Below are 48,666 nucleotides of genomic sequence, written 5' to 3' on the forward strand. Positions count from 1 at the left end.
ATGAAGACATCATCAGTATCACAGATGATACTGTCACCTTCCGCTATAAAGAGAGTCAGACCAATGCATGGCGAACGCGCACCTTGCCCATTCTGAAGTTTTTGCTGCTCATTTTGCAACACGTGCTGCCCAAAGGGTTGCAGAGAGTACGAGACTACGGATTTTTACGTGGTCAAGCTCACGCCTTAAGAGCCCGCATTCAACTGCTGTTATTGAACTTGGTCTATATGATGCCGCCGCTAACGGCACCGATAAGGAGCAAAGCGATAAGAATCTGCCCTTGCTGTGAGCATGAGATGGCGTGTGTTGGAGTGAGCCGACCCATGTAGCCGAAAGGCATTTGATAATAAGGAGAATGGCATTGACGAAATCAAAGGAGATGTGACGACGAAAGAAACGAAAAATAGCTAACTGGTTGATAAGATTGCTATCGCAACCTTATCTTGACCCCGCTCGCCTTGAGAAAAGCCTCAAAGCGATGTGCCCTTCAAGTTCAATCGTACAATTTACTTAACAAAGTGGCTTCGGGCTTGTTCAACACTCGGGATTTAGTGTTGGCTGCGCAACACCTTAATCCTTATTTGTTATGAATCGTACATTTAACATACCGAGTGACAAGGTAATGACGCTGATCACATCACACAATAATGAAAGTGCTCACACTATCAATATAAGTTATTGTGTTTGCGAAAAATAACAGAGCTAAAAACGTAAAATTGACGTTCTCAAAATCATCATAAAACGCACAGCAAACTGTTAACAACTTTACAACCATTTACGGTAGCTTCTCGAGCGAACGTTATTTTTTTGGCGGTTCATCTAAATTTCGTATCTAGCACATTAAAAAGCGTAGGTTTAGATGCAGTCCAATTTGGAGAGATGGAAATTGAATTACATTCAAACGACAACATTAGGGTTAGCTATAGCGCTAAGTTTGCCGACAACAGCACAAACCTTAGAGCAAGCCGTTGCGTTTACATTAGAAAGCAACCCTGAAATCAAAAGTGCTTATAACGAATATATCAGTAAGCGTTATCTTAACGACGCTTCTGGTGGTGCTTATCGACCAAGTATAGACTTAGATGGTGGGATTGGTTATGAACATACTGATCTAGCAACCAACCAAGACACTACCGATCTGACTAGAAAAGAAGCAACGATCACCTTGACCCAGTTAATATGGGATGGCGCTAATACATCCAATGATATTGACCGTACTGCGGCTGATGCAGAGTCCGTGCGCTATCAACTACTATCTAACGCGCAAGACATCGCTTTAGAAGTAACAAAGGTTTATCTTGATGCAGTGAAAGCCTATGAAGTGCTTTCTCTTTCGGAAAGTAACTTAGCGACGCACAAAGAGATATATAACGATATTCGTAAGCGCGTGGAATCAGGTATTGGTTCAACCGCAGATATGTCACAAGTTGAAGCTCGTATTGCGAAAGCGCACGGGAATTTGCTTGCTGCTCAAAACAACCTTTTTGATACGCATACTCAGTTTAAAAGACTTGTTGGTCAATCTCCTTTAGGGTTAACTTTCCCTCGCGCAGATGCGGGTGCAATTCCTTATACCGTTGATGGTGCGTTGGCAAAAGCGTTTAACCAGCATCCAGTCATTAAGATTGCACAAGCCGATGTTGACTCAGCGAAGTTCCAATACAAACAATCTAAGAGTACCAACTACCCGACTGTTTCTTTTGAAGCCGCTCAAACTTGGCGTGATGACGCCGGTGGTACAGAAGGCAGCAGCGATGAGTTTTCTGCCATGGTTCGTTTAAGATACAACCTTTACAATGGTGGTTCGGATCAAGACCGCACAGAAAGTGCAGCCTACCAACTCAACAAAGCCAAGGACCTTCGCGAAAGTACTTACCGCAATGTAGAAGAGAGTCTACGTCTATCATGGAGCGCACTTGATTTAACGGTTCAGCAAAAAGAGTTCCTATCTGACCACGTAGACTCGGCATCAGACACGGTAATCTCATATGAGAAACAATACCGTATCGGTAAACGTACCCTTCTCGACTTACTTAACACTGAGAATGAATTATTCGAAGCTCGTAAAGGCTATTTAGATGCTAAGTATGACGAGCAATACGCAAAATATCGCGTAATGAACGCAACTGGTAACCTACTCATCGGTTTACGAGTTGAGATCCCAGAAGAATGGAATGAAAAGGTGGAATATTAATGAAGCTTACCAACACAGTATTATCGCTTTGCTTCATGGTTGTATCTGCCAATGCTTTAGCTGAAAACAACGAAGATGAATTCGAATATCGCGCTCTACCGCCGGTCACTCAAATTTACGATCTTCAAGATGATGACAATGACGGTGTAATAAACGCGCGAGATTTATGTCCCGATACACAAATTGGTGCCGAGATCGATAACGACGGTTGTGGATCATATTTCGAGTCATCGGAAAAGAAAGAGCTGCATATACTCTTCGCTAATAATTCAACAGAAATAAACCCTGTCTTTCTAGGGCAGATACGCCAAATGGCGGCATTTTTAAAGCGCTACGAAAGTACCAGCATTGAATTGCAAGGTTATGCCAGCAAAGTAGGTAACGCGGAACATAACCTAAAGCTTTCGAAAGAACGTGCATCACATGTAAGACGAGCGCTAATTAGCAACGGTATTCAGCCATCTAGAGTCAGCATCGTAGGTCATGGTGATTCTGAATTCAGCAGTGATGACACCCAAATCAATCACGCACTACATCGAAAAGTTGTTGCTTCCGTTGTTGGATTTAAGGGTAATATCAAAGAAGAATGGCACATCTTCACCAAAATTAAAAAGTAGGCGTACCCAGCTTTTACCATACTGAAACGTTATCTTAAGTTAACGTTTCAGTATGGTGATAATTCCTTGAATAGCATATACCTAAGCCGTCTATAATGTTAATCTTGCCACGTTATCAACATAGAGAATTAATCCATGAGCAAACTAACAGCTGATACTCAAGCAAATCTAGAACTTTTCGTTTCTGAAACACAAGAAACTAAACTGGTATGGGGCCTTCGCAACGAAGAAGGTTGGCTAGCATGTGACTCAAGTGAATTCGAAAACAGCGAAGTGATGCCATTCTGGTCTTCAAAAGAAGATGCTCAAACTCACAACGTTGAAGAGTGGGCTGACTTCGAAGTATTAGAAATTCCACTAGATATCTTTGTAGAAGATTGGTTACTGACTCTTGCTGAAGACGGCGTTCTTGTTGGTACTAACTGGAATGCAACATTAGAAGGCAAAGAACTTGAGCCTTCTGACCTAGCGAAATTATACATCTAATTTCCGATATCGGTCGCACGATTCGCGCGATCGATATACCTCTGATTAGTATCAATAAATTAGAGACCTACCTCGCATAACCACGTAGTCGCACCATTCAAAATTTGAAGCAACATCAAACTAATAATAGAATATCGTTTTTTATCTGATTGATCGTCTCTTGTGAATCACTTCGTTTTTGTTACCTTTCTACTATTCATTAGCTTTTGTTCTTATAGCCAAGTATCAACATCAGATCGTGACCACAATTCACCAGTCTATACCTCCAATCTAAGCTCTACTCCAAATGCTGATTGGAACGCGCTTTATCTCTCTACTTTAAACCACTCTCCTGAGCGCGCATTAAACATGCTGCAAACACGCTACATCGGCTCAACGGTTTATGGAGATAAGCTTTACCTTGCGTCTCTTCTGTATCAATACATGAGCCACCGAGATCAGCCGTTCTACGGAATCGCTTCAAACGACAATGACTACCAAGCGATAGAAACAGCGTTTATTTCTGCTCTGAGGAAAGACGGCAAAGGCCAATATGAACAAGCACAACAAGGCTTTCTAACACTTTTGGCGAAAATGCAATCTCGCAGTGATTTAACTGGTAAAGCCTTACTAAAGTACCAGCTATGCCGATCGCTTAACGAGCAAGCTAAATACCATCAAGCGAACTATTACTGCTCTGCCCTTCAGTCAGATTTACATGACATCGCTGACCCTGTATTACCAAAATTCGGGACTTATCGAGTCATCGCGAACAATCATCATTTCCGCAGTGACTATCGGGCTGCACTAGACACCTACCTATCACTAATAAACGTGTTTCCACAAGGGCATGATATTTCAGGGGTTTACAACGATGTGGGTAACTTGCTCAAAGAATTAAAGCAATATGAAAAATCGGCGGAGTATCTAGAGCAAGCTCTCATTCTCAGAGTAAACGCTTCAGATTTAATGAAAGCACAAGTGCATCACAGCCTTGCGGATCTCTACCTTAACCAAGAGCAAAGTGAACTAGCAATTCACCACTTTCAGACAGCAAGAACACTGCTGAGCTCAACGTCGCATAGCTACGGTATTGCACTCACAAGTCTTGGCTTAGGAAAAGCGTACACTCAAACGAAAAACTATGATGTGGCGAGAACCTACCTAATTGAGTCTCTTTCAGCTTCGAGCGAACTGAGCAATGATGTCATTCGCATCAATGCTTACTTGGCGATCAGCGATATGTTCGAAGAACAGAAACTGCCAACGGAAGCACTCAACTATGCTCAACAAGCGCTAGAATTAGCTGAACAAGTCACAAGGCATAAATACATCGCGCAGTCACTTCTTCAGCTTTCTGATATTCATCAATCACTCAGCGATTACCAACAAGCTTTCTATTTCTACCAGCGATACTCGTCAATACAAATGGAAGCTAGAGATATCGACAATCGACTCGCACTCGAAGCGCTCGGCCTGACGCACGCCAAATATGAACAAGAACTAGAAAGCTCTTTCCTGACACATCAGACGAAACTCGACCGCGTTCAAATTGAAAAAATGGAACATCAAAGATGGATGTACAACATCGTTGTTATTCTGTTGCTTTGCGCTGCAAGCTTCACGGTATTGATAAACAAAACGGTTCGCGCAAAAGCAGCAATTGATGGCTTAACGAAAGCATATAGCCGAACTGAGATAATTCGAAGAATCAAAAGAGTGAAACGCTGTAAAGGGACGGACAAACAGCATGTGCTCGTGCTGCTCGATCTAGATAAGTTTAAGAAGATTAATGATGAGCATGGGCACCCTACTGGTGATCGGGCACTGGTCCATATTAGTGATCAAATTAGAAAACACTTAGTGAATGGTGAATTGTTTGGTCGCTTAGGGGGTGAAGAATTTGTCATCATGTTAACCGATACCCCACCAGCAGAGGTACGAGAACGCGTTGAAGAGTTGCACTACGCCATTTCAAGCACTGTCTTTTTATCAGAAAGCAAAAAGTCACTTAATGTGACCGCGAGTTTTGCTTATCTAGCAACCTCAAACGCATTAAGTGACTTTGATGACTTGTATTCAGTGCTCGACCAAGCACTCTATCAAGCCAAAAGCAACGGCCGAAACTGCATTATTGATGCATATAACGAACCGATTGATTTACCTGAAATTATTTATTCTCAGCCTGTTTGCGAACCAACTCAGCCATGATGCTTTCGCGATCACCGAGGTAATCGTTAAGGCCAACTTTACGCAGTTCACATGCCGGACAATCGCCACAGCCATCACCAACAATGCCGTTGTAACAAGTCAGTGTTTTGTTTCTAACAAGTTCAAGTGCTGAGTACTGGTCTGCTAGCGCCCATGTCTCAGCCTTGTTTAACCACATTAGCGGTGTTTTGATATCAAGCTGCTTGTCCATACCTTGTACAAGTGCAGAGTTCATCGCCTTCACAAAGTCATTACGACAATCAGGGTAACCAGAAAAGTCTGTTTCACACACACCTGTAATCACGGTTTCAGCACCGATTTGGTAAGCGTAAATACCCGCTAGAGTCAGAAATAGAATATTACGACCAGGAACGAATGAATTCGGCAGCCCATTCTCTTGCAGCTCATGAGACACAGGAATATCGTCACGAGTCAAAGAGCTGATAGCCAGTTCATTCAACAGAGTCACATCCATCACTTTGTGCGCTTTCACACCAAGCTCTTTCGACAATGACTCAGCAACTTCAATCTCGAGTCTATGGCGCTGACCATAATCAAACGTAATCGCATGAACTTCATCATACTCTTTTAATGCTTGAACAAGACACGTTGTTGAGTCTTGACCACCACTGAATACTACCACTGCTTTTTTCATCTTAAATCCTTACGAGAACCTTCTACTAGCGACTTATCTTGCCCAGTAAAAATACAACCTATGCGATGCTCAAATATTTGTGAGTTTGTATTGATAAGCGCCAATTGCGCTCAATGCAGGTATCAATACAAAGCTGAGTAGCGCGGTCTTTTTGGCTGATTGGTTGCAGAGCGATAACAGTGTCGTTAGGAACTGCTGCTCGCTCCAATAAACCGTCAAGTTGTTCGATGTCTTTGCTTGTACCTACTGGATGCTTAATTTCGTTAGCACGTTGCAAGGCGCTATCTAAGATTTCCAGTTTCGCTTTCATCGCCACTTTCGGTGACACCGTAACCCAAGTGTCCGGTGTGGCTTTAACTTCTGATGTTCCGCTAGTCTCAATCTGACAGCGACAACCGTGCTGCTCAAACGCTTCAGTAAGAGGAACAAGATCATAAATGCATGGCTCACCACCAGTAATCACAATGTGCTTAGCAGTGTAACCTTGCTTGATATATTCATTCACGATTCCTTGAGCATCGATTGCTGACCAAGTAGGTGAATCTTCTGTCTTAACCATAATATCGCCAAGGCTGGTTTCCTCTTCTGGTAACGCTTCCCAGGTCTGCTTGGTATCACACCAAGAACAGCCCACTGGGCAAATTTGCAGACGAACAAAAACAGCGGGAACGCCAGTAAACACGCCCTCACCCTGAATGGTTTCAAACATTTCATTAATCTTGTACAACTTTCCCTCAGCTCAATCATTTGATGAAATTAATCAACCGCAGACCTTAAAGCACTTCCCCCTTTTGGTCAAACAAATGAGTACTGATAAATGAGTTGATCAAAGCCCTAGCCTGAACTTTCAAGTTCCCTTATCCTTTCGCCCATAGATTTCGTTAGCTTTTAATTTTTTAGTAAGGAACAACATGTACAAACTGATTGCTCTTGATATGGATGGCACACTACTCAACAGTGAAAAAGTGATTTCTCAAGAGAACAAAGACGCAATCGCCAAAGCACGAGCTGCAGGTGTGAAAGTAGTTCTCGCTTCTGGTCGCCCTTTAGAAGGCATGCAAAGCAAATTAGATGAGCTTTCGATTGACGGCGAAGATGACTTTGTACTCTTCTACAACGGCTCTATGGTTCAGAACGTATCGACAAAAGAGATCATTCACAGTGAGATCAGCAACGGTAAAGCCGCAAAAGAGATTGCTGCCCTCGCTGAACAGCTTGGTGGTTATGTCCATGCTTTCAGCAAGATCCACGGCTTAATCACACCTGAGAACAATGAGTACACTGGTATTGAAGCGCGTATTAATTGCTTAGATATAACCGAGTTCGACTTTTCTCAACTAGAAGATGACCACGAAATCATCAAAACTATGATTGTCGCTGAACCAAGCAAGCTGACTGAAATCATCGGTAAGTTGCCACAAGAGCTTAAGACTCAGTTTACTATCGTACAAAGTGCACCATTCTTCTTAGAGTTCCTAAACCCGAAATCAAACAAGGGTGTCGGTATTGAAGCGATAGCGAAACACTTAGGCATTAAAGCGGAAGAAGTCATCTGCATGGGTGATGCTGAAAACGATCACCATATGCTTGAATACGCAGGCCTTGGCATTGCAATGGAAAACGCAATGGAAGAAACCAAGAAACTGGCGGATCACATCACAGCTAGCAACGACGACCATGGTGTAGCGGTCGCGATTGAGAAGTTTATCTTCAACTCATAAACGCTCAACAGGTTCTAATAAGAATTACTTTTTGCTTGTTTCAGAAATGACAAAGGCTGTGCACTGCACAGCCTTTTTGATTTTGTGTTAGTCGAGTCGCTTACTCTCTTTTCCATGGCAGACGAAATGCCACCACACCAAACAGAATCAAGATTGGGAAACGTAACGTTTCAACAATAAATGAAGCAATACCGCTGAAAGAGACAAAGCTTCCAGCCCAGCTAATCAGCAGATTTCCCGCTAACAACATCGCCATCACTCCAAGAACGATCTTGAATGAGAACTGACCAACCAAAGGTTTCGAGTCTGTTAACGTCACTAGGCATGCAATCGTCATCAAAATCGCCACCCAGAATGAGAATGTTGGCAGTGGCCATATCACCGTCAGAACAATCGACAGTAAGCACAATGCCCACCAAACACCTTTAGAACTCAATAAGGCGCTAATATCAACATCCGGTTTCGCGTCTAATCTCACGATATGCCACGTCGTTAAAGCGCCTAATACGCCACCCATTAATACATCACTAAAAAACGCACTACCTGAATAAGACTTAAATAGCATGATCCACAGCAGGCCAGCGAGCACTACCAGAATGGCTTTTTGCTCCAAGAGGCGCTTTAGTTTCCAAAAGACTAACAAGGTTAAACTGACCCACAAGGCAGCCAACAGACTTGGAAAACTATACCCACTGCTCATCACCAGTTTCAATGTTGGCAAGTAAGCGTGTGGACGTGGAAAACCAAAACCTTGGTGCGCGATTAAAGTAAGTAGTGTCACCGAGATCAAAGTGAAGCCAAACTTCAACGCGAAGTTACGGCCAAAGTACCAAGCAATTAACGGCAATATCACAATGAAGACCCATGGCTTGGCCAACAAGTCAGTCAAAAGCACAGTATTCGCAAATACGCTTGGCATCTTATCGAACGTGTTTTGAAGTGACACAATCCAATTTAATTCAACTTGATGGACTTTGGGTGCCGCGCCCACCAGCTCAGTCACATACGTCACCGGTTGATCTGTCGCAGATAAAAACAGCTCGTTAATCTCAGACCACTGTTCTGGGTAGCGGTATTGGTGATCTTGCAATTCAGTAGGAGGAAGTAACATCGCTCGGCTGACTTCCACGCCATAATGAGGAGCAAACCAAATCGGCAGCTCAAAGCCACCTAACTCATTTCGAGCCTTGTAACTGATCACTTCAGAGTCAGAAATACAATCAAACACGACGGCACTGTCGGTATAACCTAGCACATCACCGACCGTTACCGACAAACCAGCCTCTTCCCACGTTTCACGTTGCGCCGCGACGGCTGGCGGCTCACCTGAAACAACAGTGCCTCCCGGTAGAGACAATTGACCGGTGATCAACTCATCAACCAACACGATTTGGTTATCAGCACGTACTACACACAAGGCGCCCGCGATATGATCGGGCAAAGTGTCGTTTGCCCAAGCGGAAGTAGTACTCAAAAGAGACAGTATGAAAGCTAATAAATATCGAATAACCAACGAGTTTACCTAAAAAATAATAGAAGAATATTGAAGACTGCTGTTGCAGTTGAACTATTGTAATCAAAGCCACACAAAATCGCTGTCTACGTTTTGTGCAAAGCCTTCCTCATCCATTGAATGTGAGGTGTGAACCCCATTTTTTGATAGAAGTCCTTGGCAGGCGAGTTAAAGTCCCAAACTTCTACAAAGACTTGTTCAACCCCATAATCATCAAAAGTACTTTCAACTTTGTTAAACAACTTTTCAGCAATCGATTCTTTTCGATAATCAGGCAAGACAAACAGTTCATCGACACTTCCCATCGGCACTGGTTTGCTGACCGTTGAGATAAGCTCACAAAAATGCCCAGAGATAAAGCCAACAATGAGCTCTCCTTTTAATGCCACATAAACCAAACATTCAGGGTCATCCAAGTATCGTGCAATGCTTTTTTCCTGCTCAATCTCTTCTGCCGTTTTAAAGTGCTCTGGGCTAGCAAGGTGGTGGTGATGGTGGAGATCGAACATTAACTCGTTAAGTTGTTCTAAATCCGCGTGCTTTGCGGCCCTTAAGGTGACATTCATGACTATTGCGCTTCTCAAACCAAATTAATATCTAAACTGAGTCTAGTTTACTTGGCGTGAGTATCTATACAAGTTATTGAATTAATTCATTGTTTGAAGTGTGTATTTTAGATACAAAAACGGCCACATTACGTGGCCATTCTGTTTGAATGATTTTGAATTAAACGAATATCGAAGCTATGTTTTTTGTTGTGGCTTTTGCTGTAGCTTCAGCTTTATGCACCGTTATCTTCTTTCTCTTCTTTGAGATCAGCAAGCTGTTGTTCCAGTTCAATAAGCTTAATTTCCGCCTCTACTTCCGCAACTCGCTTTTCTGCATCGGTGCGATTGTCTTGCGCTAGACCATCAGCAGTAACTTGGGTTCGTTGTGCGTTTCTTGCATCGTCCGTATCTTTCATTGAACCCGCAACACCACCGGTCACACCACCTAATGCAGCGCCCTTAACGGCTAAACTCGCATCTCCAGTTAGAGCGCCGGCTGTTGCTCCTAATAAAGCACCACCTACCGCACCACGATTACGTGCAGCATTCTCATTTTCGTTATCCATTGCTGGTGATGCGCAACCAGAAAGAGTCACAATCAGTGTCGCTAAAAGAAAAGGTTTAGTGAATTTCATAGGAGTCTCGCTTAGTTCTTCGTTTGGAGTAGAGCCATCTTAAGCAGAACCGTTAATGAGATAAATAAAGCCACGTTTAGACGATACATCATGTTCAGCTATGTATTATTCAGCCATCACATAACTGATTAATGATATATAGCTTTGAGCTCGCTTTATCCTCACCAACAAAAAAGGCGACCAATAAGGTCGCCTCAATCGAGCTTTCTCAATAATTCTTGTCTTTCACATATCTCTCTTAGCCTTTAGACCAAAAGTTTTGCATGTTTGCTGCGCTAGGTGGTGGCCTAACACCGCAATCTCGATAATGATTTTTATCGCCTATCCCCAGTATCTTGCCATTTTCGTCATCAATCATCGCGGCAACTTTAACACCGTCTCCCACATGACGAGTCAACACGACAATTTCACCGGCTCTTTCAGACCTTACCGCGCCTAGGATTTGATATTCGTAGCGGCCTTTCCTTGAATTAACGATCATCTTCGAGTTAATCGGGTCGGCTTCATACCCCACGCCCATATCAAAAACTGCTTGATAGAGATCGACGCCAGTCTTGGACACACATTTAAATATCTTGGGATGACTCAATGGCTCTAACAACGCTCTACTCGCTTCATCCTTTGAAATACTGGCACTAGCAGCACCACTGACCAGTAAAGCAATCAACAAAAAGTACGCTCGCATAAAAAGACCTCAATATGTGGGATTCATAATGAGGTCATAGTAAACGCAATGGATAAGCGGATGAATAAAGTAGAGTTTAGGTAAACCATCACACTGGGTTATGCATTAATAAACAAGCCGAAGGTGAGATTACCTAAACTGCGACGTCTATTTGCCGAGCTTTTCAGCTATTTCCGTTAAGCTGGTAGGGTCGTCAATCGTCGAAGGCACCACATATTGTTCACCTTCTGCGATCTGTCGGATAGTTCTGCGTAAGATCTTACCTGAACGTGTCTTGGGTAGTCTCTCAACAACCAAGGCTTGCTTAAAACAGGCGACCGCGCCAATCTCATTGCGAACCTTGCCAACCAACTCCGCTTGTAACTCAATGCCATCGACTTTTACGCCATCTTTTAACACAACTAGACCTAATGGAAGTTGTCCTTTTAAGTCATCGTGAATACCGACTACCGCGCATTCTGCAATGGCTGGGTGACCACCCACGATTTCTTCCATTTCTCCAGTCGACAGACGGTGTCCCGCTACGTTTATCACATCGTCGATACGGCCCATGATAAATAGATACCCATCTTCATCAAGATAGCCACCGTCCCCAGAAACATAATAGCCCGGGAACTGACTCAAATAGCCGGATTCAAACCGATCATGATTGCGCCATACCGTGGGTAAACAACCAGGCGGCAATGGTCGTTTGAGTGCCACAAACCCTTGTTGATTCGTTTGTGCGATTTCACCCAACTCATTGAGGATCTCCACTTGGTAACCCGGAACAGGTTTGGTTGAAGAACCCGCTTTTACAGGTAAAGACTCTAGCCCTGTAGGATTCGCAGAGATAGCCCAACCCGTTTCGGTTTGCCACCAGTGGTCGATAACCGGTTTATTGGTATGAGACTCGACCCAATCCAATGTTGGCGGGTCCAAACGCTCTCCCGCCATAAAGATCGACTTGAGCGATGATAAGTCATACTTGGTGAGCAGCTCACCTTCAGGATCTTCTTTCTTGATTGCTCTAAATGCCGTTGGCGCGGAAAATAACACATCGACGTTGTACTCTTCACACACACGCCAGAATGCCCCCGGATCTGGCGTTCTAACTGGCTTTCCTTCAAACAAGATGGTTGTGCAACCATGAATCAATGGCGCATACACAATATAGGAATGCCCCACTACCCAGCCGACATCAGAAGCCGCCCAAAACACACCATCTTGCGGCATATCGTAGATAGTGCTCATCGAGTATTTCATCGCGACCGCATGACCACCATTATCGCGCACCACGCCTTTTGGCTTACCCGTCGTCCCTGATGTATACAAGATATATAGTGGGTCAGTCGCTAGAACAGGCACACATACGTGAGGCAAAGCATCCTCAACAGCTTGCTGCCAAAGTACATCACGTTCGTTGTTCAATTCGGCTAGAGACTGCTCTCTTTGGAATACCACCACTTTCTCAGGCTTCCATCGGCTGTCCATGATCGCGCGATCGACCATCGGCTTATATGGCAGGACTTTATTTATCTCGACACCGCAGGATGCAGTAATCAACACCTTGGGCTCGGCATCTTCAATTCGAACGGCAAGCTCATGAGGGGCAAAACCACCAAACACCACCGAATGCACCGCACCTAGTCGTGCACAGGCCAACATTGCCATCGCCGCTTCAGGAATCATTGGCATGTAGATCACCACACGATCACCTTTGGTAACGCCTTGCGTGGCTAACATACCAGCGACTTTAGCCACTTGGTTACGCAATTGATTGTAAGTGTACGAGGATTGAGTTCCTGTAACTGGAGAGTCGTAAATCAGTGCGGTATTGTCACCTCGCCCATTTTCACAATGGTAATCAAGCGCGAGCCAGCAGGTGTTCATCACCCCATCAGGAAACCAACGCTCAATTCCGTTATCGTCAGTTTGTAATATCGTTTTAGGTGACTCAAACCAATCAATTGCTTGTGATTGTGTTTCCCAAAACGAATTTGGGTCTTCCCTCGCCCATTGATACTCGGTGATGTAATCTGTTTTTCTAGTCATTCGATTCGTAGCAGACATAGTGCCTCCTCCATGATTTATCCATTAGTCCAAGCGACTAGCTTTTAACAGTTTCACTTGGGTGCACTCTTTTCTCAGCGTTGTATTCGTGAACATTTAACCGTTCACGACAATCGCTTTACTTGGGAAAAGGCACACGAATGGCACCTTCCATGATCACTCGGGCACTACGACTCATAATCGCCCTCTCTATTTTCCACCCACTTTCGGCCTGCAGCGCTTTCGCACCTACCTTTAAGGTTCCTGACGGGTGTCCAAAGGTCACGAAATCACGACTTCCCTCACCGGCTGCCAAGTTCACTAAGGTGCCAGGAACACTTGCCGCTGAAGCAATAGCAACCGCAGCCGTACCCATCATGGCATGATGCAGTTGCCCCATAGACAAAGCACGCACCAGAAGGTCTGTATCTTCGACAGCAACCGATTTTCCACTGGAAGCTTGGTACGCTTGAGGCTTAGCAACAAACGCAACTTTAGGTGTATGTTGGCGTGATTCTGCTTGTTCTAAAGAATCAATAAGACCCATCGCTACTGCACCATGTGCTCGTATGGATTCAAACAGAGCCAAGGCTTTGGTATCACTATTGATATCTGATTGAAGTTCAGTGCCTTGGTAACCAACCGATTCAGCATCAACAAAAATGGTGGGTATCCCAGCATTAATGTATGTCGCTTTGATGCAACCCAGATCGGGAACATCTAAAAAATCGACAACATTCCCTGTTGGGAACATAGAGCCACTCGCATCGGCGGGGTCTAGGAAATCAACTTGGATCTCAGCGGCGGGAAAAGTCACACCGTCGAGTTCAAAATCACCTAACTCTTGAACTTCGCCACCAGCGATAGGTACATGAACAATAATGGTTTTCTCTATGTTCACTTGCCATACTCGCACCTCGACCACACCGTTTTCTGGAATACGATTCGAGTCGACTAGGCCACTATGAATAGCAAATGGGCCCACTGCAGCAGACAGATTGCCGCAGTTACCACTCCAGTCCACAAACGGCTTATCAATGGCAACTTGGCCGAATAGGTAGTCAACATCGTGATCGGCTTTACTACTTTTCGAAACAATCACGGTTTTACTGGTACTGGATGTTGCACCACCCATACCATCGGTTTGTTTGCCATAAGGATCTGGACTACCAATCACGCGCAGAAGTAATGCGTCTCGAGCTTCTCCGGCAACTTGCGCAGCTTCAGGTAAGTCACTTAAGTTGAAAAAAACGCCTTTGCTTGTTCCGCCCCGCATGTAGGTAGCAGGTACTTTTATCTGTTTGATGTTCATAACTAGCTCCTACTGTGAAAGAAAGTCTTTGGCAAAACGCTGCAACACACCACCAGCGCTATACACATTCACTTCATCTGCGGTATCTAATCGACAGGTTACTGGCACATCAAGCTTTTCACCGCTTTTACGAGTGATCACTAAAGCCAAGTCTGAACCTGCTTCAATGTCGCCGTACACGTCGTAAAGCTCGGTACCGTCCAATTCTAAGGTATTGCGATTGGTCCCCGCTTTGAATTGCAGAGGCAACACGCCCATGCCAACCAAGTTGGTTCTGTGAATTCGTTCAAACCCTTCAGCAACAATCACTTCAACACCCGCTAAACGCACACCTTTGGCTGCCCAGTCCCGTGAAGAGCCTTGCCCATAGTCTGCGCCAGCAACGACAATCAAAGGTTGCTTGCGATTCATGTAGGTTTCTATCGCTTCCCACATTCGCGTAACTTGACCTTCAGGTTCAACTCTTGCTAATGAACCTTGCACGACTTCTCCAGCGTCCTTCACCATTTCGTTAAACAGCTTAGGGTTGGCGAATGTTGCTCGTTGCGCGGTTAAGTGATCGCCTCGATGGGTCGCGTAAGAGTTAAAGTCCTCTTCCGGCACTTCCATTTTGGTGAGGTATTCCCCCGCAGCGCTCGAAGCGAGAATCGCATTTGAAGGGGATAAGTGATCTGTGGTGATGTTGTCACCCAAAATCGCTAAAGGTCTCATACCAGATAGGCTTCGCTCTCCCGCCAGAGCTCCTTCCCAATAAGGTGGTCTGCGAATATAGGTACTTTGAGGTCGCCAGTCATAAAGCGGTTCAGTAGTCACCTGTTCCTCGTCTGGCTGGAACATTTTCACGTAGATTTGTTGGAATTGCTGAGGCTTAACATGTTCACCGACCACTGCATCGATCTCTGCATCACTCGGCCACAAGTCACTTAAATAGATCGATTTTCCGTTGCTGTCTGTACCTAAGCTGTCTTTTTCGATATCAAAGCGAATCGTACCAGCTAAGGCATAAGCGACGACCAATGGCGGTGATGCTAAAAACGCTTGTTTGGCATAAGGGTGAATTCGACCATCGAAGTTTCGATTCCCCGATAGCACAGCGGTTGAATATAGGTCACGGTCGATGATCTCTTGTTGAATTTTAGGATCCAACGCACCACTCATTCCATTACAGGTTGTGCACGCATAACCGACGATACCGAAGCCTAGTTTTTCCAGTTCAGGCAACAAACCGGCGGACTCAAGATAAAGCTTGGCAACTTTTGAGCCTGGCGCGAATGACGTTTTTACCCACGGCTTACGAACTAATCCAAGTTGATTGGCTTTCTTAGCCACCAATGCCGCGGCGACCACGTTTCTTGGATTACTGGTATTGGTACAAGAGGTAATTGCTGCGATGATTACGGCACCATCGGGCATCTGCTCGTCGCTGTACTGCTTAGCATGCTGCTCTTTCCAAGATGCTTGACTGATGCCTTGCTGAGCCAGCTCTCTAGTTGGCAAACGACGATGTGGGTTAGACGGCCCTGCAAGATTGCGTTCAACCTTAGACAGATCAAACTCTAATACCCGTTCGTATTGAGCAGAATCGAGATCGTCAGCCCATAGCCCGGTTTGCTTGGCGTAGCGTTCAACTAATTCAACCTGCTCCGGCTCTCGACCGGTGAGCTTCAGGTATTGAATAGTCTGCTCATCGATGTAGAACATACCCGCAGTCGCGCCGTATTCTGGCGTCATGTTTGAGATGGTTGCGCGGTCACCAATAGTCAGAGCACGAGCCCCTTCACCGAAGAATTCCAAATAGCTTGAGACCACTCTCTCATTGCGAAGGAACTCAGTAATCGCAAGCACAATATCCGTTGCGGTGATCCCTTCTTGTCGTTGACCCGTTAGTTTAACGCCGACAATATCAGGCAAGCGCATCATTGACGGACGACCGAGCATCACTGTCTCAGCTTCCAAGCCGCCCACACCAATCGCAATAACGCCCAGAGCATCGACATGAGGAGTATGGCTGTCTGTGCCGACACAGGTATCAGGAAACGCGACGCCTTCTTTAGATTGAATAACTGGAGACATTTTCTCCAAGTTAATCTGGTGCATGATCCCGTTACCCGCAGGGATCACACTCACGTTTTTAAACGCGGTTTTACACCATTCAATAAAATGAAAACGGTCTTCGTTTCTGCGCTCCTCAATCGCGCGGTTTTTATCAAAGGCTTCGCTATCAAAGCCTGCATGTTCCACTGCCAGAGAGTGATCAACAATCAATTGAGTTTCGACAACGGGGTTCACATTGGCAGGGTCTCCGCCTTGGTCGGCAATCGCGTCTCTTAATCCAGCCAAATCAACCAAGGCTGTTTGACCAAGAATGTCATGACATACCACGCGCGCAGGATACCAAGGAAAATCTAAGTCGCTCTTGCGTTCAATGATCTGTTTTAAGCTGCCTTCAAGGGTTTCAGGATCACAGCGTCTTACTAATTGCTCTGCCAATACTCTCGACGTATAAGGCAAGGTTTTATAACTGCCCGGAGATATCGCTTCTACCGCTTCGCAAGCATCGAAATACTCTAAATGGGTTCCGGGTAAAAGTTTCCGGTACTGATTTTTATCAAGGTACTGAGCTTGTTCAAGTTTTACATCAGACATACATCCACCATTATCTGTTAAATTCTATTCGTTGGTTCTTGAGGCCTTGTCATATGAAGACAGAAGTCACCTCAAGACATAAGTCGGCTCGATATAGAGAACTAACGTAAGTGGATTGGTAGCCAGTCTTGATGCTCTGGGCCGGTGTAGTCTGCACTTGGACGAATGATGCGATTATTTTCTCTTTGCTCGAACACGTGTGCTGTCCAGCCTGTAAGGCGACTCATCACAAAGATTGGCGTGAACAGTTTGGTTGGGATGTCCATGAAGTGATAGGCAGAGGCATGGAAGAAATCCGCATTACAGAACAAGCCTTTCTCACGCTTCATGACTGCTTCAACACGCTCTGAAACGGCGTAAAGCTGTTCATCTCCCACCTCTTGAGCAAGCTCTTTTGACCAACGCTTGATTAAGGCATTTCGAGGATCGCTTTCACGATAAATAGCATGACCGAAGCCCATTATTTTGTCTTTGTTAGCAAGCATCTGCATGATGTTGGTTTCGGCTTCATCGGCGGTTTGCCAATCTTGGATCATTTCCATTGCCGCTTCATTCGCACCACCGTGCAGTGGGCCTCTTAGTGTGCCAATCGCAGCCGTTACACAAGAATGAATATCCGACAGTGTTGACGCACAAACACGAGCGGCAAAGGTAGAGGCATTAAACTCATGTTCCGCGTAAAGGGTTAGCGAGCAGTGCATCACCTTCTTATGAAGTTCACTAGGCGTTTTGTCAGTCAACATCTTCAAGAAATAGCCACCCAAACATGCTTCGCTTTGATCTTCCGTATCAATGCGCACGCCATCATGGCTAAAGCGATACCAGTAACAAATAATCGCAGGGAAAAGCGCGAGCATTCGTTCAGTCGCAGGCAATTGTTCTGAAAAATCAGATTCTTGCTCTAGATTACCTAGCATCGAACAACCCGTTCTCATCACATCCATTGGGTGAGCGTCTGCAGGAATAAGCTCCAACAATGCTTTCAAAGGTTGAGGTAAACCACGTAAACCAACCAACAATGTTTTGTAATCGTCTAGCTCTTTTTCACTGGGCAAATGGCCTCTTAATAGCAGGTGTGCCACTTCTTCAAACTGAGCGTGGTTAGCAAGATCGGTAATGTCATAGCCACGGTAAGTTAAACCCGTTCCTGATTTTCCTACCGTACATAGCGCAGTCGACCCTGCACTTTGACCACGTAGACCAGCACCACCGATTGCCGGTGCGCTGGCTGGTTTGTTTGCTGTTTTTTCACTTTTTTGCTCTACTTTTGAAGCATTTTCGACAGCGGCTTTATCACTCAAAGATACAGACATGGTGAACTCCTTTTCTGTGTTAGCCGCCTGCACTCTTTGGTGCTGCCTATTTATATGCCCGATGATCTTTATCATCGGTACTGGATTTGGCGACTAACCATTTCACGTTATTGGATTAAGTTGATTTTTGATTAATTGAAACTGGTTTACCCTTCGCTTGAAAACAACTGATCAAGCTTGTTCTCGTAGTCGTGGTAATTAAGGTGTTCGTAAAGCTCCTTACGGGTTTGCATTGAATCCAACAGAGCTTCTTGATTGCCTTCAACTAGCAAGTGCTTGTAAACATTCTCCGCCGCTTTGTTCATCGCACGGAACGCACTCAATGGATAAAGCACCATGTCGACACTTGATTGGGCTAACTCGTTACAGCTGTAGAGTGGTGTTTGGCCAAATTCAGTGATGTTCGCAAGAATAGGCACGTGCTTGCCCGTTGCTGATTTCAGCGCTGCCGAGAACTTCACGTATTGATCGAGTTGATTCATCGCCTCAGGGAAGATCATGTCTGCGCCCGCTTCAACACAAGCTATCGCTCGCTCAATTGCGCTATCAATGCCTTCAACCGCCAATGCATCCGTACGTGCCATAATCACAAAGCTTTCATCGGTTCTAGCATCGGTTGCCGCTTTGACTCTATCGACCATCTCTTGCTGACTTACAATCGCTTTATTTGGTCGATGACCACAGCGTTTCTGGGCCACTTGGTCTTCCATATGGATTGCTGCTGCGCCTGCCTTCTCCATAGCGCGAATCGTACGTGCAATATTGAATGCGCCACCAAATCCCGTATCGATATCCACCAGCAATGGCAGATCACACGCGTTGGTAATACGTTCAACATCTACCAACACATCGTTCAATGTGGTGATGCCTAAATCAGGCAACCCATAAGACGCATTGGCGATGCCTCCGCCAGACAAATAGATCGCCTGATGCCCCAAGTTCTTTGCCATCATCGCGCAGTACGGATTGACCGTGCCGACGATCTGCAATGGGTCGTTGTCTTGCACAGCTTGTCGGAACTTAGCTCCTGCTGATAACTTCATAATGACGCTCCCTGTTAATTGTTTATTTCTAGCTAACCTTTAAGACTTACGGCTTTTGGTTATCGCCAGCACTGATCCGCTGACAGATTCCAATGGTCGCTTAATCAAGATCTTTGGATTGAATTTGTTGTTCTATCAGCAATCGACTGCCCGAGATGTGTCGTCGCATTAGCATTTCTGCTAGCTCTTCATCGCGATTACGAATCGCTTGTAGGATGTATTTGTGTTCATCGAGCGCCTCTTTTGGTCGAGACTGAGCCCTAGGCGATTGATAGCGGTACATGCGTAATAGGTGATAAAGCTCATCACACAGCAGCGAAATCAGTTTGCGGTTACGACTCGCTTTAATAATGCGGTAATGGAAATCGAAATCCCCATGTTGATGAAAGTAAGAAGAACCTTCGACTTCATCGATGTATTTTGAGTGTGTCGACAATAATCCTTCAAGCCCGACAAGCTCTTCTTGTGTGATATGTCTTGCTGCTAAGCGAGCCGCCATGCCTTCCAATGCCTCTCGCACCGCGTACAACTCGAGTAGTTTGTCTGCCGAAAAAGTAATAACTCGAGCCCCTACATGAGGAATGCGTTCAATCAAGCCAAGCCCTTCAACACGCATTATCGCTTCACGTAATGGGCCTCGGCTTACCTCAAAGCGTTTAGCCAGTTCAGGCTCCGAGATCTTACTGCCCGGTGCTAATTCACCGTTAACAATCGCCTCAACGAGGTACTCAGTGAGGTTTTCTGATTTAGTGTTCTCTTTATCGTTCACACGTGTCTTCGTGTTTGCATTTAAGCTGAGATCTTTTATCGCAGTATTCATATTCACGCTGCTCACTTCTGATTGCTGAACCTTAATTGTCAACAATTTCATAACATGAACATAAAATACACGATTGAATTGTCGACAATCAAGCCAATTGTCGACAATTTAGACTAAGGTAGTATTTTTCATAGACGATTAAAACTAATCCAAAAGGACACTACAAACAACTCAACCATCTGTTATTTATCGATTTAATCAGAGTAAGAGTCACTAACCCCCTATCTACCCTAAAATCATTTGAAATCGATATGTCGACAACTTATAGCCGAAACTTGTCAAAAGCAGCCCCCTTCGTATCTATCCACCAGCTCACCGATAAACAGATATAAAAAAGGCGCACTCATGTGCGCCTTTCATTCATCGAACCCGTTCTAACAAGCCAACCTTTAATCAAGCTATCTGACGAGTAACTTCTAGGTATTTGTTGATATCAACGAAATCAATTTGTTCCGGTTTGAGATACTCTTCTGCATAACGCAGGTGAGTACCGCTGGTTAAGAACAATCTAAACAGTTCGATATCGAGATGCTCGTCCAACGCCATTTTGTACATGATGTCGACAGCAACACTGATTGGCTTCGCCTTCTTATAAGGCCTATCCGCAGCAGTTAACGCCTCAAAAATATCGGAGATCACCAGAATACGTTCTGGGATTGAGAGGTCATCACCAGTCAGCTTCCTTGGATACCCTGTACCTTTAAGTGTTTCATGGTGAGTTGAAGCGTAGCGAGGAACACGACTTAGCTCTTTCGGGAATGGCAGGTTCTCAAGCATCTTAATCGTGCCAAGCATGTGCTCGTTTATCTTAAATCTATCTTCAGCAGTCAATGTACCGCGTGCAATACTCAGATTGTAGACTTCGCCTAGGTTGTATAAGTGCTCAGGCACATCCATTTTAATTTGATGTTTCGGGTCAAATTCTAACGGCCTATCTCTTTTCACTATGTGCTCTGGCTTATCACTCAAAAGTGGTTCTGTGGCTGGTAAACTTGAACTCGGCTCACGATTCATTGCCTCTATCGGTGATAGACCAAGTTGATCATCAAAGTGACGCGTCCAGGTCGTCTCAGCTATCGAGCGAATACGAGTGACTTTGTCATCACTCATGAACTCACCACCAACGTTCGACGTAGCGATAAAGGCAAAGTCATCTTGTAGCTGCTGCTTCGTTGCCGTAAGTTCATCGGCTATCAGTTGCGTTGATAGCGAACCATCAAGTTGTTTTCTCAAAGCGGTGATTTCCGCATCACGCCAAAGTACTTCAAATCGAGTTCTCACCTCGTGGATTCGGTTGTAGTTCGCTTCTAACTTCGTACCTTTATCGACGATGTGTTCCGGTGTCGTGATCTTGCCACAATCATGAAGCCAAGCCGCAATTCTAAACTCACGGCGTTCGTCATCATTTTTAAACTCAAAGTCTTTGAAGTGCTCAGACTGCGATTGTTCCGCCGCGTCAGCCAGCATCAAGCCGAGTTCTGGTACACGATTACAATGCCCTGCCGTATAAGCGGACTTATCATCGATCGCTTGAGCGATGAGCTTGATAAACGACTCAACAAACGCCTCTTGCATCTGTTCATGTCGTTTAATCTCCATAGCCATATCTTTTACAGCAACAGATAATTCCCACACTTCTTTGATTCGAGTATCAAGAATTGTCACGTTGTCATAATCACGCAGCTTAACCTTATGAGTCTCTTCCTCTAATTGGCGAATTGGATGCACTATCGGCGCACCAAAAACCCAAGCAATAGGCAACGTCAAACTCATCAGTAACACCGTTACACCAACAGAGGTTGCTAGACGTTTATTGACTGTACTGAAGACTTCAGATTCGGGAATCAATACCGCAAAATACTCAGAGTAGTGTTCGCCCGTGTCTATTTTCTTTAAATAGAGATGCTTGATCTCGCCATTCAACTCTACCCTTACCATACTGCCTTCAACCGTTGCTTCCTTAGTCAAATCATAAAGTTCAGTATAAGGAACCGTCGTATTCGTATTAAAGCCGGTATCATGCAGCCACTTTTTCGCTAAGGCATCAAGTTGTTCACCACTTAACTTACTGATAGCTTGATCAATGATTGGGAGCAATTGTTTATGCTTGCTCTGCAGCACCAAATGGAATTGGTTTGAGTAGTTCTGTTTTAGATCTTCTAGAGTCCCATTGACAACAAGGCCTGGCTGGAAAAACCTATCTAATGCAAACGAGAGTACGGGTTCTGCTTCTAAGAAAGCAAAGTTCTCTTCGCTTTCAATTGAATTAAATGCAGACTCTAGGTTTTCAAATTCAACTAAATCAATGTTCGGAAAATCCTCTCTCAACTTAGGAATAATTGACCACCCAGATAAAATGGCCACTTTTTTATCCTCAAGCTCGGCATAATTAGTAATAATCTTCGCGTCTTCTCTGGTCACGATAGCAAACGGTAAATCATAGATTGGAGTGGTGTAGAGGCCGCTTATGCCATTATTTTTATAATTTTGCACCGATTGCAGCCCATCTATAGTTCCTTCTTGAAACTTATTAACAAGCTCTCCCCAAGAAAAACCATTCACAAATTCAAACCTGATCCCAGTCATACCACCAATCATTTTGAGAAGGTCTATCGCATAGCCGTCTGGTCTTCCCGCCACTGAAAAGTCCATCGGCCCCCAATCATTTTGATTAGACACTAAAAGCGGAGGAGTATCATTAACCAAGGCTTTTTGCTCAGATGATAGCATCAGTTTTGATACATCAAACTCCGATTCCTGATTATTAACCTTGAGGTTAGACGCAATAATGTTACCCGATTTCGAATATAAGAAAGACTCAACCTTACTATCTTCTGCTAATCCAAGCGCCGTACCTGATAATTTGTTAGCCAAAGAAGACAGCACAATATCAATACCAATCACATGTTGAATTTCAGATTCGATTTTCGACTCAAACGCTAAAGAATAAGTTTGTCCGGTAATTTGTAAATGCTGAAAAAGATATGGCTGAGTTTTTTCGACCGACAGAACATTGGCAGCAACATACCAAGGCCTGGTCGTTGGAAAGTAGTTGCTCTGCTCCGTAGTTGAGCTTCTGAGGGAAAACTCTTGGTCAAAGTATTTCGTTGTCCGGACTCGCTCCTGCCCTATATTTTGAATCTCAACCCAACGATCCGTTTGTTGTGCTCCTATTTTTTCTCTAACGACAGGGGCAGATTCTAGGTTAATAATTTGGAAGAAATTTTCATCGGATGAGCCAATGTAAATACTATAAAAGAGAGGGTTATCTTTAATGGCTTCAGAAAGAATACTACGCGACTCTTCTTTCGATATTTTGTTACTGATAGATCGTTTCACTGTAGCAAGTAAACGCGCGGTGTTGGCTGCGTCAGAGTCAATCGCGCCGATATAATCACTCAGGTCATGAGATACCATCGTCAACTTTGACAGAGTATTCTCCGTCGCCATTTTTTTACTGAAGTAGTATTGAAGAGAGACCGCAACCACAGCCGTTAGCACAGTCGCGAGTATGAACATTGTTCCAACGGTAAAGCGTAACGAAATTTTTTTTAATGCCATTATTTCATCCTTGAATAATCGCCAACTCCAAAGTTAACAGCCTAGCGCAATCAATACCGCTTAAGTTGCATATCAACTATAGTAACTCATTATTCCACATCTAAAATCTAACACCTCTATACACCTGACTCTTTTGCAGAAATAGTTATCGTAGTCACATCTAACAATATAGACCAACAACCAATGCACTCGAGTAGAAAACGCTAGTTAAATCCAAACTTTGTCAATGAATTCAATCATTCTGAGACAATAACTACGATTTTAGAATCCAGATATCATTCAACAGTAAATGGACAAAAACACGTTACCGTGAACTTTATGAACAATATTAATCCAATGTTCTTTATTCTCAATATCGCCGCATTACAGACATTTCATTAACACACTGTTAACTTTAGCTTCATCTGCTAAGCAATATCCTACTCATCTGTTTAGTAGCTGGAAATAAAACATAAGTTTCTCTCCATTGAAGAGATCCCCTACATAAGGAACGTGAACCATGTTCAAGGCACTGAAACCTACTCTTGCGGCTTCTATCATCGCAGCAACCTTTTCTTTCAACACTTTTGCTGCTGACGTAGAAAAAATCCACTTCCTAATCCCTGGCGGCGCTGGTGGTGGTTGGGATATGACAGCTCGTGGTACGGGTGATGTATTGGTGAAATCAGACATCGTAGAAAATGTCTCTTTCCAAAACCTGTCTGGTGGCGGTGGCGGTAAAGCGATTGCTCACCTAATCGAAACAGCACAACGCCAAGAAGACACGCTAATGGTGAACTCAACGCCTATCGTTGTTCGTTCACTAACAGGTATCTTCCCTCAATCTTTCCGTGACCTAACTCCGGTAGCAGCAACCATTGCCGATTACGGCGCAATCGTCGCTCCTGCGGATTCTAAGTACGACACTTGGGAAGACGTCGTTAAAGAGTTCGAAACCAACCCACGTAAAGTGAAGATTGCTGGCGGTTCAGCTCGTGGCAGCATGGACCACCTTGTAGTAGCGGCAGCGTTCAAAGGCGAAGGTTTTGATGCGAAGAAAGTACGTTACATTGCCTACGATGCTGGCGGTAAAGCGATGGCGGCACTGCTTTCTGGCGAAACACAGCTGCTTTCAACGGGCCTTGGTGAAGTACTAGAGATGTCTAAGTCTGGCCAAGTAAAAGTGCTTGCTGTGACGGCTCCAAAGCGTCTTGACGCTGCGCCTAACATCCCAACACTGACTGAATACGGCAACGAGACAGTATTTGCTAACTGGCGTGGTTTCTTTGCGGCACCGGGTACAAGCCAAGCAAAAATCGACGAGTGGAATGTAGCGCTTGGCAAAATGTACAAAACCGATGAGTGGCAAGTGGTTCGTGACCGTAACGGTTGGATCGACAACTACAAAGCTGACAAAGATTTTTACGCCTTCCTAGAAGATCAAGAAAAACAGATGGGCGACCTAATGCGTGAGCTTGGTTTCTTGAAATAACCAACAACCATAGAGGGCCTATGTGCCCTCTTACTCTTTCCTGTTTCGCCGTACATGAGTTAACTAAAACTCCTTTGTTTATTCGTAGAGGTATTACTAACGCTTGCCGATTCGTTGTAAACGCAAGTGGCTGATAAACCAGTACCGTAATTCGCTTACCTTTGGTTAGTGATCCCAGACATTTCATTGACTCGCTCATGTACGGCTTTTTTACTTTTTATACCACCCCAAATGGAGTTGGATATGTCGGACTTACCAACCAAATTTCTGAGTAAGGAATCTTTGCTTTCGAAGGATCGCATCGGAGCCATGCTCTTTATGCTTGCATGTTTATGCTATGGCTACCAAACCACGCTGATTCCTTTGTTCCCCGGTGACGAGTACGAACCCTTCACAGCAAGAACCTTACCTATCCTGCTAACGTTTATCGGCATTGGCCTTTCGTTGATCCTGCTTATAACCGGACAGCCGGATAAAAAAGTTACATGCGACACTACGCCGCTGAACTGGAAACTGCTTATTGGCTTCTTGGTGTTAATGGCTCTGTACGGTGTTGGACTGACTTATCTTGGCTTTGTTTTAGCAACCAGCTTCTTCTTACTTGCAGGCTTTTACCTACTGGGTGAGCGCCGCAAAGCTGTCTTATTTGGCGCGTCGTTTCCTTTCGTTATCGCGTTCTTTCTTTTATTAACTCAAGGCTTAGATATCTACCTAGAGCCTGGTTTAATCTTCACTCTTTGGTAGGGATAACATTATGTTAGACGGAATTTTACAAGGACTTTCTACCGCCGTGATGCCAATGAACATCATGATGGTAATTGTTGGCTGTTTTGTTGGTACCTTTATTGGAATGCTACCGGGACTCGGTCCAATTTCAGCAATCGCGTTGATGATCCCGATTACATACGGCCTAGATCCTTCTTCTGGCCTAATCTTGATGGCTGGTGTGTACTACGGCGCTGTATTTGGTGGCTCGACGTCATCCATCTTAATCAATGCTCCGGGTTGTTCTTCAACGGTAGTAACCGCGTTTGACGGCTACCCGATGGCTCAAAAAGGCCAAGCAGGTAAAGCACTTGCTCTCGCGGCTTACTCTTCTTTCACAGGCGGTACGCTTTCAGCAATCATGCTTTTGATTGCCGCACCGGCTCTAGCAAGCGTGTCACTGAGCTTCCAGTCTTCAGACTACTTTGCGTTGATGCTATTAGGTTTGTCCGCTGTAGCGGCGTTTGCAGGCCCAGGTCAGGTAATCAAAGCGTGGATGATGACTATTCTTGGTTTGATGCTATCAACTGTAGGTATCGACAAAGGTGTTGGCGTTGAACGGTTCACTTTTGGCCTTACGGATCTGATGGATGGCTTTAGCTTCCTATTATTAGCGATGGCAACATTCGCACTGGGTGAAACCTTGATGGGTATTCTAAAACCAGAGCAAGACACCAGCGCGGAAGAAAGCCAAAAGATGTCGGATATTGGTAGCATGAAGGTCACCAAAGAAGAGTTCAAAGAAGTGGCACCAGTTTCAATTCGATCTTCTATTCTCGGTTTCTTTACCGGTGTTCTACCGGGCGCAGGTGCCACTATTGCGGCATTCCTAAGCTACGGTATGGAGCGTAGCCTCGCGCCAAAAGACAAGCAGAAAGAGTTCGGTAAAGGCAGTATCCGTGGTCTTGTTGCTCCTGAATCAGCAAACAACGCCGCTTCAAGTGGTTCATTCGTTCCGCTACTAACGCTGGGTATTCCGGGCTCTGGTACAACTGCGATTATGCTTGGTGCATTGATTGCCTACGGTATTCAGCCTGGTCCTCGCTTGTTCGTTGAACACCCAGACGTATTTTGGTCGGTGATTATCTCGATGTACTTTGGCAACATCGTGCTGGTTATCTTAAACCTACCGTTGATCCCATATATCTCTAAACTGCTAGCGGTACCTAGAACGGTTCTACTGCCAATGATTATCTTCTTCTCAATCACTGGCGTGTACTTGGTGTCATTCAACACGATGGACGTATTTGTGATGCTACTGGTAGCGATGGCTGCGATAGCATTAAGGCTAGCCAACTTCCCATTGGCACCATTACTGTTAGGCTTCATATTGGGCGGCTTGATGGAAGAGAACTTAAGACGAGCATTGATGATCAGCGATGGTGAGTTGAACTTCTTATGGGAACGCCCTATTACGATGACCTTCACTATTCTGGCGGTATTGGTGCTGTCTAGCCCGATTCTAGTGAAACTATTTAAGAGTTTTAGAGCGAAGCCAGTAGAAGTGTAAAGCTTTATCGAATCAACTAAACCTCAACGAAAGGAGCCATTGGCTCCTTTTTTCATTTAAAGCCTCAATTAAAACCAGCGGTTAAAGATGGTAGCAAACTCACAAACCTATCTTTACAACACACATGGCGCTGATATTCATAACAAATTCAAGTAAGGTAACCAGTTAGTTAACGTATTGGATTCTAAAACTATGGATTGGTTGATTCTATTCTTATCAGGGGTGGTTGGCGGTGTGCTTAACTCCATTGCGGGTGGCGGCAGCTTCATCACTTTCCCTGCTTTGTTATTTGCTGGCGTTCCACCAATAGCAGCCAACGCGACCAACACCTTTGCTTCATGCGCTGGTTACATCAGTGGTGCTTACGCACTGCGCCACGAAATTCAATCTGGTACCAAACAACTCAAGCTCGTTGTTGGGCTATGCGTAATTGGCGGCGGCATTGGTGCATTTTTACTACTACACACGCCAGAAGCGCTATTTACCCAATCCGTACCTTGGTTATTACTGTTCGCCGCTCTGCTTTTTACCTTTGGTGGCACTCTCAACAAATGGCTAAAGAAAGTAACCGCTAAACATAAGCACGCCACCAGCGCAGGGGCGTTCTTTTCCGCTGTATTGCTTTTGATCATGTGTGTTTATGGTGGTTATTTTAATGCAGGCTTAGGCATTGTGACATTGAGCTACTTGGCGCTGGCTGGTTACACCAACATCAACGTGATGAATGGCATCAAACTGCTCGTGTCCGCGTGTGCTTCCCTCGCAGCGATCGTATTTTTTATCGTCAATGGTTCGATTGATTGGCCGTCTGGCATGGCTGTATTATTGGGTACATTGGTTGGTGGTTATTATTCAGCAAAAATCTCTCGCCGCATCCCTCAACACTATGTTCGAACCACAGTGATCATCGCGAGCTTTTTGATCACCGCTTACTTTTTCTATGCTAATTAGACGTTCGGTTTAATAAGACTTGCAACTGAAAAGATAAAGCCAAAAGACTCCACCCTGCTCATACCGATTTGGCTATTTTATTACTTATAAAATAGCCAAGCCAAAATGTGTGAGACGAGTCCTTCAATTAGCAAATTTGATAACAATTTAGACTGTTTTTTAGCCTTTATTTTGCCAAAGATAGGATAATTCTCCTGTCGAAAGTGAGACTTCATTAGGAGGCGTTATGAACACTAAACTCGGTCATGTCATGTCATCAAGTCGACTCATTTGCTTTGTCGCTTTTCTTGCTGCCACATTCGCGTGGATCTTAAAAATGCCCGCTCTGTTTTCTGTGTCAGCGCTATTCTTACTGGTCAGTGCGATCGTTTATGTCACCGATCTTTGGAAGAATCAAAGAAAGAACCGCGAAGCTTAGCCAATTACGGTTTAATCGAACGAATTAAAAAAGGAGCTCATAGGCTCCTTTTGTGTTTTTCGCTTATCTAATTAGGCGTACTAATCGTCGACGCCTTATCTAACGACGCCTTCTTATTAACGACGGAAGTTACGACCGTTACCGCCGCGGCGCTCTTTAAATGCAGACGCAGCTTTAGCTTGAGAAGCGTGGATAGACTCAACCGTTAGTTCCATTGGCTCACGAGGCTCTAGCCCATGGCGGAATGTACGTGAACGCGGAGGCATCTGGTATTCGATGTCCGATGCTTTAGGCATGCGCTTGAAACGGTAAAGGTAGAAGTTTTCAACCTTCTCACGAGCCCATTCGGTTTTCTTCAGGTATTTAACTGCGCTTGCCACTGTAGGCTTAGTGTTAAAGCAGTTCATACGCATTGCCGCATCTAAAATTTCCCAACCATAATGATCCACTAATTCAGTGATCATGGTTTCAAGCTTTAAGCCGTGTAGCGGGTTATTTTGTTGCAGTTCGATTCTTTCTTCTTCAGTCATAACATTACCTTTTTCAAGGCAACTAAAGGCCTTGAATTTACTCTAGAACACCGTCATCACTGACCATTTCTAGCTCAATCACTTGGGCATTACATCCATTGCCCTTATTTATGCCTTTATGATGGCATAAAGCATGTGCGTTATCCTATTTATCTTTTCATTTAATTTTAAAATGGTTATTTAACGTCCAGATCATCATTAACAGCACTTTAGTTAAGCAATAGCGCATACGCTATTAACTGGCAGACGTATTCGATGCGTTAATGAGTAAAAGAGCCTATAAACACGCTTGGTCACTGAATGAGGTGATGGCCTATATAGAAGCAAACACTGGTTCAATGTTTGACCCAGAGTGGGTTGAAGCGCCTAAACAAAACCTAGACAGCTTTATGGCCATTCGAGATCAATACAACGACGATGTACAACCACATATCATGACCGCCTAAGCGATAATTAGTTGTGTGTTTGAAGTGACCATCTAAAAATACGCAAACCAACAAAAAAGGATGCCAGTTGGCATCCTTTTGTTTTCTAGTTTACAGCTAATAAGAACAACAAGGTTCTTAACTGATTCTAACTAACGATTATACGTCGTAAGTTGTAGAAGCAGTATCGCCGCCTGTACCAGTCCAGTTTGTGTGGAAGAATTCACCACGTGGACGGTCAGTACGCTCGTAAGTGTGAGCACCGAAGTAGTCACGTTGAGCTTGAAGCAGGTTCGCTGGTAGACGTGCAGTTGTGTAACCGTCTAGGAAAGATAGCGCAGAAATCGTACATGGCATTGGGATACCAGACTCTAGAGATTTCGCTGCTACTTTACGCCATGCCACTAGGCTGCCTTGTAGGATGTTTTTGAAGTACTCGTCAGAACCTAGGAACGCGATGTCTGGGTTTGCTTCGTACGCATCACGTATGTTGCCTAGGAATGCAGAACGGATGATACAACCACCACGCCACATTAGCGCTACGTTACCGTAGTTTAGGTCCCAGCCGTTTTCGTTCGACGCTTCACGCATTAGCATGAAACCTTGAGCGTAAGAGATGATCTTAGAAGCCAGTAGAGCTTGACGTAGTGCATCAACCCACTCTTGCTTGTCGCCTTCAACTGGAGTGATTGTCTTCTCAAACAAAGCTTCAGCTTCAACACGTTGGTCTTTAAGAGCAGACAGGCAACGAGAGAATACAGACTCAGAGATCAGTGTTAGTGGGATACCTAGGTCTAGTGCGTTGATACCCGTCCACTTACCCGTACCTTTTTGGCCTGCAGTGTCTAGGATCTTCTCAACTAGCGCTTCACCGTCTTCATCTTTGTAGCCAAGGATGTCAGCAGTGATTTCAACTAGGTAGCTGTCTAGCTCAGTCTTGTTCCAGTCAGCGAATACTGCTTGCATCTCGTCAGCAGACATACCTAGGCCATCTTTCATGAACTGGTATGCTTCAGTGATAAGCTGCATGTCACCGTATTCGATGCCGTTGTGTACCATCTTAACGAAGTGACCAGCACCGTCGTTACCAACCCAGTCACAGCAAGGCTCACCAGCGTCAGTTTTTGCCGAGATACCTTGGAAGATTGGCTTAACCGCTTCCCAAGCTTCAGCCGCACCACCTGGCATGATTGAAGGACCGAAACGAGCACCTTCTTCACCACCAGATACACCAGTACCGATGAAGTGGATGCCTTTCTCACGACAATGCGCTACACGACGGTTAGTGTCTGGGTAGTTAGTGTTACCACCATCAATGATGATGTCGCCTTCGTCTAGAAGTGGGATTAGGTTTTCGATGAACGTGTCTACAACGTCACCAGCACGAACCATAAGCATCACTTTACGTGGCGCTTCTAGCTTCTCAACTAGCTCTTCTAGAGAGTAAGCACCAACAATGTTAGTACCTTTAGCTGGGCCTTCTAGGAACTCGTCTACTTTAGCAGCAGTACGGTTATGAGCCACAACTTTGAAGCCGTGGTCGTTCATGTTTAGGATAAGGTTCTGACCCATTACTGCTAGGCCAATTACACCGATATCACCTTTCATTATTTTATCTCCTTGCGGCTATTCGCACTTATGCGATAGCACTTGCTGCATTTGAATCTAGGAACCACTCTGTTTCGCCAGTTTTAGACTGGATTTTCGCTGCCGGGTAAGGCAGTTCTGAAGCAGGAGTTGTATGAATTTCTTTAACGATCTCAACTTTACCTGCACCCAGTACTAGGTAGCTGATTCGTTTTGCTGCTTCTAAAACTTTCGCTGTTTTAGAAACACGGATTTGACCAGACTCAGGGTGAGAAGCTAATACAGATAGGTTCTCATCTTGGTAGTTGGTTGCACCTGGGAATAGTGAAGCTGTGTGGCCGTCTGCGCCAACACCAAGCAGAATCCAATCGAATACAGGCGTGCCGTTTTCTGTTGGGATTACGTCTGCCATCTCTTTTGCGAAACGCTCTGCTTCTGCTTTTGGTTCATCTTCACCACGGATGCGGTGGATGTTTTCAGCAGGAAGGTTTACTTGAGTAAACTCTTTTAGTTTTGAAAATAAGAGCGCGTTTGCTTCACCGAAATTGCTTTCAGCGTCGTCTGGTACAACGCAACGTTCGTCGCCCCACCAGAAGTGAAGGTTATTCCATTGAATACCTTCCGCGTATGGCGCCTGTGCTAAAAGTTTGAAAAGCATTTTTGGCGTGCTGCCACCAGACAGTGAAATGTGAACAGGTTTGCCCTGCTCGCTGTATGCTTTCATTTCATTTGCTAGGTTTTCAACAACCAGTTCAGGCGTTGCAAAGATCTTGTGATTGATCATAGTTCGCAGTAATCCGTGTCTGTTAAGTTTTTGCATGGGAAACGCCATGCGCGGCCATCACGTTGCAGAAGTTCATCTGCTTCCTGTGGGCCCCAAGTACCACAAGCATAGCCAAACAGTGCTTGAGGATCTTGCTTGAAGTCTAAGATTGGTTGAACGTACTTCCAACATGCTTCTACCGCATCGGTACGTGCAAACAGAGTCGCATCACCGTTCAGTGCATCAAGAAGAAGACGCTCATAAGCCGTCAGCATCTGAGTTTCAGGCAAGTCAGAGTAAGAGAAGTTCATTTTCACTTCTTTTGCTTTGAAGCCTGCGCCTGGCTCTTTCAAACCAAAGCTCATCTGAATACCTTCATCCGGTTGGATGCGGATAATCAGCTTGTTCTCTGGTGCATCTTGACCAAATACTGGGTGTGGCGTGTTCTTAAAGTGAATCACGATTTCAGTCACACGTGTTGGTAAGCGTTTACCTGTACGTACGTAGAAAGGAACACCATTCCAACGCCAGTTATTGATGTGAGCTTTCAAGCCGATGTAAGTCTCGGTACGAGAATCATCCGCTACACCATGCTCTTCACGGTAACCTAGTAGGTGCTGACCACGAACATCTGATGCTGTGTACTGACCTAATACTAAGTCTTTACGCAGATCATCTTCTTCTAATGGTTTCAGACACTGAAGCACTTTAACCACTTCATCACGAATAGAATCAGCGTTAATTTGTGCAGGCGGCTCCATACCTACCATCGCTAGCACTTGCAGCAGGTGGTTTTGGAACATGTCGCGAACTGCGCCAGAACCGTCGTAGTATCCGCCACGCTCTTCAACGCCAAGGAACTCAGCACCTGTGATTTCAACGTATTCAATGAAGTTACGGTTCCACAGTGGTTCAAACATCGCGTTTGAGAAACGAAGCACTAGAAGGTTTTGAACCGTCTCTTTACCAAGGTAATGGTCGATACGGTAGATCTGGTGTTCTTGGAAGTGATGATGGATCTCTTCATCCAACGCTTGAGCTGATGCTAAGTCGTAACCAAATGGTTTTTCGATGATCAGACGACGCCAGCCGTTCGATTCATCGTTAAGGCCATGCGCAGCAAGGTTTGCTGGAATCACACCGTATAGGCTTGGCGGGGTTGCCAAGTAGAACAATGTGTTATGGTTTTCGAATTGGTAGTCTTGCTCAAGCTTGTCTAGACGTTGTGCTAAACGAGCATAGTCGTCTACATCTGAAGTATTGATCGCTTGGTAATGCAGATGTTCAATAAATGCATTCAGCGTCTCTGGTTCAGTTTTTTCCATTTCCTGAAGAGACTTCTTCAGCTTCTCACGGTAAGACTCATCGCTGTACTCAGTACGGCTCACTCCAAGAATCGCAAAGGATTCTGGTAGTTGATTGCTAGCATACAGGTGGTATAGAGCAGGAATTAACTTGCGGTAAGTTAGATCTCCCGACGCACCAAAAATAACGATGCTGCTGTTTTCAGGTATTACCATCATCTTTCCTATAAAAACAAGGTTTTTAGTATTCGCCAAAGGTATCAGCGACATACGAAAATAGATAATAGGTCTTAACTATTACATCAATAGTAAGCGCCTATTAAATTTGAGAATGCGTTTGGTAAACGAGGGTGAAAGCTATCACCTCTATTCGGGACAGTATTGTCTATGACTATTTGATTTACATCAACCACTGTGAAAGCAATCGATTAAATATTGACTCATTTCGAACAAATTCTAATCGATAGTTCCGTTCATTTAACCCACGGGTGAAGCAAATCGGCATTCTCAAACAGTGTAGTCAAGAAAGAACGGTATCTGGTCGGTGGAGTGAGCAATAGGAAAGGGAGAAAAAGGTAAAACCAGCTTATTCAACTGGCTTTATATTTATTTTGATGGTGTCGTGTTTATCTTTGCGCTTTGTTGTAGCAGCGCTCCGGGCGACCTACGGTACCGTAATTTAAGTCTGCGACTAACTCACCAGTGGTAATCAAAAATTCTAAATAGCGTCTGGCGGTGGTTCGGCTAGCACCAATTCGTTCTCCGGCTTCATCGGCGGTAATATTAACGGCATCAGCTTGCTGAAAAATGGCTCTGATCTTATCCAACGTTACGCCATCAATTCCTTTGGGCAAGGTTGATACTTTTCCTGAGTCCGCTTTGGCATTGGCTTGCAGCATCTTATCAACCAAACCTTGGTTCAAATCAGACACGCTTTCGAACTCTTGTAACTGTGACTGATACTTCTTCAGTGCTGCTTCCAAACGAGGAAACATGACTGGTTTTAATAGGTAATCCACCACTCCCCCGCGCATTGCCTGCTGCAGCGTATCCACATCCCGAGCAGCAGTAATCAAGATAACGTCGCAGCCTTGATTGCTCCCTCTTACGTGATTAAGAATATCGAGCCCACACCCGTCCGGCAGGTACACGTCCAATAACACCAAATCAGGTTTTAAGATGTCCAGTTGCATGAGCGCTTCAGACTGTGTGGTGGCAATGCCGACCACGTCAAAGCCACCCATCTGTTCTAAATAACGATGGTGTAGCTCTGCAATCGCAATATCATCTTCAATGACCATGACTCTCGTGATTGCGTTCATTTATGTTCTTCCTTTAACCATGCTTTTTCCGTCACGATGATCTTCGCAAGATCGTTTCGTGCTTAATTATTGTTCTTCTTTTGGCAGATAAACCGTCATTCGCGTGCCAAAATCGTGGTTGTCGACCATTTCAAGCTGCCCTTGATATCGGTCTGCCAGCTGCTTTATCAGATACAAACCCACACCACGATTTTGCTTCGCTTTGCTCGATACGCCTTTTTCGGTGAGTGCTTTGGTCGCCAACTCTTTCGGCAAACCGCACCCTTTGTCTTCTACTTCTACGATAATTTCATTACCAAAATCACTGATTGAAACTTCAATAACCCGACGCGCTGGCGCAATTTGACCCTCTTGCTTAATCGCCGTCATGGTGGCGTCAAAGGCGTTATCAATCAGGTTGCCAAGAATTGTGACAACGTCATCCGCGTTTAACCAGCTAGGCAGAGCTTCAAGCCTTGATCCCTCTTCCACTTTAAGCTCTAACCCAATCTCTCGAGCTCGCTCTGTTTTGCCTAAAAGCATGCCTGCAATAAGAGGGTCTTTCACCGTCTCTCTTAAGAACTCAATTAAGCTCTGGTAATGAGCGGTTTCTTGACCAATCAATTGTTGAACAGAGTCCAGCTCGCCCATCTGAATCAAGCCACTGATGGTGTTGAGCTTGTTTTGATGCTCGTGGGTTTGTGAACGCAGTAGATCAGCATATTCTTTGGTTTGTGAGAGCTGGTCTGTTAAATCGTTGATTTCATCTCGTAATCGGAAACTCGATACCGCCCCGACCACCTCACCTGCCACTATAATCGGGCTTCGGTTAGCAATGATTCGCTTATTGTTTAAATACAACTCAACATCGTGGTCGGTGTCGCCGGTTGATAGCAGTTGTTCTAAATCACTGCCTGGCAATACATCAGAAAGGCGCTGTTGATTGAGTGCTTTATCCCTGTCTATCGATAAAATATCGCAGGCACTCTTATTAATTGAACGTAAAATGCCGTGCTTATCGATGCTCAGAATGCCCTCTTTCACGGTACTCATGGTTACATCTAGCTCAACATACAACCGGCCTATCTCTTCAGGCTCAAAGCCCAAAATAGCGCGTTGAAAACGGCGAGATACATAACTCGAAATCAAAGCGTTGACCGCAACCACCAGCAACGCCATCACAATCAAAAAGGCTAAGTAAGGTTCGATTCGATCTTGCAACGAATCCAATAAGTAACCAACTGACACCACACCAATAACGGTACCTTGGGTGTCTTTTACCGCGGATTTACCACGAACTGAAAAACCCAGCGATCCTTTGGCTGTCGACACATAAGACTCGCCCAATACCAATGCTTTTTGGTTATCGCCACCACGCATGGGTTTACCGAGCCTGTCATCATAAGGGTGAATCAGGCGGATACCTTTATCATCTCCAACAACGATAAACGCCGCGCCAATGAGCTGAGTAAGGTTACGAAATTTAACTTGGGTTTCTTCAGACAAAACGTAGGGAACGCCATTAGGGTCCAACGTTCCATTTTCTTGAATAATGCTGGTGACAAGCGGCGATTCAGATAGAAATTCAGCAACACCTAACGCTTTCAAACCCATCTCTTGTTCTTGAGATTGTTTGATGTAGTAAAAACCAGCCGCTGCAAGAATCAAAAGTTCAACGAGGCCAGTGACCGTCATGATAATCAGTAACCTTTTACGGAAACTGATACTGCTCCATTTCATATTCCACCGTCCCTAGTGTTAGACGATCAATGTTAACACCAAGTTAATCGCATGACCTTTCTAGGGACGTGAATTTGTGACTGCTACTCAACTAAATAATTGAGCAGATTGTTAATTGATAATCCTTTACGTTGTTCATCTCGATTAATCGTTCATTTTTAGGACTGATTAGCTTAAAAACCAAAATAAACGAATAAATATTGAGCTAGATCACTAAGATTTTAGGTGTTTTTTAGGTTGTTTAAAATAAATACAATTATAATGGTTGCATATGAAGAAGTTTATTGTTGCTAAGCCATAGGTCATGATTTTCAGACCGCGCTTTGAATCGAAACTTCGATTAACAAAATAGCAACAACCCTTCGCTCGCTGGACGTATCTATAACTAAAAGTTGCACGCTCGCCGTTACGAATGATGAACAAACGGATTAAGTATTCTCCCCTATTCATCCATCGCTATTTCAAACTCGGCTAGCCAGACAACGAAGAGGTGACTGATAAAAGCATCACCCAATAATAAAACATTGATGAGCAGGAAGTATCGATCAGTGGCAACGTCCAATAGAAACAGGATAACAAACATAACGTATAAACATTGTTGAAAAGGAAACAGGCAATGAAACGCGATAACTTTGGAATTTGTCTTACTAAGACTATGCTGTTCAAACACTTACAATCGACTTTTACTCACGTAAGAGCCTATGAGAAAGATGGTACCTCCCCTCTCGATCTCAAGGTATTGTTAGCATTCCCGCAAATGTCAGGTAGAGATTTATTACAAACAATGCAAGGTTCAAGACAATTGGTATGGCGCGCCGATCACCATTGTCCTAGCTTTAAATAAGCCACTTCATTTTGTAAAAACACTTCTATACTGAACTTAAAGAGCATGCTTATGCGTGCTTTTTAAGTTTCATTTATCTTTGATATTCACGTCACTCAATCTTATTTACACTTGATTAACGAGTTATGAGAATTTCTATTCATATGAGACAATCTATTCAAGACAAATGACTATCGCCCTGTTAACATTAGAGTTAATACTCTAATTGGTATTTAATGCAGATGACCAAACCAAAATTCCGATACCTTGCGATCGCCAGTATGCTTCTCGGCACTATGGCTTCGCCAGGCTATGCAGCTCCGCTCACTTTTTCTGAAGCGTGGCAAATTCTCCAAGAGAACAACAACTCTCTTGCGGCTCAACAAGCCAACGTTGAACGTTATCAACACCTTCAGAACTCAACAAGTAGCCTCAATCTTCCTTCTATTACCTTAGGGGCTAACTACACGCACCTTGATAGTGATGTGACGATTAATGGTGAACAGTTTTCAGATAGCTTGAGTGGAGTAAACCCTGCTATATCCGCGATTTTGCGCCCTCTAGTTGGTGGCGTTACCTCAACGATTACCGAACAAGACATCTTTAGCTCTTCCATTCGTGCTGTGTGGCCTATCTTCACTGGTGGTCGAATAACCGCTGCGCAAAATGCGGCTGAAGGTAAAAGCGAAGAAGCGCAAAGCCAACTGTTGATGGAGAAACAAGCTCGCTACGAAGACTTAAGTAAGTATTACTTCTCGGTGATCTTAGCGGAAGACGTGGTGAGAACGCGTCAAGCCGTTGAAGCAGGCTTAACTCAGCATCGTGATTTCGCCATCAAGCTTGAACAGCAAGGACAAATCGCCCGAGTAGAACGCCTACAAGCCGATGCTTCTTTAGATAAAGCGATTGTAGAGCGCACGAAAGCTCAGAACGATCTTAAAATTGCGCAATTGGCGTTGACCCAAATCCTTGGTCAAAATGAAAGTGTAGAACCCTCTGAACAACTGTTTATCAATAAGAACCTGCCTCATATGGACGTGTTCATTGACCAGACACTCATGACCTACCCCGGCCTTAAGATTCTTGATGCAAAAGAGAAACAAGCAAGCAGCTTAATTAAAGCCGAGAAAGGTAAATACTACCCAGAGGTTTACCTTTATGGTGATTACAGCCTGTATGAAGATGACTCTCTAGCCAGTGAAATGAAACCCGATTGGTTGGTTGGCATTGGTGTGAATGTGCCACTGCTTGATACCTCTGGCCGTTCCGACAAAGTCGCTGCGGCTCACAGTGCCGTATCACAGGTTCAATTCCTTAAGTCACAAGCTAAGCAAGACTTAACCGTGTTGGTACAAAAGACTTACCTTGAAGCAAACCAAGCCATTGAAGAGGTTCAAGGCCTAAACTCGAGCTTGTCTTTAGCTCAGGAAAACCTATTACTTCGTAAAAAAGCCTTCACACAAGGGTTATCTAACTCATTAGAAGTGGTTGATGCCGAGCTTTATCTTGCGAGCATTAAAACCCAGCAATCTGCTGCTCGCTTCAAATACCTAATCTCTCTCAACAAGCTGTTAGCGCTAACCAGCGAAATGAATGCTTACTCCAGTTACTTAACCTCCTCTGTTCCGTCTGATTTCGACTCAAAAACAGACACCGTTAGCCAGTCAAAAGGATAATTCATGAAACCTATTAAGCCCCTTCTTCTATCTTTAGTTGGTATCGGCGTTATTGGCTGGGTCGGATACAGTTTCTATCAAGCTTATCAACCTCAGCCGGTTAAGCTTCAAGGTCAAATCGATGCGCAGCAATACAGCATCTCATCGAAAGTACCTGGCAGAATTGATGAAATATTCGTGCGCAAAGGCGATTCGGTTGAAAAAGGCGAATTGATCTTCTCTCTACTAAGCCCTGAGATTGATGCGAAGCTAGAGCAAGCAAAAGCTGGTCAGAAAGCCGCTGGTGCATTAGCACAAGAAGCAGAGAATGGCGCGCGTACTCAACAGATCCAAGCGGCTAAAGACCAATGGTTGAAAGCCAAAGCAGCTGCCGATCTGATGGACAAAACCTACCAACGTGTAAACAACCTTTACAACGATGGTGTGGTTGCCGAGCAGAAGCGTGATGAAGCCAAAACACAGTGGCAAGCGGCGAAGTACACCGAAAGCGCTGCATTCCAAATGTATCAATTAGCGCAAGAAGGTGCGCGTGACGAAACCAAAGTGGCCGCCACTCAAAAAGCGTTAATGGCAGCGGGTGCGGTAGCGGAAGTTGAAGCTTACGCAAAAGACACACAGATCCACAGCTGGTTTAATGGCGAAGTCTCTCAGGTTCTATTGAGCAGTGGAGAACTTGCACCACAAGGCTTCCCTGTTGTGACTGTTATCGACACCAAGGATGCTTGGGCTGTGCTCAATGTTCGTGAAGACATGCTTAAGCATTTCGAGAAAGGCAGCCAGTTTGAGGCGTACCTACCGGCTCTGGATAAATCATTAACTTTCCAAGTAACTCACATCGCCGTAATGGGTGATTTCGCAACTTGGCGCTCAACAGACGCAGCACAAGGCTTCGATTTACGTACTTTTGAAGTAGAAGCGCACCCTGTCGATACGAGCGAAACACTGCGTATGGGCATGAGCCTAGTGGTTGAGCTTTAGGTGACTTATGTCTGCTAACTCTCAATATACTGGATCGCAATCTAGAGGCTCGCAATCAACTGAGCATCATAGAGCGAAGAATACCTTGCTTCGGCAGTGGGCGATTGTCCGCAAAGACAAATGGTTGTTGTCTTGCCTAACTTGGATTCCTTTGCTGCTTGCTGCCAGTATCTGGCTGATTTTTTCACAAGGGATCGCTCGTGACTTACCGGTCGCAGTTGTCGACCTTGAGCACAGTCAAATCTCGCAACAGTTCACACGCCTTGTTGATGCGTCACCAACGCTGCAAGTCACTCAGAAATACAGCTCTGCGAGTGATGCGGCGAAAGCGATGATCGAACGTGATATCTATGGTTATGTTGTGATACCAAGGCACTTCGACCGAGACCTTCTGCTCGGCTTGAATCCGCAAGTGTCTGTATTCTATAACAGCCAATTTATCTTAATCGGTAAGCTGGTGAACTCTGCCTTGCTGCAGGCTCAAGGGACTTTTAACGCGCAACTTGAAGTCGTGAAACAGCTGTCACACGGTGATACCACGGTGCAATCCGCATTAGGCCAAGCAGTAACGGTACAAAGCCAGATCACGCCGCTGTTCAACAAGAACACCAGTTATGCACAGTTCTTGGTGTCTGCGGTTATTCCTGCACTGTGGCAGATCATGATTGTGGTGGGCACGATATTGGTTTTGACGGCGAACGTTAGAGCTCGTGGGCTTCACGCTTGGTTATCCAACGCCCCTATGAAGTCACTCGCATCAACATTAACGCCCTACCTTGTCTTGTTTTTGATGTTTGGTATCGCGTTTAGTTTTTGGTTCTATGTGCTCTTAGACTGGCCATTTAACGGCAGCTTTGTGGCATTGACTATTGCCCAACTGCTAACCGTGATCAGTTGTATCATTATGGGTTGTTTGTTTTTCTTCTTAACACTTGATCCAGCAAGGGCGATGAGTTTCGCTGGCGCATTTACGGCACCAAGCTTTGCGTTCATGGGTATTACCTTTCCAGTAACAGACATGAATACAGCTGCTCAAATTTGGAGAAGCTTATTGCCCGTGAGTCATTACATCGAAGTACAAACGGCGCAGTCTAGTTATGGTGTGAGCGCAGCACAGTCTTTGATCAGCCTCTCTTCTATGTTGTGGTATGCAGTTCCTGCTTTCGTGGTAATGTTGCTAATTAAGAAACACTTGGCGCAATCAACTCTAACTGCACAAGCAGATCCATCTACAAAAGCAGCTATATCTGCAAAAACAACGCCGTCAACACAGCCAGAAGCATCAGCACAACAAGGAGTAAAACGATGAGCTTTACTCAACTGCTCAAGCAAGAACTCTTAGCGGTATTGCGCAACCCTGTCGTGCTTCTTACGGTATTTGGTGGTGTGGTCTTCTATTCCTTCTTGTATCCATTGCCTTACGCGAACCAAGTTCCTCAACAACTGAAAGCTTCGGTTGTGAACTTGGATAAGAGTCAAAGCAGCTATCAATTAGAGCGTATGGTGGATGCCACCTCTCAGATCGAATTGGTCCGTCGAGACTCCACCATCGCCGATGCGAAACAAGCCGTGCTTAACCAAGAGATTGGCGGCTTCCTTGTCATTCCAGAAGATTTCTATAAAGACTTGTTGCTCGGTAAGAACCCGACACTTTCTTACGCTGGTGATGCTTCTTACTTTTTGGTCTACGGAACCATTGTTGAAGGGCTTGCCAAGGCCGGTGGTACGTTAGCTGCGCAAGTTAAGGTCAGCCATTTGTTAGTCGAAGGTGTGCCTTTAGAATCGGCAGCCAAAGGCTACAGTGCATTCAGCTTGAACCTGAAACCAACGTTTAATAGTCGCATGGGATACATCGATTACGTAGTTCCAGCCGTCTTTGTGTTGATCCTGCAACAAACCTTAGCCATGGCTTCTGGTTTAGTGGGTGCAACCCAAAACGCTCAATCGACATTTGGCTACTGGAGTAAGACCTCTCCAGCGAAACTGATGCTTGCCCGCTGTTGTACCTTAGTCGGCATTTATTACCTGTTGTCGATGTACTATTTCGGCGCTAGCTTTTCGATGTATGGGATAAACCAGCTCGCCTCAACAACACAGATCTTAACCTTACTTCTGCCCTTCTTACTGGCCAGTTGTTTGATCGGGATTTTTATTGGTGAGTTAGTGCCACGAAGAGAGCTAGTCACGGTTGTAGTGTTAATCAGTTCAATGCCACTGATCTTCTCTTCAGGTTTTATCTGGCCAGTTGAAATGATGCCCGAATGGTTAGTTCTATTATCACAGCTGTTCCCAAGCACACCGGCTATCCAAGGTTTCTTAGCACTTGATCAGATGGGTGCATCTTGGCAAGAGGTGGCATCTCAATGGACATTACTCTGGGGACAAGTTTTGTTGTGGGGTTCGTTATTGGCACTTAAGCTCTACCACAAATCCAGCAAAAGCACGGTTGGCAATAGCAATAGTGATCGAGCCGTTTAGTTTTATGTGCTATCGGAAAGTAGTCATGCTTTCCGCTCATCAAAAAAGCTCTTATAAAGGGCTTTTTTAATATCCTAAGATCCGAATACACTTTCAGCCTTAGAATGTTTATACACCTCGAAAACATATCGAATACTCGAAATCCCCTACGCGCCCTCTATGTCCCTCCAGCCCATCACTCTGAATTCTCCTTCACCCGACTCTATAGCAGCTACTGCATATGCTTTTCTCAGCATAAAAAGCATCGACTTATTCCCAAATGATGACAAAACCCGAACAACTGTAAATTTATTGTAAAAATTTCTTTGTTGGCATTACTTTTATGTATAGAATTGTCAGTAGGACTTGGTAGCCCGAATACCATAGTCTTATTGGTGCACATACCAAAAGGATATCCATACAAAGCAAGATCAGTACTTATATTTATTTCGTTTTTCGACCTAGCTACAGCCGTTTATGTTGCCGTCGAATGAAGTAGATAAACCACTGAGATATACAAATCAAATAGAAAACAAACACAACAGCAACAAACATAATTTATTAAAAAGACAGGGAAAACCATGAAAAACATACGTGAATTATTTTTTGGGTTTATATTATTGTTTAGTTCCAGTGCATTTGCAGAAGAAGGATCATTTAACCAAGCTATCAGCAACTTAAGTCAAAGTGTTGATGGTTTTTTCAACGAATACACAGGTTGGTTCGTTGGGCTGATATTTAAAAGTGTACCGATTGGTGAAGCTAACTTCCCAGTGATTGTTGGCTGGCTGTTGCTCGCTGCGATCATCTTCACTGTTTATTTTGGCTTTGTTCAATTTAAACGTGTCGGCATGGCGATAGACATTATCAAAGGTAAGTATACCGATCCTAACTCTAAAGAGGACGGCGAGGTTTCTCACTTTCAAGCGTTAACAACGGCGCTTTCTGGTACTGTCGGGCTTGGTAACATTGCCGGTGTAGGTGCTGCACTTGCGATTGGTGGTCCTGGCGCGACATTCTGGATGATCTTGTGTGGCCTTCTGGGTATGGCTTCTAAGTTCTGTGAGTGTACTTTAGGTGTGAAATACCGAACTATCCTACCTTCAGGTGTTGTTTCGGGCGGTCCAATGTACTACCTAAGCCAAGGCCTGGGTGAAAGAGGTTTAGGTGGACTAGGTAAAGTGCTCGCTATTGGTTTCGCATTAATGTGTATTTTAGGCGCATTGGGCGGCGGTAACATGTTCCAAGCTAACCAAGCACACGCCATGTTAACTTACGCATTTGATGTACCAAGTGAATACGGTGTGATCACTGGCCTTGTACTTGCCTCTTTAGTTTTCTCTGTGATTGTTGGTGGTATGCCTTCTATCGCATCGGTAACAGAAAAAGTTGTTCCTTGGATGGCTGCTCTGTATATCGGTATGGCTCTGATTGTCATCGGTTCTAACCTTGATCAAGTTGGCCCTGCGTTCAGCGCAATCTTTACAGGTGCATTTACTGGTGAAGGTGTTGGTGGTGGATTTATTGGTGCGCTAATTCAAGGCTTGAAACGTGCAACATTCTCGAACGAAGCAGGTGTAGGTTCAGCAGCTATCGCTCACTCAGCGGTTAAAACAAAAGAACCAATCACCGAAGGTCTAGTATCACTATTAGAACCGTTCGTTGATACGGTAATCATTTGTACTATGACCGCATTGGTTATCACTATCGCTGGTTTAAACGTAGGTCCATTCGATGGCTCTGGTTTAACGGGTGTAACGCTGACTGCTGCATCGTTTACTGAAACGGCAGAAGTATTCAAATACACACTCGCTCTCGCAGTAATCATGTTTGCGTTCTCGACGATGATTTCTTGGTCGTACTACGGTCTTAAAGCTTGGACTTACCTATTTGGTGAAGGCAAAACAACGGAGCTGATTTTCAAAGTGATGTTCTGTGTGTTTGTTGTTATTGGTGCCACGATTCAATTTGGTGCGGTAATCGACTTCTCTGATGCGGCTATCTTTGCGATGTCTATCTTCAACATTCTTGGTCTGTACTTCTTGATGCCAGTTGTGAAGAAAGAACTGCAATCGTTTGTTGCTCGTGTGAAATCAGGCGAAATCAAAACGTATGAGAAATAACGTTTAGTGGAATGAGGTTTTGCTCTATCTAGTAGCTAACTGCATTCTAAGAAACGACACAGCTCTAAAAACGAAACTGTTCTAAAAATTTTTGTAAGACCCTTTGCTTGAGAAAGCGAGAACAGGACTGCAACTTATCCAAAATCCCTACCAGCTTGGCTTGTGGGGATTTTTTATGTCTGAACGATTAGGCGAATAACTACCTTCAATGCCCTGCTCACTCTTTTCACCCTTTTCACTCTGTTCATCATCGTGTTCAACATCGACACGACGAACCAACTCTTCTACTTTGATCATCTCTTTTTGCGCTAATGGCGAGCGACAATCATCGAAACAATAAGCTATGGTGCAGTTCTCACAAAGATACTCTGGCATCACTCCATCCCTTGTCGTCAAAGCAGCCAAATGCGAGCTAGCAATCGACTGCGTGTTCATCCTGAACAACACTATTATGCAGCGACTCTGAGCTGAAAATATGTATGCAAAGTCATTTAATAGACAACAAGTAACATATCATTGTGGATATACGTAACTATTCACAAATATCTAAGCAAACAATGAAAACACTTAAATAATCAATAATGAGAACGCACCGGATCTATGCTCTCGACAAACGCAAAACGCCCACATCACGTGTGTGATGTGGGCGTTTCAATATTTAATGTAAAACTAACGTTAGGTTGGTAAAGCCTTCGGCTTATAAACCCATCTCTTCAGTGAGCGTTTTGATCTGCTTGAGATCCATGGTGTGGACTTCAATCATTTGTCTGATATCGCTCAGTCGAGAGTTAGCGTTATCTTGCTTCTCACACGCGTCAGATTTCGCATCCCATGATGTGCCATCTAAGTAAACATCACACGCTTTCTTAAGAGAACCAAGATTCTGCTCGAGTTGATCTCTTTCTTTCTCAAGTTTTTCAAGTTCTTGAGAAATCTGTAATTCTTTTCGGAAAACTTCACGCGCACGCTCAAACAAAGTCGATTGCATGTCAGCCTGACGATTAAGTTTCTGGTTGTCTTGCTGAGTTTGCTCTAACGTTTGCTTCTGTTCATTTAGCTGTTGCTCTAACGAGTAGTTCGCCTTCTCTAAAACCGAAGACTGCTTCGCTAATTCCTGGAGCTCTTTTTGATGCTCTTCCGTTTGTTTCACTAGAGCGGCTTCTACTTTCGCATCGATTTCGGTATCAACTTTTGCCACTTTAGTTTCAACGGATGTCATCAACTGTGCTCTGCTGTCATGCAGTTCTTGATAACGAGTTTCGAGTACCTGGTAAGTGGACTCCCACTTAGAAGCCGTAACTGTAGAACCAATTAAGCCACCCAGTGCTAAACCTATAACCGCAGCAATGCCGATATAGAGCTGACTGCGCTTATCGCGTTCTTCTATAACAACCACTTCATCTTGTTCGCTTTGTCCAGATTGCTGGTTCACTAGCGGGTACTCCCAAAAATTTATTTAACGTTACGCGGTCACTGACACGAATGCCAATACTGATTGTGAAGGCTCAGTTAAACCTATCGCTCAAGCCAGAAGCACTTAAGCTTTACTAACACATTCATCCCACCTGTTTACAGGCAGGCTTAACGAGTTAACTCCGAAATCATCAAGCTGGCAGTATACAAAAGGAAACTGCTAACGATAACTATCACTACCCATTTTTGCAGTTTTTCGTTTGTCCGGTAACGAAATAGTACAAATGCAAAAGCCAATAAAAAAACAATCGCTATTAGTCGAGTCATAACTCCTCCTTGTTTCTCTATTTTATACCATTTAAATAAGCAAGTTACGTCAGAGACTCGTTGTTTGATCATTTAGTTGAACAACATTTGTGCAAACAGATATTTTGTAGCTGACATCACATTTTATATGATCTAGGATACGCCTACAGATTACCTAATTATTTAGGTAATTGTTCCGATGAAGACTGCAGGAGAGTGGTTTTTAACTAAACATTAACATTTAGTTAGATTGACCCGCCGAAGAAGTAAATCTTTCAGGTGCTTTATGCTGGAGAAATCCAGAAAAGTGAGGACTGTCGTTGGAGGAACCTCTGGAGAGAACCGTTAGATCGGTCGCCGAAGGAGCAAGCTTAGTGCCCGTTACTTATCTATAAGTGATTCGCTAAGTGAAACTCTCAGGCAAAAGGACAGAGGAGTGGAAAGCAACAGCCTTAATTAACACAAGAATTCTATCTAGAAATCCGTATGTATTAAGTAGTGCCCCCGATCCCTGAGATCTGCACTGCCTTCCCTCTTCTCCTTAAATTTTTAATTTATTAAGGGGAATCTATGAACCACCTACAAGCTACACTACAAACCATCAACCAATTCGTTTGGGGACCACCACTGCTTATTCTGCTAGTGGGTACAGGTATCTACTTTACTTTTCGCTTAGGCTTACTCCAGTTTAGACACCTCCCAACTGCACTGAAAATGGTGTTCAGCAAAGACAAATCTGGTACGGGTGACGTATCGAGTTTCGCGGCTTTGTGTACTGCACTTTCAGCAACCATTGGTACAGGTAACATCGTTGGTGTAGCGACCGCAATCAAGATTGGTGGCCCTGGTGCCCTATTCTGGATGTGGCTTGCCGCTGTATTTGGTATGGCGACCAAGTACGCAGAATGTCTACTCGCCGTTAAATACCGCAGAACCGATAGCAATGGCGAAATGGTTGGCGGCCCAATGTACTACCTGCAATACGGTGTCGGCTCACGAATCTTAGCGGTAATGTTCGCTGTCTTCGCGCTCGGCGTTGCTTGCTTCGGTATCGGTACCTTCCCACAAGTCAACGCTATCTTGGACGCAACTCAAATCTCATTTGGCGCTTCGCGTGAGATGTCTGCTGTCGTTCTTACGATATTAGTGGCAGTGGTTACCCTTGGTGGTATCCAATCTATCGCTAAAGTGGCAGGGAAAGTTGTTCCTACTATGGCGGTTATGTACGTCGTCGCGTGTTTAAGCGTTCTGATTTCAAATGCCGACCAACTACTGAATGCCATTACCCTTGTTGTGACTTCTGCGTTTACCAACACAGCAGCAACCGGTGGTTTCTTTGGCGCGAGCATCATGCTTGCTATCCAATCAGGTATCGCTCGTGGTGTGTTCTCGAACGAATCTGGCCTAGGTAGCGCACCAATGGCTGCAGCAGCGGCTAAAACAGACTCATGTGTGAAACAAGGACTTGTCTCTATGACAGGTACCTTCTTCGACACCATCATTATCTGTACGATGACAGGTTTGGCGCTTATCTTAACGGGTGCTTGGCAGACTGATCTTTCAGGCGCTGCGATGACCACTCACGCATTCGCTGTTGGTCTGAATGCAGATACCCTTGGCCCTATGTTGGTTTCTGTTGGCTTAATCTTCTTTGCGTTTACAACAATTTTAGGTTGGAACTACTACGGTGAGCGCTGTGTTGTGTTCTTGCTAGGTACCAAAGCTGTATTGCCTTACAAGATCATCTTCATTGCGTTGGTGGCTTCTGGTGCATTCTTAAAGCTCGACATGATCTGGATAATGGCTGATATCGTGAACGGCCTAATGGCAATTCCGAACCTAATCGGGCTTATCTTGCTGCGCCACGTTGTTATCGAAGAAACCAAGCTATTCTTCAAACCGTTGACGTCTTCACATGATTGTGAAGCAGTTAAAGCGTAAACTGAAGTGATTGAATACCAAGCCCGCACTCAACTGCGGGCTTTTTTATTTTCATCACATAGCGAAACGTCTTAAATTATTATGCAGAACATATGCCCTTATAAATAACAAGAATATTAAATCGACTACTATGCGATTTAATAAAGCGAATAGTAGACTACGGCGTTGTTGCCTAAATCAATTGAACCTTTTTCGAGTCCTGCGATCTGATCCT

39 protein-coding genes, 1 pseudogene and 1 riboswitch are annotated in these 48,666 nt (G+C 44.5%); of the genes and pseudogenes, 19 read left to right on the plus strand and 21 right to left on the minus strand.

Annotated features, from left to right (window positions below; genetic code table 11):
- Nucleotides 1-17: 17 nt before the first annotated feature.
- The 5 genes from ACED46_RS13710 to ACED46_RS13730 all read left to right on the plus strand — a co-directional run bounded on the left by ACED46_RS13710 (nucleotide 18) and on the right by ACED46_RS13730 (nucleotide 5,487).
- Complete coding sequence (locus ACED46_RS13710) at nucleotides 18-329, plus strand: transposase (RefSeq protein ID WP_371721713.1); 312 nt, start codon at nucleotides 18-20, stop codon at nucleotides 327-329.
- Nucleotides 330-886: 557 nt separating this feature from the next.
- The gene (locus ACED46_RS13715; protein WP_017062307.1) at nucleotides 887-2,194 is read left to right on the plus strand and encodes a TolC family outer membrane protein; all 1,308 of its coding nucleotides are present in this window, start codon (nucleotides 887-889) and stop codon (nucleotides 2,192-2,194) included.
- Complete coding sequence (locus ACED46_RS13720; protein WP_017062306.1) at nucleotides 2,194-2,811, plus strand: OmpA family protein; 618 nt, start codon at nucleotides 2,194-2,196, stop codon at nucleotides 2,809-2,811. The genes ACED46_RS13715 and ACED46_RS13720 overlap by 1 nt, the downstream gene beginning before the upstream one ends.
- A 135-nt stretch (nucleotides 2,812-2,946) precedes the next feature.
- Nucleotides 2,947-3,297 carry a DUF2750 domain-containing protein gene (locus ACED46_RS13725; protein ID WP_017062305.1) on the plus strand — a complete coding sequence of 117 codons (351 nt, stop codon included), beginning with the start codon at nucleotides 2,947-2,949 and terminating at the stop codon, nucleotides 3,295-3,297.
- Between the two features lie 162 nt (nucleotides 3,298-3,459).
- A complete protein-coding gene (locus tag ACED46_RS13730; protein WP_371721701.1) occupies nucleotides 3,460-5,487 on the plus strand; it encodes a diguanylate cyclase in 2,028 nt (675 codons plus the stop codon).
- Here ACED46_RS13730 and queC read toward each other — a convergent pair.
- Together queC and queE are read right to left on the minus strand one after the other, a co-directional pair.
- On the minus strand, nucleotides 5,447-6,142 hold the full coding sequence (gene queC, locus ACED46_RS13735; RefSeq protein WP_017063822.1) for a 7-cyano-7-deazaguanine synthase QueC: 696 nt from the start codon (nucleotides 6,140-6,142) through the stop codon (nucleotides 5,447-5,449). The genes ACED46_RS13730 and queC overlap by 41 nt on opposite strands.
- 58 nt (nucleotides 6,143-6,200) lie before the next feature.
- A complete protein-coding gene (gene queE, locus ACED46_RS13740; protein ID WP_346762947.1) occupies nucleotides 6,201-6,869 on the minus strand; it encodes a 7-carboxy-7-deazaguanine synthase QueE in 669 nt (222 codons plus the stop codon).
- Nucleotides 6,870-7,053: 184 nt separating this feature from the next.
- Here queE and ACED46_RS13745 point away from each other — a divergent pair, with 184 nt between their 5' ends.
- Nucleotides 7,054-7,863 carry a Cof-type HAD-IIB family hydrolase gene (locus ACED46_RS13745; protein ID WP_017062301.1) on the plus strand — a complete coding sequence of 270 codons (810 nt, stop codon included), beginning with the start codon at nucleotides 7,054-7,056 and terminating at the stop codon, nucleotides 7,861-7,863.
- Nucleotides 7,864-7,963: 100 nt separating this feature from the next.
- Here ACED46_RS13745 and ACED46_RS13750 read toward each other — a convergent pair whose 3' ends face one another.
- From ACED46_RS13750 to ACED46_RS13800, 11 genes are all read right to left on the minus strand, one after another.
- On the minus strand, nucleotides 7,964-9,376 hold the full coding sequence (locus ACED46_RS13750) for an NUDIX domain-containing protein (protein WP_371721702.1): 1,413 nt from the start codon (nucleotides 9,374-9,376) through the stop codon (nucleotides 7,964-7,966).
- Nucleotides 9,377-9,462: 86 nt separating this feature from the next.
- Nucleotides 9,463-9,942, minus strand: coding sequence for a GNAT family N-acetyltransferase (locus tag ACED46_RS13755; protein ID WP_009846623.1), 480 nt, complete (start codon nucleotides 9,940-9,942; stop codon nucleotides 9,463-9,465).
- Nucleotides 9,943-10,157: 215 nt separating this feature from the next.
- The gene (locus tag ACED46_RS13760; protein WP_017062298.1) at nucleotides 10,158-10,559 is read right to left on the minus strand and encodes a glycine zipper domain-containing protein; all 402 of its coding nucleotides are present in this window, start codon (nucleotides 10,557-10,559) and stop codon (nucleotides 10,158-10,160) included.
- A gap of 238 nt (nucleotides 10,560-10,797) precedes the next feature.
- Nucleotides 10,798-11,244 carry a hypothetical protein gene (locus ACED46_RS13765; protein ID WP_371721703.1) on the minus strand — a complete coding sequence of 149 codons (447 nt, stop codon included), beginning with the start codon at nucleotides 11,242-11,244 and terminating at the stop codon, nucleotides 10,798-10,800.
- A gap of 147 nt (nucleotides 11,245-11,391) precedes the next feature.
- Nucleotides 11,392-13,296 carry a propionyl-CoA synthetase gene (locus tag ACED46_RS13770; protein WP_371721704.1) on the minus strand — a complete coding sequence of 635 codons (1,905 nt, stop codon included), beginning with the start codon at nucleotides 13,294-13,296 and terminating at the stop codon, nucleotides 11,392-11,394.
- A 118-nt stretch (nucleotides 13,297-13,414) separates the two neighbouring features.
- On the minus strand, nucleotides 13,415-14,587 hold the full coding sequence (prpF, locus tag ACED46_RS13775; RefSeq protein ID WP_017062295.1) for a 2-methylaconitate cis-trans isomerase PrpF: 1,173 nt from the start codon (nucleotides 14,585-14,587) through the stop codon (nucleotides 13,415-13,417).
- A 9-nt stretch (nucleotides 14,588-14,596) separates the two neighbouring features.
- Nucleotides 14,597-17,233 (minus strand): Fe/S-dependent 2-methylisocitrate dehydratase AcnD, encoded by a 2,637-nt coding sequence (acnD, locus tag ACED46_RS13780; RefSeq protein WP_371721705.1) that lies wholly within the window; start codon nucleotides 17,231-17,233, stop codon nucleotides 14,597-14,599.
- Nucleotides 17,234-17,334: 101 nt separating this feature from the next.
- Nucleotides 17,335-18,546: a 2-methylcitrate synthase gene (gene prpC / locus ACED46_RS13785; RefSeq protein ID WP_371721706.1), complete on the minus strand. Its 1,212-nt coding sequence runs from the start codon at nucleotides 18,544-18,546 to the stop codon at nucleotides 17,335-17,337.
- Nucleotides 18,547-18,692: 146 nt separating this feature from the next.
- On the minus strand, nucleotides 18,693-19,589 hold the full coding sequence (prpB, locus tag ACED46_RS13790; RefSeq protein ID WP_017062292.1) for a methylisocitrate lyase: 897 nt from the start codon (nucleotides 19,587-19,589) through the stop codon (nucleotides 18,693-18,695).
- Between the two features lie 100 nt (nucleotides 19,590-19,689).
- A complete protein-coding gene (locus ACED46_RS13795; protein WP_371721714.1) occupies nucleotides 19,690-20,409 on the minus strand; it encodes a GntR family transcriptional regulator in 720 nt (239 codons plus the stop codon).
- Between the two features lie 393 nt (nucleotides 20,410-20,802).
- Nucleotides 20,803-23,970: an HD domain-containing phosphohydrolase gene (locus ACED46_RS13800; RefSeq protein WP_371721708.1), complete on the minus strand. Its 3,168-nt coding sequence runs from the start codon at nucleotides 23,968-23,970 to the stop codon at nucleotides 20,803-20,805.
- A gap of 499 nt (nucleotides 23,971-24,469) precedes the next feature.
- On the opposite strand from ACED46_RS13800, the gene ACED46_RS13805 reads away from it, so the two are divergent.
- The 5 genes from ACED46_RS13805 (at nucleotide 24,470) to ACED46_RS13825 (ending at nucleotide 29,085) form a co-directional block, all read left to right on the plus strand.
- Nucleotides 24,470-25,441 (plus strand): tripartite tricarboxylate transporter substrate binding protein, encoded by a 972-nt coding sequence (locus ACED46_RS13805; protein WP_017062289.1) that lies wholly within the window; start codon nucleotides 24,470-24,472, stop codon nucleotides 25,439-25,441.
- A 243-nt stretch (nucleotides 25,442-25,684) separates the two neighbouring features.
- On the plus strand, nucleotides 25,685-26,185 hold the full coding sequence (locus ACED46_RS13810; protein WP_004733594.1) for a tripartite tricarboxylate transporter TctB family protein: 501 nt from the start codon (nucleotides 25,685-25,687) through the stop codon (nucleotides 26,183-26,185).
- Nucleotides 26,186-26,195: 10 nt separating this feature from the next.
- On the plus strand, nucleotides 26,196-27,716 hold the full coding sequence (locus ACED46_RS13815) for a tripartite tricarboxylate transporter permease (protein WP_012603793.1): 1,521 nt from the start codon (nucleotides 26,196-26,198) through the stop codon (nucleotides 27,714-27,716).
- 192 nt (nucleotides 27,717-27,908) lie between these two features.
- Entirely contained in the window at nucleotides 27,909-28,667 is a 759-nt protein-coding gene (locus ACED46_RS13820) for a sulfite exporter TauE/SafE family protein (protein WP_371721709.1), read from the plus strand.
- A 226-nt stretch (nucleotides 28,668-28,893) separates the two neighbouring features.
- Nucleotides 28,894-29,085 (plus strand): hypothetical protein, encoded by a 192-nt coding sequence (locus ACED46_RS13825; protein WP_017059711.1) that lies wholly within the window; start codon nucleotides 28,894-28,896, stop codon nucleotides 29,083-29,085.
- A gap of 116 nt (nucleotides 29,086-29,201) precedes the next feature.
- Here ACED46_RS13825 and ACED46_RS13830 read toward each other — a convergent pair whose 3' ends face one another.
- On the minus strand, nucleotides 29,202-29,615 hold the full coding sequence (locus ACED46_RS13830) for a VF530 family DNA-binding protein (RefSeq protein ID WP_010438513.1): 414 nt from the start codon (nucleotides 29,613-29,615) through the stop codon (nucleotides 29,202-29,204).
- A 239-nt stretch (nucleotides 29,616-29,854) separates the two neighbouring features.
- On the opposite strand from ACED46_RS13830, the pseudogene ACED46_RS13835 reads away from it, so the two are divergent.
- Nucleotides 29,855-30,061 (plus strand): annotated as a pseudogene (locus ACED46_RS13835) (metal-dependent phosphohydrolase); the annotation flags it as partial.
- 138 nt (nucleotides 30,062-30,199) lie between these two features.
- Here ACED46_RS13835 and gnd read toward each other — a convergent pair.
- From gnd to ACED46_RS13860, 5 genes are all read right to left on the minus strand, one after another.
- The gene (gene gnd / locus ACED46_RS13840) at nucleotides 30,200-31,648 is read right to left on the minus strand and encodes a decarboxylating NADP(+)-dependent phosphogluconate dehydrogenase (RefSeq protein ID WP_017059712.1); all 1,449 of its coding nucleotides are present in this window, start codon (nucleotides 31,646-31,648) and stop codon (nucleotides 30,200-30,202) included.
- A 28-nt stretch (nucleotides 31,649-31,676) separates the two neighbouring features.
- Nucleotides 31,677-32,411 carry a 6-phosphogluconolactonase gene (gene pgl, locus ACED46_RS13845; RefSeq protein ID WP_017066266.1) on the minus strand — a complete coding sequence of 245 codons (735 nt, stop codon included), beginning with the start codon at nucleotides 32,409-32,411 and terminating at the stop codon, nucleotides 31,677-31,679.
- The gene (gene zwf, locus ACED46_RS13850) at nucleotides 32,408-33,910 is read right to left on the minus strand and encodes a glucose-6-phosphate dehydrogenase (protein WP_017059714.1); all 1,503 of its coding nucleotides are present in this window, start codon (nucleotides 33,908-33,910) and stop codon (nucleotides 32,408-32,410) included. Before zwf ends, pgl begins: the two co-directional genes overlap by 4 nt.
- Before the next feature lie 410 nt (nucleotides 33,911-34,320).
- The gene (locus tag ACED46_RS13855; RefSeq protein WP_017059715.1) at nucleotides 34,321-35,016 is read right to left on the minus strand and encodes a response regulator; all 696 of its coding nucleotides are present in this window, start codon (nucleotides 35,014-35,016) and stop codon (nucleotides 34,321-34,323) included.
- A 66-nt stretch (nucleotides 35,017-35,082) separates the two neighbouring features.
- Nucleotides 35,083-36,735 (minus strand): sensor histidine kinase, encoded by a 1,653-nt coding sequence (locus tag ACED46_RS13860; RefSeq protein WP_032545674.1) that lies wholly within the window; start codon nucleotides 36,733-36,735, stop codon nucleotides 35,083-35,085.
- 616 nt (nucleotides 36,736-37,351) lie between these two features.
- Between ACED46_RS13860 and ACED46_RS13865 the strand changes: the two genes are divergently transcribed.
- From ACED46_RS13865 to ACED46_RS13890, 6 genes are all read left to right on the plus strand, one after another.
- Nucleotides 37,352-37,579 carry a hypothetical protein gene (locus ACED46_RS13865; protein ID WP_009846577.1) on the plus strand — a complete coding sequence of 76 codons (228 nt, stop codon included), beginning with the start codon at nucleotides 37,352-37,354 and terminating at the stop codon, nucleotides 37,577-37,579.
- A 215-nt stretch (nucleotides 37,580-37,794) separates the two neighbouring features.
- Nucleotides 37,795-39,234, plus strand: coding sequence for a TolC family protein (locus ACED46_RS13870; protein WP_017063805.1), 1,440 nt, complete (start codon nucleotides 37,795-37,797; stop codon nucleotides 39,232-39,234).
- Nucleotides 39,235-39,237: 3 nt separating this feature from the next.
- Nucleotides 39,238-40,212, plus strand: coding sequence for an HlyD family secretion protein (locus ACED46_RS13875; RefSeq protein ID WP_102333372.1), 975 nt, complete (start codon nucleotides 39,238-39,240; stop codon nucleotides 40,210-40,212).
- A 7-nt stretch (nucleotides 40,213-40,219) separates the two neighbouring features.
- Nucleotides 40,220-41,521, plus strand: coding sequence for an ABC transporter permease (locus tag ACED46_RS13880; RefSeq protein ID WP_065583586.1), 1,302 nt, complete (start codon nucleotides 40,220-40,222; stop codon nucleotides 41,519-41,521).
- Nucleotides 41,518-42,690, plus strand: coding sequence for an ABC transporter permease (locus tag ACED46_RS13885; protein WP_371721711.1), 1,173 nt, complete (start codon nucleotides 41,518-41,520; stop codon nucleotides 42,688-42,690). Before ACED46_RS13880 ends, ACED46_RS13885 begins: the two co-directional genes overlap by 4 nt.
- 560 nt (nucleotides 42,691-43,250) lie before the next feature.
- On the plus strand, nucleotides 43,251-44,792 hold the full coding sequence (locus ACED46_RS13890) for an alanine/glycine:cation symporter family protein (protein ID WP_371721712.1): 1,542 nt from the start codon (nucleotides 43,251-43,253) through the stop codon (nucleotides 44,790-44,792).
- A gap of 147 nt (nucleotides 44,793-44,939) precedes the next feature.
- Here the strand turns inward: ACED46_RS13890 and ACED46_RS13895 are convergent, their stop codons facing one another.
- Together ACED46_RS13895 and ACED46_RS13900 are read right to left on the minus strand one after the other, a co-directional pair.
- Entirely contained in the window at nucleotides 44,940-45,167 is a 228-nt protein-coding gene (locus ACED46_RS13895; protein WP_065584878.1) for a hypothetical protein, read from the minus strand.
- 322 nt (nucleotides 45,168-45,489) lie between these two features.
- Nucleotides 45,490-46,224 carry a chromosome segregation ATPase gene (locus ACED46_RS13900; RefSeq protein ID WP_017059725.1) on the minus strand — a complete coding sequence of 245 codons (735 nt, stop codon included), beginning with the start codon at nucleotides 46,222-46,224 and terminating at the stop codon, nucleotides 45,490-45,492.
- 609 nt (nucleotides 46,225-46,833) lie between these two features.
- A riboswitch (glycine riboswitch) is annotated at nucleotides 46,834-46,953 on the plus strand.
- Nucleotides 46,954-47,081: 128 nt separating this feature from the next.
- On the opposite strand from ACED46_RS13900, the gene ACED46_RS13905 reads away from it, so the two are divergent.
- Nucleotides 47,082-48,452, plus strand: coding sequence for a sodium:alanine symporter family protein (locus ACED46_RS13905; protein ID WP_017066272.1), 1,371 nt, complete (start codon nucleotides 47,082-47,084; stop codon nucleotides 48,450-48,452).
- Nucleotides 48,453-48,666 lie beyond the last annotated feature (214 nt).

This window comes from Vibrio sp. 1S139, from assembly GCF_041439475.1.
GTDB lineage: Bacteria > Pseudomonadota > Gammaproteobacteria > Enterobacterales > Vibrionaceae > Vibrio > Vibrio crassostreae_C.

Bases quoted from the DNA above. Each gene is read 5' to 3' on its own strand.
- ACED46_RS13720 (WP_017062306.1), top strand. From the start codon at position 2,194: ATGAAGCTTACCAACACAGTATTATCGCTTTGCTTCATGGTTGTATCT.
- ACED46_RS13725 (WP_017062305.1), top strand. From the start codon at position 2,947: ATGAGCAAACTAACAGCTGATACTCAAGCAAATCTAGAACTTTTCGTT.
- queC (WP_017063822.1), bottom strand. From the start codon at position 6,142: ATGAAAAAAGCAGTGGTAGTATTCAGTGGTGGTCAAGACTCAACAACG.
- ACED46_RS13745 (WP_017062301.1), top strand. From the start codon at position 7,054: ATGTACAAACTGATTGCTCTTGATATGGATGGCACACTACTCAACAGT.
- ACED46_RS13755 (WP_009846623.1), bottom strand. From the start codon at position 9,942: ATGAATGTCACCTTAAGGGCCGCAAAGCACGCGGATTTAGAACAACTT.
- ACED46_RS13760 (WP_017062298.1), bottom strand. From the start codon at position 10,559: ATGAAATTCACTAAACCTTTTCTTTTAGCGACACTGATTGTGACTCTT.
- ACED46_RS13765 (WP_371721703.1), bottom strand. From the start codon at position 11,244: ATGCGAGCGTACTTTTTGTTGATTGCTTTACTGGTCAGTGGTGCTGCT.
- ACED46_RS13770 (WP_371721704.1), bottom strand. From the start codon at position 13,296: ATGTCTGCTACGAATCGAATGACTAGAAAAACAGATTACATCACCGAG.
- prpF (WP_017062295.1), bottom strand. From the start codon at position 14,587: ATGAACATCAAACAGATAAAAGTACCTGCTACCTACATGCGGGGCGGA.
- acnD (WP_371721705.1), bottom strand. From the start codon at position 17,233: ATGTCTGATGTAAAACTTGAACAAGCTCAGTACCTTGATAAAAATCAG.
- prpC (WP_371721706.1), bottom strand. From the start codon at position 18,546: ATGTCTGTATCTTTGAGTGATAAAGCCGCTGTCGAAAATGCTTCAAAA.
- prpB (WP_017062292.1), bottom strand. From the start codon at position 19,589: ATGAAGTTATCAGCAGGAGCTAAGTTCCGACAAGCTGTGCAAGACAAC.
- ACED46_RS13795 (WP_371721714.1), bottom strand. From the start codon at position 20,409: ATGAATACTGCGATAAAAGATCTCAGCTTAAATGCAAACACGAAGACA.
- ACED46_RS13800 (WP_371721708.1), bottom strand. From the start codon at position 23,970: ATGGCATTAAAAAAAATTTCGTTACGCTTTACCGTTGGAACAATGTTC.
- ACED46_RS13805 (WP_017062289.1), top strand. From the start codon at position 24,470: ATGTTCAAGGCACTGAAACCTACTCTTGCGGCTTCTATCATCGCAGCA.
- ACED46_RS13810 (WP_004733594.1), top strand. From the start codon at position 25,685: ATGTCGGACTTACCAACCAAATTTCTGAGTAAGGAATCTTTGCTTTCG.
- ACED46_RS13815 (WP_012603793.1), top strand. From the start codon at position 26,196: ATGTTAGACGGAATTTTACAAGGACTTTCTACCGCCGTGATGCCAATG.
- ACED46_RS13820 (WP_371721709.1), top strand. From the start codon at position 27,909: ATGGATTGGTTGATTCTATTCTTATCAGGGGTGGTTGGCGGTGTGCTT.
- ACED46_RS13825 (WP_017059711.1), top strand. From the start codon at position 28,894: ATGAACACTAAACTCGGTCATGTCATGTCATCAAGTCGACTCATTTGC.
- ACED46_RS13830 (WP_010438513.1), bottom strand. From the start codon at position 29,615: ATGACTGAAGAAGAAAGAATCGAACTGCAACAAAATAACCCGCTACAC.
- gnd (WP_017059712.1), bottom strand. From the start codon at position 31,648: ATGAAAGGTGATATCGGTGTAATTGGCCTAGCAGTAATGGGTCAGAAC.
- pgl (WP_017066266.1), bottom strand. From the start codon at position 32,411: ATGATCAATCACAAGATCTTTGCAACGCCTGAACTGGTTGTTGAAAAC.
- zwf (WP_017059714.1), bottom strand. From the start codon at position 33,910: ATGGTAATACCTGAAAACAGCAGCATCGTTATTTTTGGTGCGTCGGGA.
- ACED46_RS13855 (WP_017059715.1), bottom strand. From the start codon at position 35,016: ATGAACGCAATCACGAGAGTCATGGTCATTGAAGATGATATTGCGATT.
- ACED46_RS13860 (WP_032545674.1), bottom strand. From the start codon at position 36,735: ATGAAATGGAGCAGTATCAGTTTCCGTAAAAGGTTACTGATTATCATG.
- ACED46_RS13865 (WP_009846577.1), top strand. From the start codon at position 37,352: ATGAAACGCGATAACTTTGGAATTTGTCTTACTAAGACTATGCTGTTC.
- ACED46_RS13870 (WP_017063805.1), top strand. From the start codon at position 37,795: ATGCAGATGACCAAACCAAAATTCCGATACCTTGCGATCGCCAGTATG.
- ACED46_RS13875 (WP_102333372.1), top strand. From the start codon at position 39,238: ATGAAACCTATTAAGCCCCTTCTTCTATCTTTAGTTGGTATCGGCGTT.
- ACED46_RS13880 (WP_065583586.1), top strand. From the start codon at position 40,220: ATGTCTGCTAACTCTCAATATACTGGATCGCAATCTAGAGGCTCGCAA.
- ACED46_RS13885 (WP_371721711.1), top strand. From the start codon at position 41,518: ATGAGCTTTACTCAACTGCTCAAGCAAGAACTCTTAGCGGTATTGCGC.
- ACED46_RS13890 (WP_371721712.1), top strand. From the start codon at position 43,251: ATGAAAAACATACGTGAATTATTTTTTGGGTTTATATTATTGTTTAGT.
- ACED46_RS13895 (WP_065584878.1), bottom strand. From the start codon at position 45,167: ATGCCAGAGTATCTTTGTGAGAACTGCACCATAGCTTATTGTTTCGAT.
- ACED46_RS13905 (WP_017066272.1), top strand. From the start codon at position 47,082: ATGAACCACCTACAAGCTACACTACAAACCATCAACCAATTCGTTTGG.